We start from the raw sequence: 56,934 nt of genomic DNA on the forward strand, positions 1-56,934 counted from the left end.
CGTTCTACGTGTGGGACTTCTCCGAGCGCTTCCGTGAAGACGTCATCGAGGACTTCGTCTCGGAGTACCGTGCGGGCCGTACGCCGAACCCGTGCATGCGGTGCAACGAGAAGATCAAATTCGCCGCCCTTCTGGAGCGTGCGCTCGAGCTGGGCTTCGACGCCGTGTGCACCGGGCACTATGCGACGCTGGTGCACGGAGCGGACGGCCTGGAGCTGCATCGCGCGTCGGATGCGGCGAAGGACCAGTCCTACGTCCTCGGCGTGCTGACCGCCGAGCAGCTGGCGCACACCTACTTCCCGCTCGGTTCGACGCCCTCCAAAGCGCTGGTCCGCGCGGAGGCCGAAGCGCGGGGGCTCACGGTGGCGCAGAAGCCCGACAGCCATGACATCTGCTTCATCCCCGACGGTGACACCCGCGGGTGGCTGGCCGACAAGGTGGGCACGTCGACGGGCGATGTGGTCGATCGCGACGGAACAGTGGTCGGAACCCATGAAGGCGCGCACGCCTTCACCGTCGGGCAGCGCCGCGGCCTGTCGCTCGGCGTCCCCGCGGCAGACGGCAAACCGAGGTTCGTCCTGGAGGTGCGGCCCATCTCCAACACCGTGGTGGTCGGCCCCAAGGCGGCGCTGGCCATCGCGCAGATCTCCGGCGACCGCTACAGCTGGGCGGGCGCCGCCCCGCAGGACCGGGAGTTCCGGTGCCACGTGCAGATCCGGGCGCACTCCGACCCCGAGCCGGCGGCCGCCGTGTGGGATGCCGCGTCGGATGCGCTCGTCGTGACACCCGACCGGCCTCTGGACGGCGTCGCGCCGGGCCAGACCGCGGTGCTCTACAGCGGCACTCGGGTGCTCGGGCAGTTCACGATCGACCGCACGGTGTCGGCGGTCCCCGCGGGCGTATGAACCGCGACCGTCGACGGTGCCATGTCGGGACCCGCTTCTAGAATGACCGGGTGACACAAGCGCAACCCGGTCTCGAGCAGGCACGCGAAGAAGCGGTGGAACTGACGGAGCGCATCCTGGGCGCTCGCGACGCGTACTACGGGCGAGACACCGAGATCGTCGACGATGCGACGTACGACGGATGGATGCACCGGCTCGACGAGATCGAACGCCTCCATCCCGAGCTCCAGGGACACGATTCACCCACCCAGACGGTCGGTGCCGCCGAGAACACGCAGTTCGCACCGGTGGAGCATGCCGAGCGCATGCTCAGCCTCGACAACGTGTTCTCCCCGGACGAGCTCCGGGACTGGTGCGTCAAGGCCGAGGCATCGGCCGGTCGCCGCGTGCGGTGGCTGACCGAGCTGAAGATCGACGGCCTCGCCATCAGCCTGCGCTACGAGAACGGCGTCCTCACGTCCGCCGCGACACGCGGCGACGGGCGAGTGGGTGAAGATGTCACGGTCAACGCCGTTCGCGTTCCGGGCATCCCGCAGCGGTTGTCGGGCGCGGGCCACCCCGCGATGGTCGAAGTGCGGGGCGAGGTCTTCATCCCGGTCGCCGCCTTCGCGCAGCTCAACTCACTGCAGGCGGACATGCGCGACCGGGCCGTCGACGAGACACGGTCACGATCGCGCAGGTTCGACGAGGAGAAGGCTCGCATCAGTGCGGAGCGCCGGTTCCCGTCCTTCGCCAATCCGCGTAACGCGGCGAGCGGAGGTCTGCGTCAGCAGCTCGAGAAGAAGGAGGGCCTCGAGCACGAGGCCGGACAGGCCCGTCTCGACTCATTGAGGCTCTTCGTCCACGGCATCGGTGCGTGGGAGCGACCGCCGGTCTCCTCGCAGAGCGAGGTCTACGCGCTGCTGGCCGACTGGGGCCTTCCCACGAGTCCGTATTCCCGCACCTCGGACTCGATCGACGGCGTCCTCGCGTTCGTCGAGCACTACGGCGAGCACCGACACGACGTCGAGCACGAGATCGACGGCATCGTCGTCAAAGTCGATGAACTCGCCCTGCACGACGAGCTGGGGGCCACCAGCCGGGCACCGCGATGGGCGATCGCCTACAAGTACCCGCCCGAGCAGGTCAATACGAAGCTCCTCGACATCGTGGTCTCGGTCGGTCGCACCGGCCGCGCCACGCCGTTCGCGGTCATGGCACCCGCCCGGGTCGCCGGTTCGGTCGTGCGGCAGGCGACGCTGCACAACCAGGACGTCGTCCGCGCCAAGGGCGTGCTGATCGGCGACACCGTGGTGCTCCGGAAGGCAGGCGACGTCATCCCCGAAGTACTCGGGCCCGTGGTCGAACTGCGCGATGGCACGGAACGCGAGTTCGTCATGCCGACGGTGTGCCCGGAGTGCGGGACCACGCTCGCACCGGCCAAAGCGGGCGACATCGACATGCGCTGTCCCAACACGCGCGCGTGCCCCGCCCAGGTGCGCGGACGGGTGGAACACATCGGTTCGCGCGGCGGCCTCGACATCGAGGCTCTGGGGGAGGTCACCGCCGCGGCCCTCACACAGCCGACCAGCCCCGCCGTTCCGCCGCTGGAGACCGAGGCGGGGTTGTTCGAGCTCACGATGGAGCAGCTCGTCCCGATCGAGGTGGTGGTGCGGGATGCCGAGACCGGCGAACCCCGTATCGACGAGAACACGGGCGAGCCGGTACGGCGGGCGCCGTTCCGGCGCAACGCTTCCGCCGTCGAGAAGAAGGGGGGCCTCGTCGGCCCGCAACCCTCGGTGCAGGCCGTGCGCCTCCTGGAAGAGCTGGAGAAGGCCAAGACCAAGGATCTGTGGCGATTCTTGGTCTCTCTCAACGTGCGTCACGTCGGTCCCGTCGCTGCGCGCGCCCTGGCGCAATGGTTCGGTTCGGTGGCCGCCGTGCAGGAAGCGTCGCGAGACGAACTGGCGTCGGTCGAAGGCGTGGGCGGAATCATCGCCGACTCGCTCGTCGAGTGGTTCGCCGTGGACTGGCATCGCGAGATCGTGGATCGGTGGCGCGCGGCGGGCGCGCAGCTCGCCACGCCCGGCCACCCGGGTCCGGGCGCGGCGGCGGCGAGCGGTGGAGTGCTCGAAGGGGTGACCGTCGTGGCCACCGGCTCTCTCGAGGGTTACAGCCGGGAGGGAGCGCTGGAGGCGATCATCGCCGCCGGAGGGAAGGCGGCGTCGAGCGTCTCCAAGAAGACCGACTTCGTCGCTGCGGGTCCCGGTGCCGGCTCGAAGCTCAGCAAGGCGGAGGAGCTCGGCGTGCGTATCCTCGATGCGGCCCAGTTCAAGATCCTCGTCGAGCAGGGACCGTCCGCCCTCGACGTCCTCGACCCCGACGCCGGCTGAACGGCGACGTGCCGCCTCAGCGACATCCGCCCTACGAACCCGTCGTGAGCCTCAACAATGACTCGCGCACCTGTCGGCGCAACACCTTGCCGATGAGTGAGACCGGCAGTTCGTCCACCAGGAAGATCCGTCGCGGGACCTTGTAGGGCGTCAAGATGCTCCGTGCGAATTCGCGCATGGCCTCCACATCGATCTCGGCCCCCGGCTCGACCACGACGGCAGCGACGACCTCCTCGCCCGAGTGATCGCTCGGCACTCCCACGACGGCGGCGTCCTTGACACCGGGGTACTGCCGCAAAGCGATCTCGACCTCGGTGGGCGCGACGTTGAATCCGCCGGTGATGATGAGCTCTTTGATGCGATCGACCACGCGCACGAACCCGGCCTCATCGATCGTGACGATGTCGCCCGTGCGGAACCAGCCGTCGACCATCACCTTCTGGGTCTCTTCCGGTTTGCCGTAGTACCCGGAGAAGACCTGCGGTCCGCGCACGATGAGCTCTCCGCGCTCGCCCGCGGGAACATCCCGGGTCGGATCGTCGGGATCGACGACGCGGCACTCGGTGCCGGGCAGCGGCAGTCCGACCGTGCCCGGCACGCGGTTGTCCGCGACCGGGTTCGCCATCAGCACGGGGGAGCATTCGCTCAACCCGTACCCTTCGACCAAGTAGCCACCGGTTGCGGCCTCGAAGGGCACCACGAGCTCGTGCGGCAACGCCATCGCGCCCGAGATCGCGACATCCGTCCCGCGCAGTGACACCCCCTGCTCTTGAGCGGCGCGGAGCAGACGATCGGCGATCGGCGGCACGAGGGGGAGGAAGGTCGCCGGGTGCTTCTTGGTGACGGCCAGCACCATGTCGGGATCGACTTTCGGGAACAGCACGAGGCGTGCGCCCATCGACATGGCGAAGGTCAGGCAGAGCGTCAGCCCATAGGCGTGGAACATCGGCAGCACGGCGTAGACGACGCAGCCGTTGCCGCGCACGATCGAGGGCACCCACGCGCGCGACTGCGCTGCATTCGAGAGCAGGTTTCGATGGGTGAGCGCAGCGCCTTTCGGCGTTCCGGTCGTGCCGCTCGTGTACTGGATGATCGCCAGATCTGAGGTGGCGGGCCGGGGGTGGCTCTGCGGCAGAGGAGTGCCGCGCTCCAGGCGTTCCCAGGCGATCGCGCCGCTGACAGGGGCGTGGAGAGCCTGTCGAGACGCGCGCGCCTTCGCGACGGGCAGCCGCAATGCCAGGCGCGTCGAGAACGGCATGGCGCGTGTCACGTCGACCGAGATGAGCGTCGCGACGGCGACATCGGCGGGGAAATCCTGCACCGAGGGGACCACCTTGCTCCACACGATCGCAACGTTGGCGCCGTGGTCTTCGAACTGCTTGCGCAACTCACGGGGGGTGTAGAGCGGATTGTGCTCGATCGCGATCGCCCCCAGACGCAGGATCGCGTAGAAGGCGACGATGTGCTGCGGGCAGTTCGGCAGGACGATGGCGACCGGATCACCCGCCGTCACCCCCAGCGCCTTGAGTCCCGCCGCGGCCGTGTCGATCGCGTGCTTCAGCTCTCGGTAGGACGTCTCGCGCCCGAAGAACTGGAGGGCCGTCGCATCGGGATAGTCCCGCGCCGACGCCTCGACGATGTCGACCAGCGAGCCGCTGACAGGGTCGAGATCCTCTGGGACACCGTCGGCGTAGCTGCGGATCCAGGGGCGAGGGGGATCGTACGTCGTCGTCACGGCTTCAGCCTATGCCCGGCGAACGAGCCCCCCGGGGCGCCACCCGCAGCCCGCCTAGAATGGGGGGGTGTCTGAAATCACTCCCGAACTCGTGCGCCATCTCGGTGTCCTCGCCCGGATAGACCTGAGCGATGAGGAGGTCGGGCGTCTCACCGGCCAACTCGACGTCATCGTCGACAACATCGCGAAGGTGTCGCGCGTGGCCACCGACGACATCGCCGCCACCAGTCACCCGGTGCCGTTGCAGAACGTGTTCCGCGACGACGTGGTGGGCGAGACCCTGACGCAGGCGCAGGCGCTACAGAATGCGCCGGATGCTGCGAACGGCCGTTTCCGCGTGACGGCGATCCTGGGGGAGGAGCAGTGAGCGACATCATCCGACTCTCCGCCGCCGACCTCGCCGGAAAGCTCGCCGCGGGCGAGATCTCGAGCGTGGAGGCGACCCGGGCGCACCTCGACCGTATCGACGCCGTGGACGGCGACGTGCACGCTTTCCTCCACGTCAACGCCGCCGCCGTCGACGCGGCGGCGGCGGTCGACCGTCGACGCAGCTCGGGCGAGGCTCTCGGTCCGCTCGCCGGTGTCCCGCTGGCGATCAAGGATGTGCTGGTCACGACCGACATGCCGTCCACGAGCGGTTCGAAGATCCTCGAGGGTTACCTGTCTCCGTTCGATGCCACCGTCGTGGCGCGGGCGCGCGCCGCGGGGCTCGTGCCGCTGGGCAAGACCAACATGGACGAATTCGCGATGGGGTCTTCCACCGAGCACTCCGCCTACGGTCCGACGCACAACCCCTGGGATCTGGACCGCGTCCCGGGCGGCTCCGGCGGTGGGTCGGCCGCAGCCGTCGCCGCCTTCCAGGCCCCGCTCGCGCTGGGCAGCGACACCGGCGGGTCCATCCGTCAGCCCGCACAGCTCACCGGCACGGTGGGGCTCAAGCCCACGTACGGCGGAGTGAGCCGCTACGGTGCGATCGCGCTGGCGTCCAGCCTCGATCAAGTCGGCCCCGTCGCCCGTTCCGTCCTCGACGCAGGCCTGCTGCACGACGTGATCGGCGGTCACGACCCCCAGGACTCGACCTCCCTCACCGACATGTGGCCCTCGTTCGCCGAGGCCGCCCGGGACGGTGCGCGCGGGGACGTGCTCGCCGGGCTGCGCGTCGGCGTCATCCGCGAGCTCCCCGACAGCGGTTTCCAGCGGGGCGTTTCGGCGTCGTTCCGCGAGTCCCTCGCACTGCTCGAGGCCCACGGAGCCGAGATCGTCGAGATCAGCGCCCCGCACTTCGAGTACGGAGTGGCGGCGTACTACCTGATCCTCCCGGCCGAGGCGTCGAGCAACCTCGCGAAGTTCGACTCCGTCCGTTTCGGTCTTCGTACGCAGGTCGCCGGCACCGTCGAGGATGTCATGGCCGCCACGCGTGACGCCGGCTTCGGCGACGAGGTCAAGCGACGAATCATCCTGGGCACCTACGCCCTGAGCGCCGGGTATTACGACGCCTATTACGGCAGCGCTCAGAAGGTGCGCACGCTCATCCAGCAGGACTTCGACGCCGCGTTCGCGCAGGTGGACGTCATCGCCACGCCGACGGCGCCGACGACCGCGTTCCGTTTGGGTGAGCAGATGGAGGATCCGCTCACGATGTACCTCAACGACATCACGACCATCCCGGCGAACCTCGCAGGGGTGCCGGGCATCTCGATCCCGAGCGGTCTGGCCGCCGAGGACGGACTGCCGGTCGGCATCCAGTTCCTCGCCCCCGTCCGAGAGGACGCGCGTCTTTACCGCGTCGGCGCGGCGCTGGAAGCACTGCTCGAAGACCAGTGGGGCGGTCCGCTGCTGGATCGCGCACCGCTCCTGGGAGGGAAGGCCTGATATGGCGAAGGACCGTTTGCTCAGTTTCGACGAGGCCCTCGACCTGTACGAGCCCGTCCTCGGTTTCGAGGTGCACGTCGAGCTGAACACCAAGACCAAGATGTTCTCGGCGGCGCCCAACTCGTTCGGGCGCGAGCCGAACACGGACCTCGCGCCGGTCGACCTCGGCCTCCCGGGATCGCTGCCGGTCGTGAACGGCGAGGCCGTCCGTTACTCGATCTCGCTCGGACTCGCGTTGGGGTGTTCCATCGCGCCGTCGAGCCGGTTCGCGCGCAAGAACTACTTCTATCCCGATTTGGGCAAGAACTACCAGATCTCGCAATTCGACGAGCCGATCGCCTTCGAGGGATCGGTCGACGTCGAACTGGCCGACGGATCCGTCGTGACCGTGCCGATCGAACGCGCTCACATGGAGGAGGACGCGGGAAAGCTGACGCACATGGGAGGCGCGGCCGGGCGCATCCAGGGAGCGGAGTACTCCCTCGTGGACTACAACCGCGCCGGTGTACCCCTCGTCGAGATCGTCACGAAGCCGATCTACGGCGCCGAACATCGCGCCCCCGAGATCGCGAAGGCCTACGTGCAGACGATCCGCGACATCGTTCTCTCGCTCGGCATCTCGGACGCGAAGATGGAGCGCGGCAATCTGCGGTGCGACGCGAACGTGTCGCTGCGGCCGCGCGGTCAGGAGAAGCTGGGCACGCGCACCGAGACCAAGAACGTCAACTCGATGCGGTCGGTCGAGCGGGCGGTCCGATACGAGATCCAGCGTCAAGCCGCCGTGCTGGCGGGTGGTGGGACCATCACCCAGGAGACCCGTCACTGGCATGAGGACACCGGCACGACCTCTCCGGGTCGACCGAAGTCGGACGCCGACGACTATCGGTACTTCCCCGAGCCCGACCTGCTGCCCGTCGTTCCGTCGCCGGAGCTGATCGAAGAACTGCGCGCGGCGCTTCCTGAGCCTCCTGCCGCGCGGCGTAGGCGGCTCAAGGACGCGTGGGGCTTCAGCGACCTCGAGTTCCAGGACGTGGCGAACGGCGGCATCCTCGCGGAGGTGGAGGCCACGATCGCCGCCGGCGCCACTCCGACCGCGGCGCGCAAATGGTGGACGGGCGAGATCGCCCGCCTCGCGAACGCGCAGGGACGCGAGGCCTCCGACCTGGTCTCCCCGGCAGATGTCGCCGCAGTGCAGGCGCTCGTGGACGCGGGGACGCTCAACGACAAACTCGCGCGCCAGGTGCTCGAGGGGGTCATCGCCGGGGAGGGGACTCCGCAGGAGGTGGTCGACAGCCGCGGACTTGCGGTGGTGTCGGACGACGGACCGCTGATCGCTGCGATCGACGACGCGCTCGCTGCGCAGCCCGATGTCCTGGCGAAGATCCGTGAGGGAAAGGTCCAGGCGGCCGGAGCGGTCATCGGGGCGGTCATGAAGGCGATGCGGGGACAGGCGGATGCCGCCCGGGTCCGCGAGCTCGTCCTGGAGCGCGCGGCCGCATCCTGATCCGAGCTCGATCCGGTGCCCGATGTCCGAGGGGCACGCGAGAATGGGTCCATGGGGCGCGGTGACGGCACGGGACGGATGGTCTCGGCCGACGATGCCGACGACAGCGGCACCGGCATCCTGCATGTCGACATGGATGCGTTCTACGCTTCGGTCGAAGTGCTCGACGATCCGTCGCTGAAGGGGAAGCCGATCATCATCGGCGCACCCGAGGGTCGATCTGTCGTCTCGAGTGCCTCGTACGAGGCACGGCGCTTCGGGGTGCGTTCGGCGATGCCCGTGTCGCAGGCACTGCGGCTGTGCCCCGCAGCGGTGGTGGTGATGCCGCATTTCGACCGATACTCGGCCCTCTCTGCTCAGGTCATGGAGATCTTCCACTCCTTCACACCGCTGGTCGAGCCGCTCTCGATAGACGAGGCTTTCCTGGATGTCCGGGGGGCGGGCCGCCTGTGGGGCACCCCCGGCCGGATCGCCCGCACGGTGCGCGAACGGGTCCTCGCCGACACCGGGCTCACGTGCAGCGTCGGCGTGGCCGCGACGAAGCACGTCGCGAAGATGGCCTCGACGATCAGCAAGCCGGACGGCATGCTGATCGTCTCGGGCGACCAGACGCAGGCCTTCCTCGATCCGAGACCCGTCCGCGCCATGTGGGGCGTGGGTCCGAAAGCGGCGGAGTCGCTCGAGGCCCGAGGCATCCGCACGATCGCCGACATCCGCGGTACCCCGCAGGCCGTGCTCTCCCGCACGCTCGGGCCCGCGATGGGGGAGCGCGTGTGGCAGCTGGCCCGCGGTCTCGACCCCCGCGCCGTCACCCCCGAGAGGGTCGAGAAGAGCATCGGGCACGAAGAGACCTTTCACGAGGACATCACCGATGCACGCCGGCTGCGGGCCGAGCTGCGCCGCTTGTCCGACAGAGTCGGTGTGCGCCTCCGCAAGAACGGATGGGAGGCGGCGACCATCTCGATCAAAGTGCGGTTCTCGGACTTCACCACCGTCACTCGTGCGCAGACGCTCGAGTCGCCGACCGCCGTCGGCCAACGCATCGGGGATGCCGCCCACGAGCTCTTCGACGCACTTCACACCCGCGATGCGGTGAGACTGGTCGGCGTCCGCGCCGAAAAGCTGCACGCTGCCGGCGGTAGCGCCCTGGCACTCTGGGACGATGATGAAGGCTGGCGTCGCGTCGAGGGTGCCCTCGACGATGCGGCCGCGCGGTTCGGTCGTGATGCCGTGACGCGCGCCGCCTTCCTCGGTCGCGGTCCCGCGATCAACGCCCTGCCCACCAACCCACTGCCGGGTGCTGACCTGTAGAGCGATCCCGAGACGTCAAGCCCTGTGCGCGACCGCGATCCGCAGCTAGCGTGGGGGTATGCCAAACATCGCACTCGAACTCGGTCAGCAATCCGCCACCCTCGGGGTGCACAGCGCCTACGGCGACGTGAAAGACCTCGACGGCGTCCGCATCGTCCCTGTGGCCCTCGCGTGGACGGGCTTCGGAGGCGGTTCCGACGAGGTCGGCAACGGCGGCGGCGGCGGCGGCGGTTATGCGCTTCCCCTCGGTGCATACATCCGACGCGGTGATGATGTGCGATTCGAACCCAACGTCGTCTCTTTCGCCGCCGTGGCGATCCCCCTCATCTGGGTCACGGGCCGCGCACTGAGCCGTGTCATCCGCGCCCTCAAGAAGTAGCAGAGATCCCCTGGCTGCCGCGCGGGCGGCAGCGGTCGCCCGCACCGTCGAAGCCGTGCGCGCGGTGGGGGCCACCAACCCGGTCGTCCTGATCGACGGCCGCTCCGGTGCGGGCAAGACGACCTTCGCGCGCGAACTGGTTGCACAGTGGCCGTTGCGCGGTCGTGTGCAGGCGGTGGCGCTGGATTCGCTGTACCCGGGGTGGGATGGACTGGCCGACGGCGTGGAGGCCGCACGAACACAGATCCTCGTGCCGCACGCGCGCGGAATGATCGGCGTGTGGCAACGGTGGGATTGGGACTCATCGACGTACGCCGAGGCGAGCGCCGTCGACCCCGCCCTGCCGCTGATCCTCGAGGGGTCGGGCATCCTCACCCCGGTCACCGCGCGTCTGAGCGACGTGCGGGTGTGGGTGAACGCGCCGGCGGATGCGCGGAAGCGTCGTGCACTCGACCGGGACGGGGACGGATTCCGGCCGCACTGGACGCGCTGGGCCGAGCAGGAGGAGCGGCACGTGTCGCGAGACGATCCGCAGGGTCAGGCGACGCTGACCTTCGACTTCCCCTGACGCAGACCGATCAGTCGACCGTCGCGGCACGCACGAGTCCGTCCAACCGGAAGCCGAGCCAGTCGTAGATGCCGAACCGCGAATCATCCTCGTCGTGATCGTCGTCCGTCACGATCCCCAATCGCGTCGCGATGACCAATCGGATCGCGGCGAGGGTGCGCATCCACGCCCTGACCTGTTCGGCGTCCAGGGCGAGGGTGAGGATCTGCTCCAGTCGTGGATCGTCGAGGCCGAGACCGCTGTCGTCGTCGAGCTGCGCATCGGGCCCCAGGGTCTCCAGAACGACCCGGCTGTCCGTGGTTCGTCGCCCCAGCAGATCGGTCTCGGTGACCTCGCGGAACTCCCTCGCCGACACGGCGTCACCGCGATACGCGTCCGGGACGAGACGGGCGATCGCAGGATCCCCGCTCTCAGAGGTTCCCGCGGAGTCGTCCAGCAGATCGAGGAACTGGACGACGAGACCCGCCAGGTGCGTCGCCTCGATACGTGTGATCTCGAGCACCACCAGCCGCTCCTCGCTCACGGGGACGACTCCCTGACGGTGGCCCACAGTCCGTAGTCGTGCATCGCCTGCACGTGCAGTTCCATCTGCTCGCGGGCGCCCTCGGCGACGATGGCGTGGCCGTCATGATGCACGGCCAGCATCAGCCGGGTCGCCTCGTCGGGCGAGCACCCGAAGTAGCTTCGGAAGACGTAGACGACATAGCTCATCAGATTGACGGGGTCGTTCCAGACGACAGCCTGCCAGGGCCCCGACGACGCGGGAAGTCCCGACAGATCCACATCGACGTCGGTGTCGATGCCGGGCGCGGTTGCGGCGCCCATCAGGACCACCCCAGCTCATGCAGACGCTCGTCGTCGATGCCGTAGAAGTGGGCGATCTCATGCACGAGGGTCGTGTGGAGCTCGTCCTGGAGTTCCGCGACGTCCTCGCAGGCGGCGAGATGAGCCTCCCGGTAGACGATGATGCGATCGGGCAGCTCGCCCGTTCCGTAACGCTCCCGCTCCGTGATCGCCCATCCGTCGTAGAGACCGAAGAGATCGAGGCTGCCGTCCTCCGGCCGATCCTCCACCACGAACACCACATTGTCGAGACCGTCGATCATGTCGTCGGGGAGTCGGTCGAGCTCGGAGACGACGAGGGACTCGAACGTCGCAGCATCCATCTCGATCATTGTCCTGCTCACTCTCATGAGCTCACTCGCTCATGTTCTCTCGCGGGGGATGGCCTGATCCGGATCGTGGCCCCGCATTCCACGTCGTGATGACGGACCTCCTAGATTACGACATGAACAGGCTGCCGGAGCCCGTGCGGAGCGGCACGCGGCGGGCATCGTCGAGAACGTCGACGGCGCACGAAGACAGGTAGTCCGCGACGAGATTCAGTAGTGCCTCGGTAGTGCGTGTCCCCCGAAAAGGGGACACACTGCGGATGGCAATCCCACGCAGCGGGCGTACGTTGGAGTCATCGGCTCGAGAGCCGACGAACAAGGGGGATGTTCCGATGACGACGATGTTATGGAATCTCGAAGTGTGGTGGGCTCGCAGGTGGTTCGCTCGGATGACGGTGAGGCAGGCGTACGTCATTTCGGTGGTCCTCGACGTCCCCGTGGAGAAGGTGCTAGCCATGCATCCCTCTCTGCGCACGAGCGAAGATGTCGAGCGGGCTCACGCCGAGAGCGGAAGCAATCGATGAGAACGCCGGCAGGGGGATGTCCTGGGTCCCGCCGAGGTACCGCTCGACGGCGGGGGTGCTCAGATGCGCAGCCTCGGCGATCTCCGGGTGAGTCATGCCGATCTGGATCCGTCGCAGCTCCAGCTGATAGGCGACAGCCATGTTGAGTGTCAAGGCACTGTCATCGGTCATTCGGAGAGCGTAACTGCGACACCGGACGTCAGGGCCATGGCCTTGCGCAGAGAGACGCAATCGAGTAGCCCGATGTGTACCGACTACCTAGTGCTCGGGCTCCCGTTCGCACCGGGTGTTCCAGGGTGAGTAACGGGGCTCGAACCCGCGACATCGGCCACCACAAGGCCGCGCTCTACCAACTGAGCTATACCCACCATCGCGGCCCGCTCGCGCAGGCAACCACACGATTGTATTACACCTCGAAGACGAACGACGACACCGCGGAGGCTGCGAATCCTTTGGCGGTCTCGCTGTCAGGGCCGGGCTGAGGCACGAACACCGCCTCGCGGTAGTAGGCGAGTTCCCGAATGGATTCCCGGATGTCGGCCAACGCACGATGGCCGCCGTCCTTGCCCGGCGCGTGGATGTATGCACGGGGATACCAGCGCCGGGCGAGCTCTTTGACGCTCGACACGTCCACGTTGCGGTAATGCAGGAAGCGGTCGAGTCGGGGCATGTACTTGGCGAGGAACATGCGATCCGTGCCGATCGTGTTGCCCGCCAAAGGCGCCTTGCCCTCGACCGGCACGAAACGTTGAATGTACTCCAGCGCCCGGAACTCCGCCTCCGCAGCGCTGACGCCACCGGGAATCTCCCCCAGCAGCCCCGACGAACGATGCATGTTCGTCACGAACTCGTTCATGTGATCGAGGGCCGAATCGTCGGGCTTGACGACGATGTGGAATCCCGGGTCGAGGATGCGCAACTCGAAGTCCGTGACGATGACGGCGATCTCGACGATCTCGTCGACATCGAGGTCGAGTCCTGTCATCTCGCAGTCGATCCACACGAGCCGGTCTGTTGTCGTTGACCCCACCATGCGATCCATCCTATCGACGGCGCCGACACCCGGATTCGAGGCCACGCGATAGCCTGGTCGGGCACGCCTTCGTAGCTCAATGGATAGAGCATCGGCCTTCTAATCCGACGGTTGCTGGTTCGAGTCCAGCCGGGGGCACCGCAGATCCGACCGATCATCCGGCGTGCCGAGTGACGCCTCCGCGGCCGTCGCGGCGGTGTCCGCACACGCCGGGGATGCTCTAGCCAGCGTGACATCCGAGGCGTACCGTCACAGTCATCGGAAGGAGTTCCACAATGACCACAACCGAGACGCGTCACGCGCTCTGGGTCGCCTACGGGGCATCCGGGGTCGTCGGCTCGATTCGCAAGGGTGCAGACGGCTACACGGTCACGATGGCGGGCGCCGACGCCCCGGCGGGCACGTACCCGACCATGGAGATCGCGAAGAGCGCGGTGAACGCGCGTCAGCCGCACCCCGCCGATTGGCCGATGTTCCGCGAGCACTGAGACGCGCGTCGTCGGGACGGGTGACTCGCACCCTTCACGCATCGCTCCGTTCGGCCTCAGCCAGTCGTCCCCAGGGTGCCGTGACTAGACGACGGGCGTCGTCGCAGGAAGCACACGGTCGCGGGTCTTCGGCTGCGGCGGCGCGTCGAGAAGCGGTAGTGCAAGGTGCACGAGGGGTCCGATGAGGACCGCGAACAACACCGTCCCGATGCCCACCGTGCCACCGAGGAGCCAACCGACGGTGAGGACGGATGCCTCGACCACGAGTCGGCATGTCCAGATGGGCCAGCCGAACCGCGAGTGCATGCCGGTCATGAGGCCGTCCCGCGGCCCCGGCCCGAAATGCGCGCCGATGTAGAGGCCCGACGCGACGGCCACCATCAGGATCCCGCCGAGGAGAAGCGCGATCTGGACCACGATGCCCGACATCGGGGGCACCACGCCGAGCGCCACTTGCATGGTGGTGCCCACCACCAGGATGTTGGCGAGTGTCCCCACTCCCGGTCGCTGTCGAAGCGGGATCCACAGCAGCAGCACGATCAATCCCACGATATTGGTGACCCAGCCCACCCCGATGCCCGTGCGCACGGAGATCCCTTCGGCGAAGACCGTCCAGGGATCGACCCCCAGTCCTGCCTCGACGGTCAGGGCGCATCCCGTGCCGTAGAGGACGAGACCGACGAGCAGCTGTGTGATTCGGCGAGTCATGAATCAATCCAATCTCACAATTGGATCGTGACATCCAGGCCAATTCCGTTATCGTGGCCCCATGGACTCCCGCGTCTCCGCCCGGTCGCTTGCGTCGAGCCTGGGCGGATGGCGCACGCGCGAACCCGCCTACGAGGCCCTGGCAGACGGTATCCGTCTGTTGTGCCTCGACAATCGACTCGCTCCGCGAACCGCGCTGCCGGCGGAACGCGAGCTCGCGAGCGCCCTGACGATCAGCCGCACCACGGTGGCCGCGGCGTATCGCAGCCTGCGGGACAGCGCCCACATCGAGAGCGTCCGCGGCTCGGGGAGCGTCACCCTGCCGCTGCGGCGCGAGGAGCTCGCCGGTTCTGCTCCGGGTGAGGGCACGATCGATCTGCAGCAGGCGAGTCCGCCCGCGTGGCCGGGTCTTGCCGGCGTCTTCGCCGAGATCGCCGGGTCCGCCGGGGCGCTCGTGTCGCGCGTCGGCTACGACGTCATCGGGCGACGCGACCTCCGCGAGGCGATCGCCGAGGGCTACACGCGCCGCGGTATCCCGACGACCGGGGGAGAGGTGCTCGTCACGACCGGGGCGCAGAGCGCCATCCATCTCCTCGCGGTCGTGCTGCTCGGCCGGGGCGATCGCGTCCTGATCGAAACGCCCACCTACCCGCACGCTGCCGACGCGCTGCGCCGCGAGGGAGGCCGTCTGGTCGGCGTGCCGGTGAGTGTCGACGACGGATGGGATCTCGACCGCGCAGAGCAGGCGTTCACCCGGACCCTTCCCGTCGCCGCCTATCTGATGCCGGACTTCCAGAATCCGACGGGGAGGTCGATGACCTCGACCGAGCGCCTCTCCTTCGTGGCGGGCGCCGAACGGTTCGGAACCGTCCTGATCTTGGATGAGACCACCGCGGACCTCGACATCGATCGCCCCGACGACCCGCCGGCGCTGGTGTCCGCCGATCCGTCCATCGTCGTCCGCGTCGGATCCCTGGGGAAGACGGTGTGGGGCGGGCTCCGGATCGGGTGGATACGCAGTGATGCGGATCTCATTCGCCGGCTGACCGCAGTCCGGTCGGCGCACGAGCTCGGCACGCCGGAGTTCGAGCAGGCCGTCGCCACCCTGCTTCTGCCACGCATGCCCCAGATCGCGGCGCAGAGGTCCTCCATCCTGCGTCGCGGTCGAGATGCGCTGATCACCGCGCTGGAAGAGAGAATCCCGGAGTGGCACGTTCCGCACCCGTACGGTGGAGTGTCGCTGTGGGTCGGTCTGGACGCCCCGCTCAGCTCAGCCCTGGTGATGGAATGCCGCTCCCGGGGGCTGTTCCTGTCCGGGGGCCCGCGATTCTCGGTGGACGGAGGCCACGACCGTCGGCTGCGCATTCCCTTCACGGCCTCGGCCGAGCAGCTGGTGCGGGCGACGGACATCCTCGCCGAATCGTGGGCGCATGTCCGCTCGGGTGCACCCGCCCTCCGGGTGGAGCACACGGAGTCGGTCGTCTGAGGGGATGGCGTCAGCGGGACGTCCGCACGCAGTCGACGGCATCTGCGCATGACCAGAAGTCACCCAGGTCGCGGAACGTGCGACTCACCGCGTGGAACCGCCGGGCCCGGTAGCGGATGCCGGCGCCATCATCGATGACGAGAACGTGTCCGAGCACGAGCCCGCCGACGTCGACGACGCGCCACAGGTCTTCTCCCGTCTGCACGAGACGTGCGGGCACCGTCGGCGAGATGGCCATAGCCGTCGACGTCACCTGATCCGGCCGAGTCGTGAGAGTGGTCATGTCTTTCCTCCTCGACTCGAACATAATGACGACCACCGACATCGAGATCTGCGTGGTCGGGGAGGGCGCCGCCGACTCCTCCCCAGTGGCGAAGCGGACGTGTATTTCCCCCGTTCACCCCGGGGAAAAGTGGTGTGCGCACGCCCGGGTCCATCGTGGAGGTGCGGCGGTGTCCGACGGGCACTCGGGCACCGCCGCAGCCCGGGGATGTCCTCCGGCACGCAGAAAGGAACAGTCATGAGCGACACCATCACGGTCACCGGCAACATCGCCACCGACCCGGAGCTGAAGCACACGCCCGCGGGCATCCCCGTCGTCACGTTCCGCGTCGCGAGCAGTCAGCGGCGCTTCGACAAGTCCACGTCCAGCTGGGTGGAGGGCAGCACCAATTGGTACTCGGTCTCAGCCTTCCGAGGTCTCGCAGACCACGCCCACCGGTCCTTGAGGAAGGGCAACCGGGTCGTCCTCACGGGCCGGTTGAAAATCCGCGAGTGGGACACCGGCGCGAAGAAGGGCACGACCGCCGAGATCGAGGTCGACGCCATCGGGCACGACCTGCTCTGGGGAACCACCGTGTTCCAGAGGGACGGCGAAAGCAGATCCGACCACGGCGATGCATCCGACTCTCAGGGGAGGGACGATCAGACCGACTCGACAGGCTGGTCGACCCGGGCACCCGGCGACGCGCCGACGTCGGCGGCTGACGGCAGCTGGTCCGTGCCGTTCGAATCCGACTCCGCGTCAGAGCGCAGCGAGGAGAGCATCGGCGCCGGCGCCCCCTTCTGAGTGCGTTCGCGTCCGCGGCTCTCGGCGATCACTCGGGGAGGCGGCGATGCGCCGACCTAGACTCGGCACGTGCCCCGCCTCCCCGAGCCCCGCAGCCCGATGAGCATCGTCGTGCCCGATCGCTCGCGCCATGTCAGGTTCGGGGTCGCCACCGTGGCGATCGCGCTGCTCCTCGCCGTGACCGGCTGCAGCGCCGACAGCACGCCGTCCCCGACGGTCACCCCGCCCGACGCTGCGCCGTCCGCCAGCGCGTCCACCGCCGCGGAGCCCGCCACGCCGGCAGCTCCTGCGCTTGTGCCCGGAGGGTCGGCCGCCGACAATCTCCCGGTCTTCACCGCCACGGTGAACGCGGTGTGGGCGGGTCCCGACCAGGTATCGGGCAGGGCGTATATCGACGCACTGGTCGGTGCGGGCTTCGACAAGAGCGCGATGCAGGTCACGAGCGACTCGTCGACGGTGGGCAATCCGGCCGAGAGCATCCAGTTCTCCGTCCTGTGGGGCACGGAGTGCCTCGTGGGGCAGGTGGGGCCCGCGACCGGCACCGCGGTGTCCGTCGTCCTTCCCGCCCTCGCTGAAGGCGGCTGCCTCATCGGCGAAACCCGCCCGATCGATTGGTGACGGCTTCGGTTTCGCGGGCGGGGCGTGCCCGGTCGCTCTCCACGTCGCGGGCGAGCCTCTCCGACCGCCCGTAGACTCGCTCTTTGACGTCGTAACGCCGAGGAGAGCATCAATGGCTGAATACATCTACCAAATGGTCCGCGCCCGCAAGGCGGTCGGCGAGAAGGTCATCCTCGACGACGTGACGATGTCGTTCCTCCCCGGCGCCAAGATCGGCGTCGTGGGACCCAACGGTGCCGGGAAGTCGACGATCCTCAAGATCATGGCCGGACTCGACCAGCCCAGCAACGGCGAGGCGAAGCTCACTCCCGGCTACACCGTCGGCATCCTGATGCAGGAGCCCGAACTCGACGAAGAGCTGACGGTTCTCGAGAACGTTCAGCAGGGAGTCGGTCCGATCATGGGAAAGATCACCCGATTCAACGAGATCTCGGCCCTCATGGCAGATCCCGACGCGGACTTCGACAAGCTGCTGGCCGAGATGGGCACACTCCAGGAGGACATCGACACCGCCGACGCGTGGGACCTGGACTCGCAGCTCGAGCAGGCCATGGACGCACTGCGCACGCCGCCCTCCGATGCCATCGTCGCCAACCTCTCCGGGGGTGAGAAGCGGCGCGTCGCCCTCTGCAAGCTGCTCCTCCAGAAACCCGACCTCCTGCTGCTCGACGAGCCCACGAACCACCTCGACGCCGAAAGCGTCCAGTGGCTCGAGCAGCACCTGGCGAAGTACCCCGGCGCCGTGCTCGCCGTCACCCACGACAGGTACTTCCTCGATCACGTCGCGGAATGGATCTGCGAGGTGGATCGCGGACGGCTGTACCCCTACGAGGGCAACTACTCGACGTACCTGGAGAAGAAGCAGGAGCGCCTGCAGGTGCAGGGGAAGAAGGATGCCAAGCTCGCCAAGCGCCTGGCGTCCGAGCTCGAGTGGGTGCGCAGCAATGCGAAGGGCCGCCAGACGAAGTCCAAGTCGCGCCTGGCCCGGTACGAGGAGATGGCCGCCGAGGCTGACCGCACGCGCAAGCTCGACTTCGATGAGATCGTCATTCCGCCGGGACCGCGCCTCGGACAGGTGGTGCTCGAGACCAAGAAGCTCAGCAAGGGCTTCGGAGACCGCATCCTGATCGACGGTCTGTCCTTCACTCTTCCCCGCAACGGCATCGTGGGCATCATCGGCCCGAACGGCGTCGGGAAGACCACCCTGTTCAAGACGATCGTCGGGCTCGAGCCTGCCGACAGCGGTGAGGTGAAGATCGGCGAGACGGTCGACATCTCCTACGTCGACCAGTCCCGCGGCGGCATCGACCCCAACAAGAACCTGTGGGAGGTCGTCTCCGAAGGGCTGGATTGGATCCAGGTCGGCAAGGTCGAGATCCCCTCGCGCGCATACGTCTCCCAGTTCGGATTCAAGGGCCCGGACCAGCAGAAGAAGGCCGGAGTGCTGTCGGGCGGCGAGCGGAACCGTCTGAACCTCGCGCTCACCCTCAAGCAGGGCGGCAACCTGCTCCTCCTCGACGAGCCGACGAACGACCTGGACGTCGAAACGCTCGGCAGCCTCGAGAACGCGCTGCTGGAGTTCCCCGGCTGCGCGGTGGTGATCACGCACGACCGGTGGTTCCTCGACCGTATCGCCACGCACATCCTCGCCTACGAGGGCACGGCGGAGAACCCTGCGCAGTGGTACTGGTTCGAGGGCAACTTCGAGGCCTACGAGGAGAACAAGATCGAGCGCCTCGGTCCCGACGCCGCGAACCCTTCGCGTTCCACGTATCGCAAGCTGACGCGTGACTGACGTCACCACCGGGGTGCGTCTCCACATCCCCATCCCGTTGCGCTGGGGCGATCTGGATGCGTTCAACCACGTCAACAACACAGCCATGCTCAAGCTGCTCGAGGAGGCCCGTGTGCGGGCGTTCTGGAAGCCCGACGTCGGCGAGACGGCGCCACCGACCGCCGTGCTCGACTCGGGCCTCCTCAGCGGCGTCCTGACTCTGATCGCCCGCCAGGAGATCGAGTACCTCGCCCCGGTGCCGTACCAGCGCCATCCCCTGGACGTGCAGATGTGGTTCGGCAAGCTCGGCGGATCGAGCATCGAGGTCTGTTACGAGGTCTGCAGTCCACAGGAGACGGCGGAGCAGGGCAGGCAGATCGTCTACGCTCGTGCGACGACCGTGGTGGTGAAGGCGGATGCGGCCACCGGGCGTCCGTTGCGCCTCTCCGCCGAAGAGCGCTCGGCGTGGGCGCCCTTCACGGGCGAGCCGATCCTCTACGCGCACCGTCGCTGAATCGCGGACGCGTGATCGTCAGGGCTGCGGCACCCGCACCATGATCTCTTGAGCGACCGTCGCGAGCAGTTCTCCACCGCGGGAGAAGATCCGCCCGGTGGCAAGCCCTCGGCCGCCCCGCGCGCTCGGCGACTCCTGGACGTACAGGGTCCATTCGTCGAGGCGACCGAAGCGGTGCCACCACATGGCATGATCCAGGCTCGCGACCTTGAGCCCGGGTGTCGCCCACGCCACACCGTGCGCGCGCAGCACCGACTCTTGGATCGACAGATCACTCGCGTACGCGAGGACCGCGCGATGCACCGCAGGGTCGTCTGGAAGAGGCGAGCGGGTGCGCATCCACACCGCCTGGTGCGGGACGTGCCGACCCTCGACCGAGAGGTAGATCGGCGACGGGATGTGCCGCAGATCCACGGGTCGATCGGCGAACAGCCTCCGCGACATGGGGTGGAGGCCCTGGATGTGATCCTCGAGATCCGGAATGTCCTCGGGTCGAGGAAGATCTGCGGGCATTTCGGCCTGGTGTTCGAGTCCGGGATCCTCGTCCTGGAAGGACGCGATCATGGAGAAGATCGGCACGCCCTCCTGGTAGGCCTGGGTGCGTCGTGTGGAGAACGACCGACCGTCGCGCAGCCGATCGACGGAGAACGTGATGTCGCTGCTCGCGTCGCCGGGACGAAGGAAATACCCGTGCATCGAGTGTGGAATACGCTCCGGGGGGAGGGTGCGCGAAGCCGCTACCAGGGACTGGGCGAGCACCTGGCCCCCGAACACGCGACCGAGCGGCATCGACTGCGACCGGCCCGTGAAGATGTCCTCGGTCGTGCGCGCCTCGCTTGCGGCGATGTCCAGGACCGCCAGCATCGCTGCCACGGTGTCCGCGGGTGCGTCGTCTGCCACGGTGTCACGATCCCTCTCCTCGGTCGTGGGGACCGAACCTTCGGTTGGTAGTTTAGGCGGATGCCTGCGCGCCTCCTCTTCCTCGACCCGCACGCCGCCGCCGACGCGATGACATTCGCCGGGCGGGCCTCGCGTCTCGCCGAGGACGCGGTGCGACTGCAGGCGGCCGGCGGCACTCTGGCCATGACGGCGGCGCCTCTGGCACCGCGAGGTCTGCTCGATTCGACCCCGACCGTGCTCGCTCTGCGGGCGCTGCCGGTCGACCCCGAGCTGGAATGCGACATCGTGGTGACGGCATCCGCTCTCTCGCCATCCGCTGACGACGCCGCGGCGATCGACCTGCCGGAGTCGGCTCAGAGCGCCGCGTGGGCGGGGATCTCACCCCCGCGATCCGGGTGGACGGAGCTCCCTGGAATCACGGCGTCGACGCTCGCCGAGCGGGCGCAGTGGGGGATAGCCGCCGTCGCGGAGGGGATGCCGCAGAACGCCGGAGAGGATGCTGTTCGAGCGATCCGCGCGAGCGTGTGGGGAGCACCCGACGCCCAGATGGACGATCTGCCGCGCGGAGCAGCCTTCGCCGCCTTCGCCATGGGATTCGTCGCAGGGGAGGAGACGGCCCGGGTCCTCACCAGCGGACCCTGGACCCGCCTCACCCTCGCGAGAGGTCACGTCCTTGTGCGGGGGCCCGTGCGGAGCGGGCTGACAGCCGTCCGCGCCACGGGTTCGCCGACCGCGCGCTGAATCCGTGACGGCCCGTCCGGGCGCCGTCGCCGTGGTTTCCGATCACGCATCCTGCGGGGGCTGGCGCGCGCTCAGACCGATGCCGCGGCGGCGCGTCCTGCGATCCGGCCGGAGAAGAGGCATCCGCCCAGGAACGTCCCCTCGAGCGCGCGATACCCGTGAACGCCACCGCCGCCGAAGCCGCTGGCTTCGCCGGCCGCATACAGTCCGGGGACGACCGCCCCCTCCGCGTCGAGTACCCGCGCGTCCAGGTCGGTCTCGACACCGCCCAGCGACTTGCGTGTGAGAACGTGCAGCTTCACCGCGATGAGCGGTCCGGATCTCGGATCGAGGATGCGGTGCGGGCTCGCCGTGCGGATGAGCCGATCACCCCGGTAAGAACGAGCCGAGCGCAGCATCGCGACCTGCGCGTCCTTCGTGAACTCGTTGTCCATCTCGCGGTCGCGCGCCTCGACCTCGCGCCGCACGCGCTCGCCGTCGAGCGCATCTCCGCCGGGGAGCGCGCGCATACCGTCGATGAGTCCGTCGAGATCATCGCGCACGACGAAGTCGTCGCCGCGGTCGAGGAACGCCTGCACCGGTGCGGCCGCCCCTCTGCCGAGGCGCGACTTCACCAGCAGTGGCACATCCTTGCCCGTCAGGTCGGGGTTCTGCTCGCTGCCCGAGAGCGTGAACTCCTTCTCGACGATCCGCTGCGACAGGACGAACCACGAGTGGTCGTGCCCGGTCGTCCGCAGATGCGCCAGGGTTCCCAATGTGTCGAAACCCGGAAAGAGGGGCACGGGCAATCGTGCTCCGGTCGCGTCGAGCCAGATCGAGGACGGGCCCGGCAGGATCCGGATGCCGTGGCCAGGCCAGACCGGATCCCAGTTCTGGATCCCCTCGACGTAGTGCCACATGCGATCGCCGTTGATCAGGTGGGCGCCGGCGGCTGCGGCCACGGGCTGCATGGACCCATCGACGTAGGCGGGCACTCCGGCGATCATCGTCGCGGGCGGCGTCCCCAGCCGGGCCGGCCAGTGTCTGCGCACCAGTTCGTGATTGCCGCCGATGCCGCCTGAGGAGATGATCGTCGCTCCCGCCTCGATGTCGAAGCCGCCGACCACCTCGCGGGATGTCGCGACCCCGCGTGCGGCGCCGGACGGCGCGAGGATGTCCCCGGCGGCACCGGTCACGGCACCGTCCCGGGTGAGCAGGGCGGTGACGCGGTGACGCGGGAGGATCGTCAGGCGCCCCGCAGCCTCGGCCTCCACGACGGCGGCATGGAACGGTGCGACGACGCCCGGTCCTGTTCCCCATGTGACGTGGAAGCGCGGCACGGAATTGCCGGGCCCCAGGGCGGTGTAGCCGCCGCGCTCCGCCCAGCCGACGACGGGGAAGAAGCCGACGCCGCGCGATCGGAGCCACGCGCGCTTCTCACCGGCGGCGAACTGCAGGTATGCCTCCGCCCATCGCCGCGGCCATGCGTCCTCTTCGCGATCGAAGCCGGCGGTGCCGAACCAGTCCTGGCGCGCGAGGTCGAGCGAATCCGAGATGCCCATGCGCCTCTGCTCGGGCGAATCGACGAAAAAGAGACCGCCGAAGGACCACCAGGCCTGACCCCCGAGATTGGTCCGCGGCTCCTGGTCGACGATCGTGACGGACTTCCCCGCCGCCACCGCCTCGGCGGCGGCGACAAGACCCGCGAGCCCCCAGCCGACGACGAGGACATCGCTGGACCGCGTGGTTCTGGTGATCATCAGGACTCCTTCGTCCGTGGGGTGAGAGGCACCTCAGCTCGTCCTGTCGGGGCGGGGCCGATGCCCCCGGGCTCGCTGGGGGAGCGTTCGAAGGTGTTGACCATCGCGTGCGCCGCACGGTTCAGATAATCCCAGAGCGTGGCCTCGTGCAGGGGAGGCAGGTCGAGCGCGTCCACGGCCGCACGCATATGACTCAGCCAGCGGTCGCGCGCATCGGGATTGACGTGGAAGGGCATGTGGCGCATCCGCAGTCGGGGATGACCGCGTTCCTGACTGTAGGTCGTCGGGCCACCCCAGTACTGCTCGAGGAACATCAGCAGGCGCTGCTTGGCGGGACCCAGGTCCTCCTCGGGATACATCGGCTTCAGGACGGCGTCGGAAGCGACACCGTCGTAGAAGACGTCGACGAGACGCACGAACGTCTCATGGCCCCCGATCTCGTCGTAGAACGACATCGGTTCGTGCTCGCTCATGCCGGCGTCCCGTCCGTGGGGCCGTCAGCATCGGTGTCGGCGTCCCTTTCCGCCGACACGGGGGGGAGCTTCTGAGCGCGCGGATGCCGCGGTGCGGCCGGAGCTTCGTCGTCGGATTCGACAGAGTCCCAGGAGACGGACGCCGGTGCGCGCGCATCTGCGGGGGGTGTCGCCGTCGCGCTCTTCTTCGCGCCCCGCTTCGGCCGCCATTTCGGCGTGGCCTCGCTCACGAGCACCGTCGGGTTCGGCCGGGTCCTGGGCGGGTTCGCCCCGCGAACGCGCGATGCGGCGTCCAGTCCGGTGAGCGTGATCGAGTTCAACGCCGGAAGGCGCAGACCCAGCTCATCCATCGCATGCTTGATCCGCATCCGGAGTTCGCGCGCCACGTCGTCCTTCGCGTTGGACCTGGTCTTCATCACGAGCCGGATGACGAGCGCATCACCCGAGACGGACTCCAGGCCCCACACCTCCGGCTTGTCGATGATGCGTGTACGCCACTTCGGGTCCTTCGCCAGCGCGCGCGATGTCTCCAGAAGCGCGTCCTCCACCTCGTCGATCTGCGCGTCGTACGGAACAGCAAGGTCGATGATCACGCGGGCCCAGCCCTGGGACATGTTGCCGATGCGCGTGATCTCGCCGTTGCGCACGTACCAGAGCGTGCCGTTCACGTCGCGGACGTGCGTCACGCGGACGCTCACGAACTCCACGATGCCCGCCGCGAGCCCCAGGTCGACGACGTCGCCGATGCCCACCTGGTCCTCCGCGACGATGAAGATGCCGTTCAGCACGTCTTTGACGATGTTCTGCGCGCCGAAGCCGAGACCGGCGCCGATGGCGGCCGTGAGCAGCGCGAACGAGCCCAGGATGCCGGAGTCGATCGCGTTGACGATCAGGATCAGCGCGATGATGACGATCGTCACATTGACGATGTTCTGCAGGATCGAGCCGAGGGTCCGGGTGCGCTGCACGAGGCGGACGGATGCGAGCGGCGAGCGCTCCAGCGCCTGCGTGTCGTCGACGTTGGCCTTTCCCTTGGCGCCGTTGACGATCCGCGACACGACCCGGCGGATGACGAGCTTCAGCAGCCACGAGAGCACCAGCGCACCGACGACGATCCCCGCGACCATGAGCGCCTTGACGCCGAATGCCAACCACCACTGACCGACCTCCGCCCAGAAGGTGGTGACGGCGGGTTCGGCGGTGTCCAGAGGAGCGATGATCATCGGTTCAACTCTAACGACGGATGCCTCGGCAAACCCTGGAGAGGGCAGGCCGAGGCATCCGATCCGACGTGTCGCTACTCGGCGTCGCGCTCCTGGACTGCGAGCGCCCGCTCGACGCCGGCGAGGTTCTCCAGGACCAGGCGTCGCAGCGCCGGGGTCGCCTGTCCGTTCGCCGCCAGCCACGCGCGCGTGGCGTCGCGCAGGCCACGATCGGCGAGCGCCGCGGGGTAGAGACCGGTGATGAGGTACTGGGCGATCTGGTAGGACCGCGACTCCCAGATCGGAAGGATCATCTCGAAGTAGGGCGCCACGAAGTCGCGCAGCAGCTCCACGCCCGCGGGGTGGGTGAAGCCCAACGCAGCCGAGCGGACGATCGTGTTCGGCAAGTCGTCGCTCTTCACCAGCGAGTCCCAGGCGGCACGCTTGGCCTCGGCCGTCGGGAGTGCGGCCTTCGCCTGCGCGGCGAACTCGCCGCCCTTGGCGGTGTTGTCCTCCGCGAGCGCCGCGTCGACGACGGCTTCCGAAACGATGCCGCCCGCCGCGAGCGAGACGAGGAGCTGCCACGAGAGGTCGGTGTCGATCTCGAGGTCGGTGAAGACGACCTCTCCTTCGCGCACCTGCCGGACGCGCTCCCACTGCTCGGGTGTGGAGGCCGCCGTAGCGAACGAGGTCACGAACTGCAGCTGACTGTCGCTGCCGGGCTCAGCCGCCTGCGCGAGCTCCCACAGCGCGTCGGCGACGCGCTGACGGCTGGCCGCGCGCTTCTCGGGCGCGACATACGCGTTGGCGGCGAGCTGCAGCTGGGCGAGCGTCGTACGCACGGTCGTCGATTCGCTCTCGTCGCCGATGTTGCGCAGCACCAGGTCGATGTAGTCGGTCGCGGACGATTCGGCATCGCGGGTCTGGTCCCACGCCGCTCCCCACACGAGTGATCGAGCCAGCGGATCCTGGATGTCCCGCAGGTGGGCGATGGCCGTGCGCAGGGACCGCTCGTCGAGGCGGATCTTCGCGTACGCCAGATCTTCGTCGTTGAGCAGGACGAGGTCGGGCCGCTTCTGACCCTTGAGCTCCGCGACCTCGGTGCGATCGCCGTCGACGTCGATCTCGATGTGGTGCACGCGCACGAGGTCGTCGCCTCGGAGGCTGTAGAAGCCGACGCCGAGACGGTGCGGGCGGATCGTAGGGTAGTCCGCCGGCGCCGTCTGGACGATCGCGAATCGGCTGATGGCGCCGTCCGCGCCCTCCTCGATCAGCGGCGTGAGCGTGTTGACTCCCGCCGTGGTGAGCCACTTCCTGGCCCACGTGTCCAGTTCGCGCCCACTCGTGGTCTCGAGCTCGGCCAGCAGGTCGCCGACCTCGGTGTTACCCCACTCGTGCTTGGCGAAGTACGCCGCGACCCCGGCGAAGAACTGCTCGATGCCGACCCATGCCGCGAGCTGCTTGAGGACGGATCCGCCCTTGGCGTACGTGATGCCGTCGAAGTTGACCTGCACGTCCTCGAGATCGTTGATCTCCGCGACGACGGGGTGGGTGGAGGGCAGCTGATCCTGCCGGTAGGCCCACGTCTTCTCCATCGCGTTGAAGGTCGTCCACGCCTCGGTCCACTCCGTCGCCTCGGCCGTCGCGATCGTCGAGGCCCACTCGGCGAACGACTCGTTCAGCCAGAGGTCGTTCCACCACTTCATCGTGACGAGATCGCCGAACCACATGTGCGCGAGCTCGTGCAGGATCGTCACGACGCGGCGCTCCTTGACGGCGTCGGTGACCTTGCTGCGGAAGACGTAGGACTCGGTGAACGTGACCGCGCCCGCGTTCTCCATGGCACCCGCATTGAACTCGGGGACGAAGAGCTGGTCGTACTTCGCGAACGGGTACGGGTAGGCGAACTTCTCCTCGTAGTAGGCGAAGCCCTCCCGCGTCTTGTCGAAGATGTAGTCGGCGTCGAGGAAGCTCCAGAGGCTCTTGCGTCCGTAGACACCCAGGGGGATGACGCGGCTCGACGCGCTGGTCAGCTCGGAGAACGTCGACTCGTACGGACCGGCGATGAGGGCCGTGATGTAGGAGGAGATGCGCGGCGTGGGCTCGAAGTGCCAGGTAGCGGAACCACCGCCGTGGAGCGTGGGCTCGGGGGTGGGGGAGTTCGAGACGATCGCCCACTCGGCGGGCGCGGTGACGGTGAACTGGAACGTCGCCTTAAGGTCGGGCTGCTCGAAGACGGTGAACATCCGCCGGGAATCGGGCACCTCGAACTGCGAGTAGAGGTAGACCTCGCCGTCGACCGGGTCGACGAACCGGTGCAGGCCTTCGCCGGTGTTGGTGTACATGCAGTCCGCGTCGACGATGAGCTCGTTCTCCTGCTCGAGTCCGTTCAGCGCGATGCGCGAGTCGGTGTGCGCCCAGACCGGGATGTCGCGGCCGTTCAGCGTGATCGTGCGCACGTTGTTCGAGATGAGATCGATGAACGTGTCGGCACCGGCCGTGGCCGAGAAGCGCACGACGGTGCGCGACGCGAAGACCGTGTCGCCCTTCGTCAGATCGAGGCTCACCTCGTAGGAGTGCGTGTCGACGATGGTGCGGCGCTCTTGCGCCTCGATGCGGGTGAGGTTCTCTCCAGGCACTGCTGCTCCCGTGGGGGTGAAGGGCGGATGCCGCGGACTGGCGCTGCTGGCGCCGACGACAACCGGACCAGCCTACGTCAGGAGATCACGGTGTCGAACGGATGCGCGACCATCGCGCCGGAGGCGGGTGCGGAGGTTCGACGTCGTAGCAGGTGGCGCGGGGCGGTTGTCAAGCGGCCTGCCCGCCGTTCACGCGATGTCAGGATGGGGACATGGGTGAGCGCAGCGAAGACCAGCAGAGCACGATCGACCCCTCGGCCGGGAGGGTGGTGCCGTTCGCGTCGCCCGCGGCCCGCTCGGGTCGTGCGCACATCGAGGAGCCCATCGCCTACGACGCGATCCTCCTCGCGGGGTTCGGTGGGCCCGAGGGCCAGGACGATGTCATCCCCTTCTTGCGCAATGTCACCCGTGGGCGCGGCATCCCCGACGAGCGCCTCGAAGAGGTCGCGCACCACTACCGCGCCGTGGGCGGCGTGAGCCCCATCAACGCCCAGAACCGCGCGCTCAAAGCCGCCCTCGAAGCAGAGCTGGAACGCCGTCGGATCGATCTGCCGGTGTTCTGGGGCAATCGCAACTGGGCGCCGTACCTCGACGAGGCGGTGTCGGATGCCGCGGCATCCGGCCGTACTCGTCTCATCGCGATCGCGACCAGCGCCTACAGCTCATTCTCGAGCTGCCGTCAGTACCGCGAGGACTACTACCGCGTGCTGACCGAGACCGGCCTCGGCGACACCGTCACGATCGACAAGGTCCGTCAGTTCTTCGATCACCCGGGCTTCGTCGGGCCGTTCATCGACGGCGTGCGCGACGCGGTCGCCGGATTCCTGGCCGAGGGCCTGGCACCAGCGACGGTCCGGGTGCTGTTCTCCACGCACAGCATCCCGTCCGTCGACGCCGAGCGATCCGGCCCGCGTGAGGGCGACCCCGAATATCGGGACTTCGGCGACGGCGGCGCGTACGCCGCTCAGCACCGCGCGGTCGCCGAGGTCATCATGACCGAGGTCGCCGCAGCGGTCCCCGGCGCGTCCGACATCGACTGGGCACTGGTCTTCCAGTCCCGCTCCGGTCCGCCGACGCAGCCGTGGCTCGAACCCGACGTCTGCGACGTCATCCGCGACCTCCCCGCAGTCGGTGTGGAGGCGGTCGTCATCGTTCCGCTCGGATTCGTCAGCGACCACATGGAAGTGCTGTGGGACCTCGACACGGAGGCGATGGACGCTGCGGCCGAGGTCGGCCTGCGCGCCGTGCGCACGCAGACCCCGGGCGTCGATCCCGCGTACGTGTCGGGCCTGGTCGACCTGGTCGAGGAGCGTCTGCTCGGTACACCGACCGAGGAACGGCCGCACCTCACCTCCCTCGGGCCGTGGTTCGACGTCTGTCGTCCGGGGTGCTGCGAGAACATCCGCGCGGGGTTCAAGCCGGCCGCGGCCGGCGTCGCGCCCTGACGTCGGATGTCCGGAAGCGGCCCGGCGCTGACGCGACCGCCCGTCGACCTGAAAGAATCGCTGCCATGCGTATCCACATCGCGACCGACCACGCCGGCCTCGAGTTCTCGACCCAGCTCCAGCATCATCTCGCCGAGGCCGGTCATGAGGTCATCGACCATGGGCCGCTCGACTACGAGCCGTTGGACGACTATCCGGCGTTCTGCATCCGCGCCGCTCAGGCGACCGTGCGCGACCAGGAGGCCGGGATCGAGGCGCTCGGGGTCGTGTTCGGCGGCTCCGGCAACGGCGAGCAGATTGCGGCGAACAAGGTGCGCGGCGTCCGCGCGGCGCTCGTCTGGAACATCGCCACCGCAGAACTCGCCCGAGAGCACAACGACGCGAACGTGATCGCCATCGGCGCCCGCCAGCACACGTTCGCCGAGGCATCCTCGTTCATCGACCGATTCATCGCGACGCCGTTCTCCGACGAGGAGAGGCACATCCGGCGCATCGGGCAGATCGCGGCCTTCGAGGCCGACGGCAGTCTGCAGCCCGATCCGCGCGCGGTGCCCAGCGCTCCCCTCGGCGGCGAGAGCGCCGACGCCATGGACCCCGAGGCAGGCTGATGCCGGAAGGCCATTCCGTCCACCGGATAGCGCGTCAGTTCGAGCGCAACGTCGTCGGTCACGCGGTTGCGGCGTCCAGTCCGCAGGGTCGGTTCGTCGAAGGCGCGCGCCTCATCGACGGGCGGTTCGCCACCTCCGTTCAGGCGGTGGGCAAGCAGATGTTCCTCGAGTTCGACAACGACCTCTGGCTGCGGGTGCATCTGGGCATGTACGGGGCGTGGGACTTCTCCGGCGAGATCGTCGTCGACCCCACGATCGCCTCGTCGAACGGCCGCATGGGCCAGACGAACCAGCGCGGGACCGACCTCGGCGCTCCGGACGACGCCATCATGGACGCGGCGGGCGAGAACTCGCTGTCGTCGATCGGTGCGCCGCGCCGCACGCGGATCACCGTGCGCATGTCGGAACAGACGCGAGGGCTGCCCGAGGTCGACGCGGAGTGGCCGCCGCCGGTGGTCGGCCAGGTGCGCCTGCGACTGCTCACGAGTTCGACGTGCGCCGATCTGCGCGGTCCCACCGCCTGCCAGATCCAGACGCCGGACGAGGTGCTGGCATCCATCGCCAAACTCGGTCCGGATCCACTGGTCGATGACGTCGCGGAGGGGGAGGAGCGCTTCACCGCCGTCGTGCGACGCAAGCCCACGTCGATCGGTCAGCTGCTCATGGATCAGTCCGTGGTGAGCGGAATCGGCAACGTGTACCGCGCCGAGATCCTGTTTCGTGCGCGACTCAACCCGCACACCCCGGGCAAGCAGGTCCCCGACGAGATCGTGCGCGAGATGTGGCGGGACTGGGTGCGCCTCCTCGCCATCGGCGTCGAGACCGGCCAGATGATGACGATGGACGACCTCGATCCCGCCGCCTACCGCCGTGCGATGGCCCGCCGAGACGACCGTCATTGGGTGTACCACCGCGCCGGCCTGCCCTGTCGCGTGTGCGGCACGGAGATCCTCATGGAGGAGATGGCAGGACGGAAGCTGTATTGGTGCCCGTCCTGCCAGGCCTGATCCATCGGCTGCCGGATCCGAGCTTCTAGGCTGAGAGGATGCGCCAGAATCCCTCCTTCGCCATGACGGACGTCGCCGAACTGCGACGGCTCATCGAGCGGCACCCCTGGGTGACCCTGGTGAGCGCCACCGACGCCGGACTCGTCGCCTCCCACTACGCGGTCCTCCTGGACGACTCTCGCGACGACCTCACCATCGTCGGTCACGTCGGCAAACCGGATGATCAGCTCCACGGCCTCGGAGACCGCGAGCTCCTGGTGGTCGTGCAGGGCCCGCACGGCTACATCTCACCCGGATGGTACGGGGACGTCGCGTCCGTCCCGACGTGGAACTTCGTCTCCCTGCACCTGAGCGGAGTCCCCGAGCTGCTGACCCCGGAAGAGAACCTGGTCGTCCTCGACCGCCTCGTCGACCATTTCGAAAGCAGGCTGCCGCAGCCGCGAGCGATGTGGGAACGGCCGAACGACGCGCCGTTCATCGAGCGGCTCGAGCGGGGAACGGTGGGTTTCCGCCTGACACCGACGACGGTGGTCGCCAAGCGCAAGCTCAGTCAGAACAAGTCCGCCGAGGTCGTCGACACCGTCATCTCCGAGCTCGACGGCGATGGACCGTACGCGAGCCCGGAACTCGCCGCCGAGATGGCCCGGGCGCACGCCGCGATGCGGGCGGCCCGTCCGTGACGGGCGTCGGTGAACACGTCGGGATGATCCGGAACGCCCGCATTCCCCGCGGGCTGACCTCGGTGCTCGCAGACGAGCCGGTCGACGTGATCATCGCGAACGGTCGGGTCGCCGACCTGGCGCCGAGGGGCAACCTCACTGCGCTCGGTGAGGTGCTCGAGGCCGGCGGCGCGTGGCTGATACCGGGCCTGTGGGATCACCACGTGCACGTGATGCAGTGGGCGTTGGTCGCCGAGCGCGAGGACGTCGGGGTGGCGCGCTCCGCCGCGCATGCGGCACAGATCATGGCCGCAGCGCCCGCGCTCGCCGACGGCCGACGCATCGGCACCGGATTCCGCGATGCCCTCTGGCCGGACTCTCCCACGCTCGAGATCCTCGACGCGGCCACTGGAGAGGTGCCGACATACCTCATCAACGCGGACGTCCACAGCGTGTGGCTCAACAGCGCGGCGCTGAGGAGGGAGGGTCACCACCCGGACACCACCGGCGTCCTGCGCGAGGAGTCCGCCTTCGAGATCTCACGGCGCCTCAACGACGTCGACGAGCAGCACGGCGACGATCACGTGCGCCGGATGACACAGGATGCCGCCGCCCGTGGTGTCGTCGGACTGATCGACTTCGACATGGCCTGGAACGAAAGCTCTTGGGCAAGACGGCTCGCCGGGGGATTCGACTCGCAGCGCGTCGAGTTCGGCATCTACCCGGAACACCTCGAGCGCGCCGTCGCCGAGGGTCTGCGGTCGGGCGACCGTGTGCGGGGCGCGACGACCGACCTCGTCCGCGTCGGTCCGCTCAAAGTGATCACCGACGGTTCCCTGGGAACGCGCACGGCCGCCTGCTCGCACTCCTATCCCGGCGACCCGCTCAACCACGGTCTGCTGACCGTCTCACCCGAGCGCCTGGTCGAACTGATGACCGCGGCCACCGCGGCCGGGCTCTCGTGCGCTGTGCACGCCATCGGGGATGTCGCCAACAGCCACGCGCTCGACGCGTTCGCGCGGACCGGAGCCTGGGGGACGATCGAGCACGCCCAGCTCGTGGCGCACGCCGATATCCCGCGGTTCGCGCGCCTGGGGGTCGCCGCGAGCGTGCAGCCCGAGCACGCGGTGGATGACCGCGACCTCACCGACACGATCTGGGCCGCTCAGACGGCGCTCCCGTTCCCGCTGAGAGCTCTCGCCGATGCCGGAGCCGACCTGCGGTTCGGGTCCGATGCGCCCGTCTCGCCCCTCGACCCGTGGGCGGGCATCGCCGCGGCGGTGTTCCGCACGCGCGGCGCTCGTCAGGCGTGGCATCCCGAGCAGGAGGTCGATGTGTCGACCGCGCTGGCGGCGTCCATGTACGGCGGATCGGCGACGCGCGCCGCGATCGAACCCGGCGCACCCGCCGACCTCGTGCTCTGCGGTGACGACCCGGTCCTCGCCGACGAGGTCGCGATGCGCGGCATGCCCGTCCTCGCCACGCTGCTCGGCGGCCGCCTCACGCACCTGCGGTGACAGAGCACACACGATGAAGCCCCCGGAACATCCGTTCCGGAGGCTTCATCGTGTGTTCGCGAGGTCTATTCGGCGATGTGCGCGAAGAAGAACCAGCGGTCCTTCTCGAGCCCGCGCTTGATCTCGATGGCGATGTCCTGACTCGACAGATCGAACTCGTCGAGCCCGTCGATGGCCGTCTGCACATCGAGCAGCACGGCGTCGATGTCGACGATGATGTCCCGGACGATCGCGTCGGACTTCGTGAATCCGGCCGGCACCTCCGTGGGCGTCGCCTTCGTGGCGATGGTCGACAGCCTCGCGTCGATCGGCAGCCCGAGGGCCACGATGCGCTCCGCAGCGAGGTCGGCCCACGCGCCGGCGTGGGCGACGAGCGTATCGAGCAGCTCGTGGACGCCGATGAAGTTCGCGCCGCGCACGTGCCAGTGAGCCTGCTTGCCGTTGATCGTGAGAGCCTGCAGGCCGATCACGACGGGCGTGAGGAACTGCGCTGTCGAGGTCACCGCGTCCGCGCTGCTGGCGGTCTGGGAGATGTGCTGGATTTCGGTCATGATGGCGCCTCCTGGCTTCTGTCACGCGCACCCGTCACGTGCGACGTCGAGGGCAACGCTACTCAGCCGGGAACATTCCACAAGCAAGCTGAGGCTCGGCTAATCTGCGCGCGAGCGGGCAGAAATCCACGGTTGCGGCAACCGTGCGACTAGCGTCGAAGCGTGCCATCCGCAGACCATGACCTCGGCCCTCAGGACCTCGGCCGGCCGGCGACGACCGTGCATCGCGAGCCTCTCGACCGCTCGCCCGAGCACGCGGAGCCCTCGCGCTTCCTCCCGCACGTGCAGGGTCTGCGCGCGATCGCCGTGCTCTTCGTGGTGCTCTATCACTTCTGGCCGGCGCGACTGCCGGGCGGATACGTGGGTGTCGACATCTTCTTCGTCATCTCCGGCTTTCTCATCACCGCGCACCTGATGCGCGAGATCGCCGCCACGGGCACCGTGCGTCTGGGACAGTTCTGGGCGCGGCGCGCCCGACGGCTGCTGCCGGCGTCGCTCCTGGTGCTGCTGTTCTGCGCGCTCGCGGTGATGTCGCCCTACCTGATGCCCACGTCGGCTGTGCCGAACGAGGTGCGCGAGATCATCGCCTCGACGTTCTATGTCGAGAACTGGTCGCTGGCCCTCAGTTCGGCCGACTACCTGAACCACTCCGGCGACCCCACGACCGTGCAGCATTACTGGTCGCTGTCGCTCGAAGAGCAGTTCTACGTGATGTGGCCACTCATCATGCTCCTGGCGGCATGGGTCGGCGTGAAGTCCTTCCGGGCGTCGCGCAGACGCGCCGTCCTCGTTGCGATCGGCGTCGTGACCGCAGCATCCTTCATCTTCTGCGTCGCGTTCACCCTCACCAACCCGGCGCCGGCCTACTTCGTCACGTTCGGCCGCATGTGGGAATTCGGTCTGGGCGCGCTGGTCGCACTGGTGCCCAGGCTGCGGGTCCGCCACGCCGTGGGCAGCTTCGTCCTCGGGTGGGCAGGCGTCCTCGCGCTGCTGTACACCGCGTTCCGCTTCGACGGCCAGACGCCGTTCCCGGGCTACGCGGCGGCGCTTCCCGCTCTGGGCGCCGCCGCGATCATCGCCGCCTCGAACACCTCGGGATGGTGGCAGCCGACGCGCATCCTGGCGATCCGTCCGGCGCAGTTCACGGGCGACATCTCGTACTCGCTCTACCTCTGGCACTGGCCGCTGATCATCATCGCGCCGTCGGTGCCCTTCTGGGGGCTGACGATCTACCACCGCGTCGCCCTGCTGGCGATCTGCTTCGTGCTCGCCTGGTTGACCAAGCGCTTCGTCGAGGATCCGGCCCGCCACTGGAAGGTGCTGGTCACGCGTCGGGCGGCGGTGACCCTGTGGGCGTCCCTTGCCGCGATGGTGCTGGTGGCGGGCACGGCGGGCGCCGCATGGGCCGTCAATGCTCCCGCCTATCGCGACGGCGTGCAGTCCCTCGCGCAGCTGCGGGAGGATCCGCCCGACTGCTTCGGTGCGGCGAGCGTGCTCGAGGCGGGCTGCGCCGGCACCGACTTCGGCGGGACGATCCTCCCCGCGCCGGGCTTCGCGGGGGTCGATCGGCCCGCTGACGAGCGGTGCTTCGTGCAGCTCAACGACTCGCGACCCGTCTCATGCGACTTCGGCTCGGATGATCCGGATGCTCCGCGCATCGCGCTGATCGGCGACAGTCACGCCTTCCAGCTGCTGTCGACCTTCGAGCGCATGGCGGAGGAGAACGGCTGGCACCTCGTCACGTTCTTCAAAGGCGCGTGCGCATGGAGCACGACGCCCCTGTCGACGCCCGGCGCATTCGGCGACGCGTGCACGACGTGGCGGAACGGCGTCACCGCGGCGCTCCGCGACGCGGACATCGATGCCGTCTTCACCGCGGCGATCGCCTCCACCCCGTACTCCTCGGCCGGGTTCGATTCCTCGCACGACGCCGCCGTCGCCGGATACCGCGGCGCGTGGAGCGAAGTGCTGGATCGGGGGATCCCGGTCATCACCGTCGTCGACAACCCCGTGTGGGAGACCGACCCCAACAAGTGCCTGCGCACCCGCGCAGAGGCGTCCTGCGTCGGTGCGCGCTCCGAGATGCTCGTCGAGGACGATCCGCTGCGGGACGCCGCCGCCGGCATCCCCGGCGTCACCCTCCTCGACTTCACCGATGTCTTCTGCGACGACTCCGCGTGCTTCCCCGTCGTGGGGGGCGCCAACCTGTACCGCGATCAGGATCACTTGACGGTGACGTTCGCCGACACCTTGGCCCCCCAGTACACCGCGGCGATCACGGCAGCCCTCGCGGCCGGGGTTCCCTGACGCGGGGAGGCCCGGAACGGTCGCCGTAGGGTGAGGTCATGACCATCGCCGAAGGTGCCTCCGTCCTGTCCGTCGCCGGGCTCGTACCGTCACTGCATCCCGACGCCTTCGTGGCCGCCGGGGCACGGGTAATCGGTGCCGTCACCCTCGAGGAGGGTGGCAGCATCTGGTACAACGCCGTCCTCCGCGCGGACAGCGATGCCATCACCCTCGGCGCGGGGAGCAACATCCAGGACAACGTCTCGGTGCACGTCGACCGCGGACACCCGGTCACGATCGGGCGCGACGTCTCCGTGGGCCACAACGCCGTCGTCCACGGCTGCACGATCGAGGACGGATGCCTCATCGGCATGGGCAGCGTCGTCCTGTCGGGAGCGGTCATCGGCACGGGCAGTCTCGTCGCCGGGGGAGCGGTCGTCCTGGAGGGGTCCGTCATTCCTCCGGGTTCGCTCGTGGCCGGCGTCCCGGCGAAGGTGCGCCGCAGCCTCACCGACGATGAGAAGGCCGGGATCGTCCGCAACGCGCAGATCTACCGCGCGCACACGGGCACCCACGAAGCCGCCGCGTCGCTCTGAGGCGGCCCGGGCCGGTTCGGTTCGGGCTGAAAAGGGGGACGCGGAGTCCGCGGATCCGCGGACATATGGAGGGGCTGACGAGAATCGAACTCGCATCATCTGTTTGGAAGACAGAGGCTTTACCACTAAGCTACAGCCCCGGATTTCCGGCCTGATCTGGTCTTCCGATAGGAGGTTCAGACGTCGGGCCGGGGTTTTCCGTATTCGGTTAGCATGCGTATCCGCATGTCATCGCCGCCGGCTCAGAGGCCGTGGCATCCGCAATCCTAACGGAATCGGCGACCATCCTCGAACGCACGCGACAACAGGGGAGCGGATGCCGCACACCCAGGTCGGCTAGACTTCTCGGGGTCGTTTCGTGTCCGCGTGTGCGCGTGACCTCCCGGGGCGTAGCTCAGCTTGGTAGAGCGCCCGCTTTGGGAGCGGGAGGTCGCAGGTTCAAATCCTGTCGCCCCGACAATCCGGCCCCGACGAACCCCCGCCCTTCAGCCGCCGCGCGCATGCGCGGAACACAGAGGAGAACGAACACCATGGTGAACAGCACCGTCGAGAAGCTCACCCCCACCCGGGTCAAGCTGCACATCACGGTCACGCCCGACGAGCTCAAGCCGAGCATCGCGCACGCGTACGAGCACATCGCGCAGGATGTGCAGATTCCCGGCTTCCGCAAGGGCAAGGTGCCCGCGCCGATCATCGACCAGCGCGTCGGCCGCCTCGCGGTCCTCGAGCACGCCGTCAGCGAGGGCCTCGACACGTTCTACCGCGCAGCCGTCCAGGATCTCGGTGTCCGCGCGCTCGGCCGCCCCAGCGCCGACGTCGTCGAATGGCCGTCCGACAAGGACTTCTCCGGTGACCTGCTCGTCGAGGTCGAGGTCGACGTCCGCCCCGAGTTCGACCTGCCCGACTTCGAGGGCACCACGATCACCGTCGACGCCGTCGAGACCGACGACGCGGCGATCGACGAAGAGCTCGACCGCCTCCGCGCGCGCTTCGGCACGCTGGTCACCGTCGACCGGCCGGCCACCACCGGCGACTTCGTCGAGCTCGATCTGGTCGCCACGATCGACGGCACCGAGATCGACCGCGCGCAGGGCGTGTCGTACGAGGTCGGTTCCGGTGAGCTGCTCGTCGGCATCGACGAGGCGATCGAATCCCTCACGGCGGGCGAGGACACCACGTTCCGCTCCACGCTCGTCGGCGGCGACCACGCCGGCGAGGAGGCTGAGGTCGCCGTCTCCGTGACCGCTGTCAAGGAGCGCGAGCTGCCCGAGAGCGACGACGACTTCGCGCAGATCGCCAGCGAGTTCGACACGATCGCCGAGCTCCGCGAGAGCCTGAAGGAGCGGGTCGGACAGCAGTCCGTCTTTACCCAGGGCTCCGCTGCCCGCGACAAGCTCGTCGAGGAGCTCCTCGCCCAGGTCGACATTCCGGTTCCTCCCCAGCTCGTCGAGGACGAGGTGCACCAGCACCTCGAGGGCGAAGGCCGCCTCGAAGACGACGTGCACCGCGCCGAGGTGACCGAGGCGAGCGAGAAGCAGTTCCGCACGCAGATGCTGCTGGACGCGATCGCAGAGAAGTCGAACGTCCAGGTCTCGCAGGACGAGCTGACCCAGTACCTCATCCAGTCGGCCGCGCAGTACGGTATGGCCCCCCAGGAGTTCGTGGAGACGATCCAGCAGAACGGACAGCTCCCGGCGCTCGTCGGTGAGGTCGCGCGCAACAAGGCGCTCGCCGTCGCACTCGGCAAAGTCACCGTCGTCGACACCAACGGCAAGACGGTCGACCTGACCGGATTCGTCGCGACCGACGACGAGGACGAGGCCGAGGAGGAGGTCGTCGACGAGGCGCAGGACATCGCAGATGCCGCCTCCGACGCCGACGCGATCATCGAGGCCGAGGAAGCTCCCGCGGCCCCGCCCGCCGGGAAGAAGGCGCCCGCCAAGAAGGCCGCCGCTCCCGCTGCTGCCGAAGAGCCCGCCGCCGAGCCCGCCGCGAAGAAGGCGCCGGCCAAGAAGGCCGCCGCCAAGAAGCCCGCGGCGAAGAAGGCTGCCGAGTCCGAGTAGATCTTGTGCGGCGAAGGGGGTGGGATGCTGCGGCATCCCACCCCCTTCGCGTTCGCAGGCCCGGTGCGAGGCGGTGCAGGGAGGACGGGTCGTACGCCTTCCGCAGCGTGCGCGATCGGTCACGGGCCGCACGCGGGAACGGCGTGACAGCGACACGGCTATGCCGACGGCGAACACGGGGAGCGGCGCGGAAACCCGCCGGTAGATTCGTCTCAGACGTACAACGAACGGAGCAATGATGGCCGAACCCCTGGTCGCGACAAGTGTCTTTGACCGGCTACTGAGAGACCGCATCATCTGGTTGGGATCGGAGGTGCGGGACGAGAACGCGAACGAGATCTGCGCGAAGATCCTCCTCCTCGCCGCCGAAGACGCAGAGAAGGACATCTTCCTCTACATCAACTCGCCCGGTGGCTCGATCACCGCCGGCATGGCGATCTACGACACGATGCAGTTCGTCCCGAACGACATCGTCACCGTCGGCATCGGCATGGCCGCCTCGATGGGTCAGCTGCTGCTGACCAGCGGCACGAAGGGCAAGCGCTACATCACGCCCAACGCCCGCGTGCTCCTGCACCAGCCGCACGGCGGGTTCGGCGGCACATCCAGCGACATCCAGACGCAGGCGCAGCTCATCATCTCGATGAAGAACCGCCTCGCCGAAATCACCGCAGCGCAGACGGGCAAGCCCGTCGAGCAGATCAACGAAGACGGCGACCGCGACCGCTGGTTCACCGCCGAAGAGGCGTTGGACTACGGCTTCGTCGACCACATCCGCGCCCACCTCACCGAGGTCGTCGGCGGCGGCGGAACCGATGTCGTCGGCGTGACCGCGGACTGACCGAAGGCGAAAGAGAGAGAACGCATGAACACCCCCACCTTCGGAAACCCGCAGGGGCTGCAGATGCCCGGCAGCCGCTACATCCTTCCGCAGTTCGAAGAGCGCACGGCCTACGGCTACAAGCGCCAGGACCCTTACAACAAGCTGTTCGAAGATCGTGTGATCTTCCTCGGCGTCCAGGTCGACGACGCATCAGCGGATGACGTGATGGCCCAGCTGCTCGTCCTCGAGTCGCAGGACCCCGAGCGCGACATCATCATGTACATCAACTCGCCCGGTGGCTCCTTCACGGCCATGACCGCGATCTACGACACGATGCAGTACATCGCGCCGCAGATCTCGACGGTCGTGCTCGGACAGGCGGCGTCAGCGGCATCCGTGCTCCTCGCCGCGGGTGCACCCGGCAAGCGCCTCGCGCTGCCGAACGCGCGCATCCTCATCCACCAGCCCGCGGTCGGCGAGGCCGGACACGGCCAGGCCTCCGACATCGAGATCCAGGCTGCGGAGATCCTCCGGATGCGCACGTGGCTCGAAGAGACCATGGCCCGCCACACGGGTCAGGATGTCGCGAAGGTGAACAAGGACATCGACCGCGACAAGATCCTGTCGGCGCACGAGGCCCTCGCGTACGGCATGGTCGACCAGGTGCTGACGACGCGCAAGCGCACGCCCGCCGCGCTGACGAGCTAGACGCACGACGCACCGGATGCCTCGCCCCTCGTCGCTCGACGGGCGAGGCATCCGTCGTTCCGGGGCACACGGTCGGACTCCCGTCCGTGCGGTGACACCCCCGTTCACAACGCCTGCCGCAATCCACCCGTTGTCGATGCCAGCGGCTAGGCTCGAAGCACACACCAGGGGGACACCCCGCGGCGACGAGGAGGAGCCTGATGGCTCGCATCGGTGAAAGTGCCGATCTGTTCAAGTGCTCGTTCTGCGGGAAGAGCCAGAAGCAGGTACAGCAGCTGATCGCCGGTCCCGGCGTGTACATCTGCGACGAGTGCGTCGAGCTGTGCAACGAGATCATCGAAGAGCGCATGGCGGAGTCCACGACCGGCGTCGTCTCCGATTTCGATCTGCCCAAGCCCCGCGAGATCTTCTCCTTCCTCGAGGAATACGTCGTCGGCCAGGTCGACGCGAAGCGCGCCCTGTCGGTCGCGGTCTACAACCACTACAAGCGCGTCCGCGCGCACGGCACCCTCCAGACCGCCGAGCAGCGCGCCGACGACGTCGACATCGCCAAGAGCAACATCCTGCTCCTCGGCCCCACGGGCTGCGGGAAGACCTACCTCGCGCAGACGCTCGCGAAGCGGCTCAACGTGCCGTTCGCCGTGGCCGACGCCACCGCACTCACCGAGGCGGGTTACGTCGGAGAAGACGTCGAGAACATCCTCCTCAAGCTGCTGCAGGCCGCGGACTTCGACACGAAACGTGCCGAGACCGGCATCATCTACATCGACGAGGTCGACAAGATCGCCCGCAAGGCGGAGAACCCCTCCATCACCCGTGACGTATCGGGTGAGGGTGTGCAGCAGGCGCTGCTGAAGATCCTCGAGGGAACGGTCGCCTCGGTCCCGCCACAGGGGGGACGCAAGCACCCGCACCAGGAGTTCATCCAGATCGACACGACGAACGTGCTGTTCATCGTGGCGGGCGCCTTCGCGGGTCTCGAAGAGATCATCTCGGCACGTGTCGGCAAGCACGGCGTCGGCTTCGGCGCCCCGCTGCACGACAAGGACGAAGACATGAACCTCTTCATGGACGTCCTGCCCGAAGACCTGCACAAGTTCGGACTCATCCCCGAGTTCATCGGTCGGCTGCCGGTCGTCGCCTCCGTCTCACATCTCGATCAGGATGCGCTGATGGAGATCCTCACGGCGCCCCGCAATGCGCTGGTCAAGCAGTACCAGCGCATGTTCGAGCTCGACGACGTGCAGCTCGAGTTCGAGGAAGACGCGTTGCGCGCCATCGCCGATCTCGCCGTGCTCCGCAAGACCGGCGCTCGAGGCCTGCGGGCGATCCTCGAAGACGTTCTGGGGCCGATCATGTTCGACATCCCGTCGGCGGAAGACATCGAGCGCGTGATCATCACCCGCGAGGCAGTGGAGAAGGGCGCCACGCCCACGATCATCCTGCGCGGCGAGAAGCTCAAGAGCGCCTGACCGCTCCCACGCCGAGCGGCCAGGCGTTCCGGTCTGGCCGGGGCCCGTACCGACGTCAGTCGGTGAGCCCCCGGCGCTCCAAGAGCGGGCGGATGTCGGCGTCCCGGCCGCGGAAGTCGCGGTAGGCCGCCAGTGGATCCTTCGACCCGCCGACTCCCAGCAGTCGCGCCCGGAAGCGGTCGCCGTTCTCCCGCGTCAATCCGCCGTTCTCTTCGAACCACTCCACGGTGTCGGCGTCGAGCACCTCGCTCCAGATGTAGGAGTAGTAGCCGGCGCTGTAGCCGCCGGAGAACACGTGCGCGAAATAGGTCGATGAGTATCTGGTCGGCACGACCGGATTGTCGAGTCCGATATCGCGGAGAGCGGATGCCTCGAACTCGGTGACATCGGTGTCGGCGGCGGCCTCGTCCGCGCTGAGTGAGTGCCATGCCTGGTCGAGCCACGACGCCGCGAGGTATTCGCTGGTGGCGAAGCCCTGATTGAAGACCTCGGCCGCCTTGAGTTTCTCCAGGACGTCGGCCGGCAGCGGCTCCCCGGTCTCGACGTTCCTGGCGTAGTGGGAGAGGACCTCCGGCCAGTAGATCCACATCTCGTTGACCTGACTGGGGAACTCGACGAAATCGCGGAAGACGGCCGTCCCCGCGAAATGCGGGTAGGTCACCTCGGCGAAGAGTCCGTGCAGGGCGTGACCGAACTCGTGGAACAGTGTGGTGACCTGATCGAGGGTCAGCAGCGTCGGCATGCCCGCGGCGGGCTTCGAGACGTTCAGGTTGTTGACCACGATCGGGGCGGTCCCGCGCACGCGCGACTGCGACACGATGGAGTTCATCCAGGCGCCGCCGCGCTTCGTGTCGCGGGTGTACAGGTCGAGTACGAAGAGGCCGAGCGCCGATCCGTCGGCATTGTGGATCTCGAACACACGCGTGTCGGGGTGATACCCGCTCAGATCGTGCCGTTCCGTGAAGGTGATGCCGTACAGCGCCGTGGCAGCGTAGAAGACACCCTCCTGCAGCACCCGCTCCGCCTCGAACCAGGGCCGCAGGGCCGCGGTGTCGAGATCGTAGCGGGCCGCGCGCACCTTCTCGGTGTAGTACGCCCAGTCGTGCGCTTCGAGCGGGAACGGATCGGACTCGGCGTCGATGATGTCCTGCAGGGCGGCCTGCTCCCGGGCGGCGTTGCGCGCGGCAGGGACGGCCAGCCTGCGCAGCAGCTCGTGGACGGCCTCCGGCGATCCCGCGGTCTGATCAGCGGTGACGTATGCCGCGTGCGAGTCATACCCGAGAAGGGAGGCGCGCTCGGCACGCAGTCTCACGATCTCGCGCAGAACGGGGCGATTGTCATGGGCACCCGCCCGCGAGCCGCGAGCACGGGAGGCGTCGAGGATGCGCCGGCGACTCGTACGATCCGTAAGGCTCGCGAGATAGGGGTGTCCCGTGAACAGGGTCAGCGTCACGACGTGCTTGCCGTCGAGCCCCCGGTCGGTCGCGGCCTGCGCGGTCGAGGACAACTCGCCCGCCGTCAGTCCGTCGAGGTCAGACGCATTCTCGAACACCACGGCGAGGTCGTTGGTGTCGGCGAGCAGGTTCTTCTCGAACGTGGTGGTGAGCGTCGACAGCCGCTGATTGAGGTCGGTCAGGTGCGCCTTCGCCCCGTCGTCGAGCCCTGCGCCGCCGTGCGACATCTCGCGGTAGTGCCGTTCGACGAGGTACGTCTGCTCGGGGTCGAGGTCGAGGGTGGGCAATTGATCGTGCAGCGTCTTGATGCGCCAGTAGAGCTGACTGTCGAGCTGTATCGCATCGTGGTGCGCCGACATGAGCGGTGCGAGCGCCTCCTCGATCTCCTGGATCTGCTCGGTGGCATCGGCCGACGACACCGTGTAGAAGGTGCGGGCCACTCTGCCGAGCAGATCCCCGCTCGCCTCGAGAGGGACCATGGTGTTCTCGAAGGTCGGCATCGAGCGGGCGACGGTGATGCGGGTGACCTCCGCACGGTGCTCGGCGAATGCCTGCTCGAATGCCGGAAGGTAGTGCTCGGGCCGGATCAGGTCGTAGGGCGGGAGCCCATAGGGGAGAGTGCTCGGGGAAAGAAGTGGATTGGAAGCGGCATCCGTCATGATGCCAGCGTAAGCGCCGAGTCCGGGCCTCTCCGCCGCCAGCCCGCGAGGCTCACGGTGTCAGGCGAACCCGTCGTCGTGATCGTGTCGCACCACGGCATTTCCGTCGGCGTCGAGCGTGACGATGACGCCGGTCTCGGACTCCGCCACCGGGCGGCCCTCCAGGAACGTCAGGGTCCAACGAGGTGCGGCCTGCCCGAGGGCATCCGGCGGACTCGCTGCCTCCACCGCTAGGATCTGCGCGCGCAGCGGGGCCGGAACCGCAGCCGGGGGTTCGTCTCCGGCCGTCCACCGTGTGCCCAGTCGCATCTCACACCTCCGGGGCGGCGAGGACGATATCGGTCACCGACGTCGACTCCGCCTCTGCGTAGATGATCTCGCTGATGCGTCCCACGGCCTTCAGATCGCCTTCGGTCAGCTGCAGGATGGCGATCGCCGCGGCGGGCGCGGAGATCGTCACCCGGGTGACGGGGGTCTTCTGCGAGGCCTTCGCCTCGGTCTTGGCGCGACGGATGCTGACGAGAGCTTCGCTCGCGGCGGCGAGGACGGCCGGATCGCCCGCGAAGCCGAGAGGCTCGGGCCACGGCGCCACGTGCACGGAGCCGTGCTCGAACCACGACCATGATTCCTCGGTCGCGAACGCGAGAACGGGGGCGAAGAGCCTCAAGAGGGTCGACAACGCGAGTCGGAGCGCGAGCGCCGCGGACGCCTGGCCGACGTCGGACTGATCGTACGCACGCTCCTTCACGAGCTCGAGATAGTCGTCGCAGAACGTCCAGAAGAACGACTCGGTCAGCTCGAGCGCACGCGCGTGATCGTAGGCCTCGTAGGCGCGCGTCGCCTCGCGCACGACGACGTCGAGCGTCGCGAGCATCGACGCGTCGAGGGCGTGCGTCACCTGCGCGCCGTCGGGGACCGGGAAGGACAGCACGAACTTCGCGGCGTTCAGCACCTTGATCGCGAGGCGACGGCCGATCTTCACCTGGGTCGGGTTCTGCGGATCGAAGGCCGCGTCAGAGCCCAGGCGGCTGGAGGCCGCCCAGTACCGCACCGCGTCGGTGCCGTGCTGATCGAGGATGTCGGCGGGGGTGACCACGTTCCCCTTCGACTTCGACATCTTCTTGCGGTCGGGGTCGACGATGAAGCCCGAAATCGCCGCATCCGTCCACGGAGACCGACCGTCTTCGAGCACGCTGCGCAGCATCGTGGAGAAGAGCCACGTCCGGATGATGTCCTGGCCCTGGGGGCGCAGATCGAACGGCGCGACCAGCTGCCACAGCTCGTCGTCCCGCTCCCAGCCGCCCGCGAGCTGCGGGGTGAGCGACGACGTCGCCCACGTGTCGAAGATGTCCTGTTCGCCCTCGAATCCACCCGCCTGACCGCGCTGCGACTCGTCGTAACCGGCCGGGGCGTCCACCGTGGGGTCCACCGGAAGTTGACCGAGGTCGGGGACGATCACGCGCGCGAAATCGCGGTCGCCGTTGTCGTCGAGGCCGTACCACACGGGAATGGGCACCCCGAAGAAGCGCTGGCGCGAGACCAGCCAGTCGCCGGTCAGCCCGTTGGTCCAGTTCTCGTAGCGGACGCGCATGAAGTCGGGATGCCAGCCCATGCCCTGCCCGAAGGCGATCAGCTTCTCGCGCAGATCCGCGTCGCGCGCGCCGTTGCGCAGATACCACTGCCGGGTCGAGACGATCTCGAGCGGCCGGTCGCCCTTCTCGAAGAACTTCACGGCGTGCGTGAACGGCTTCGGCTCACCGATCAGGTCACCCGATGCGCGCAGCAGGTCCACGATGGTCTTCTTGGCGCTGAAGACCGTCTTGCCCGCGAGTTCGGCGTACGCCGCGCGCGCGTCCTCCGTGGTGATCACGTCGGGGGCGTCCGGGAGCAGGCGGCCGTCCTTGCCGAGGATGGTGCGGTTCGGAAGGTCGAGCTCTCGCCACCAGATGATGTCCGTCACGTCGCCGAAGGTGCAGATCATGGCGATGCCCGAACCCTTGTCCTTCTGCGCGAGGGGATGCGCCAACACGGGTACTTCGACGTCGAAGAGGGGGGTGCGCACGGTCGTTCCGAAGAGCGGCTGATAGCGCTCGTCGTCGGGGTGCGCGACGAGCGCGACGCAGGCGGGCAGCAGTTCGGGACGCGTCGTCTCGATGTGCACGTCGCCGGTGCCGTCGGTCTTGTGGAAGGCGACCCGATGGTAAGCGGCGGGCTGGTCGCGATCCTCGAGTTCCGCCTGGGCGATCGCGGACCGGAAGTCGATGTCCCACAGCGTCGGGGCCAGCGCTTGGTACGCCTCCCCGCGCTCGAGATTGCGGAGGAACGCGAGCTGGCTCGTGCGGATGGTGTCATCGGAGATCGTGCGGTAGGTCTGCGTCCAGTCGACGCTCAGACCGAGCTGCCGGAACAACGACTCGAACTGCTGCTCGTCCTCCACGGTGAGGCGTTCGCAGAGCTCGATGAAGTTGCGGCGGCTGATGGGAACCTGGTCGGCGGCGCGGCTCGACTTGTTGTCGCCGCCCTCGAACGGCGGCGTGAACCCGCTCTGGTATGGCAGCGACGGGTCGCAGCGCACGCCGTAGTAGTTCTGCACGCGGCGCTCGGTGGGGAGACCGTTGTCGTCCCACCCCATGGGGTAGAAGACGGACTTGCCGCGCATCCGCTCGAACCGCACCTTGAGGTCGGTGTGCGTGAAGGAGAACACGTGCCCGATGTGCAGGCTGCCCGAGGCCGTGGGCGGGGGAGTGTCGACCGAGAAGACTCCCGCTCTGCCCCGCTCGGCGGCTAGACGCCGATCGAACAGGTACGTGCCCTGCGCTTTCCACGCGGCATCCCACTTCTCCTCGAGACCCTCGAGAGCGGGCTTGTCGGGAATGTGCGCGTTCGACATGGGGTCTCCTCGTGCGATATGTGCGGCACTGTGTGAGCGTGCCTGAGTGTGGATGCCCGTCAATCCTAGCCGCCCGGGCACGTCGGCCTCCTGCGGATCCGGGGACGGAGCCGGGATGCTGCTATCGACGGGGTTCGTCGCGGCCCGGCTTGGTCGGGCCTCCGCCGCCGTCCCCGCGTCGCAGATAGCGCTCGAACTCCTGGGCGATGGCATCGCCGGAAGCCTCAGGGGAGTCCCACGTGTCGCGGGTCTTCTCGAGCTGGCGGATGTACTCCGTCATCTCCTCGTCGTCTGCTGCCGCGGCGTCGATCGAGGCCTCCCACGCCGCCGAGGCCGTCGCCAGGTCGGCACGCGGGACCTTGGCCCCCGTGATGTCCTCGAGACGATCCAGCAGTGCGAGGGAGGCCTTGGGCGACGGGGTATGTCCCGCGACGTAGTGCGGGACGCTCGCCCACAGGCTCGCTGCGGGGATGCCTGCGAGATCGGCGGCCTGACCCAGGACGCTGAGGATGCCGACCGGACCTTCGTACGTGCTGCGCTCCACCTCGAGCGACAGGCGCAGCTGCTCGTTGTCGCTGCCCGCGAAGACCGAGATCGGCCTCGTGTGGGGTACGTCGGACATCATCGAACCGAGGGCGACGAAACCCGTGACGTCCTCGCGCAGGGCGACGTCCATGAACTCGCCTGCGAAGGCCTGCCACGCGCGCGCCGGCTCGACACCAGTGAGCAACCACAGCTGCGTGCCACGGGTCGCTCGCCGCGGACGGTAGAGCGTCGCCTCCGGCCAGCGCAGCTGACGCTTGCCGTCGCCGTCGGTCTCGAGATGCGGCCGCGTGTACTGGTAGTCGAAGTAGAGCTCGGGATCGACCGAGAAGACCGGCTCGTAAGCGCCCTCTTCGCGAAGCAGCGTCACCGCGGAGGATGCGGCTTCTCCGGCGTCGTTCCAGCCGTCGAACGCCGCGACGATCACCCTACGACCCAGTCCGTCCACGCGACCTCCTCTGCTGGGGGAGTTCATCCAGGATAGGCGCACGGCGCTCACGGCGGGCGACGGGCCGATGTGGGCGCGTCGGTAGCATGGGGCGAGTGACCTCTCCTGCACCCGCCGCCGTCCTCTGGGACATGGACGGAACACTCGTCGACACCGAGCCGTACTGGATGGCCGCCGAGAAACCGCTCGTGGAGAGCTTCGGCGGCACCTGGTCGCACGAGCAGGCGCTGACCCTCGTCGGCCGCGGCCTCGAGGACTCCGCGCGGATCCTTCAGGACGCCGGAGTCAGGATGAACGAGCAGGCCATCATCGACCGTCTGACTGATGACGTCATGGGTCGTTTCGGCATCGACGGCGTCCCCTTCCGCCCCGGCGCCCGCGAGCTCCTCGTGCACTTGCGGGAACGGGGGATCAAGACGGCCCTCGTGACGATGTCGCTGCGACGGATGGCGCAGACCGTCGTCGACCTGATCGACTTCCCGGCATTCGACCTCGTCGTCGCGGGCGACGACGTGACGCGACCGAAACCGCATCCCGACCCCTACCTCCAGGCGTGCGCGTCCCTGGGCGTCGATCCGGTCGACACCGTCGCCATCGAGGACTCCCCGAACGGGCTCCGCTCGGCGATCGCCGCCGGAGGCTCGGTCATCGGCGTTCCGCTGATGGTCTCCTTGGCGGGCGTCGGCGCGCACGTGCTGTGGCCGACGCTCGAGGGCAAGACGGCCGACGATGTCGCAGAGTTCCACAAACACCGCCGCGCGCAGCGGCAGAGAGCACCACGATGAGCTTCGAATCCCCGACACCTACCGACGACGACTCCCTGCCCGGCGGGTCCGCACGCCCGAGCGGACCCTTCCGCGTCGGCGACCGCGTGCAGCTGACCGGGCCGAAGGGTCGGATGCACACGATCACCCTCCGGGAGGGCGGCGAGCTGCACACCCATCACGGTGTCCTGAAGCACCGGGCGCTGATCGGCCTGCCGGACGGATCGGTCGTGAGCAACAGCGGAGACCACGAGTATCTCGCGCTGCGGCCGCTACTGCGCGACTTCGTCATGTCGATGCCCCGAGGAGCGGCGATCGTCTACCCGAAGGATGCCGCGCAGATCCTCGCCGACGCGGACATCTTCCCCGGCGCAGTCGTCGTGGAGGCGGGAGTGGGCTCCGGCGCGCTCTCCCTGTGGCTGCTCCGAGCCGTCGGACCCGCAGGACGGCTCTTCTCCTTCGAGCGTCGCGCTGACTTCGCGGAAGTGGCCGCGGCGAATGTCGAGACCTTCCTCGGCGTACCCCCGCAGAACTGGGACGTCGTCGTCGGCGATCTCACGACATCTCTGCCCGAGACGGTGGCAGCGGCATCCGTCGACCGCGTCGTGCTCGACATGCTCGCGCCCTGGGAGTGCATCGACGTCGTCGCCGATGCGCTCGCGCCCGGAGGAGTGGTGCTCTGCTACGTCGCCACCGCCACGCAGCTCAGTCGTGTCGCCGAGTTCCTGCGGGGGACGGGCCTGTTCACGGAGCCGGTCGCATCCGAGACAATGGTGCGCGGCTGGCATGTCGAGGGACTCGCGGTGCGTCCGGACCACCGGATGGTCGCGCACACCGGATTCCTCATCTCGGCGCGAAGGCTGGCGCCCGGGGCCGTCCTGCCTGAGCTGAAGCGCCGCGCGTCGAAGTCCAGCTACGGCGACGAGGACGTGGAGCTGTGGACACCCGGAGCAGTCGGAGACCGCGACATCACCGACAAGAACCTCCGCAAGCGCGTCCGCGAGGCGCAGCGCGCCGTGGGTGGCGCGCGTATCGCCGCGACCTCGAGCGGGTCGGGCGCGGAAGACACGAACGCCTAGACTGTTGCGGTGCGCAAGATCCCCGCTCTGATCGCTGTCCTCGGTATGGCCTCGGTCGGTCTCGTCGGCTGTGCCGCCGGCGGCAGCGCGGCGACCTGTCCTCGACCCGCATCCGGTGATTCGTCGGTGCTCGACGCCGTCACGATCGCCGACGGCAGCGGTGACGCCCCCGACGTCTCCGTGTACACCCCGTTCAAGGTGGGTGCCACCGAGTTCGAAGACGTCACCCGCGGCACAGGCACGGCCATCACGTCCGACGAGCAGGTCATCGTCCTCGACTTCACCATCCTCGATGGAACGACCGGGACGACGATCATCCAGACCCCGCACGACGGCACGACCGGTGTCAGCGCACTCTCGGCCTGGGGTGAACAGCTCTTCCCGACCCTTCCGGACGCGCTCCACTGCGCGACCGCCGGGTCGCGGGTCGTGGTGGGCATGCCGTACACCGACGTCGCCGCCTCTGCGGCGAGCCAACTCGGCCTGAAAGAGGGCGACTCCATCGTCGCGGTGTTCGATGTCGCCGACGTCTACCTTCCGCACGCCGAGGGTGATTCTCAGTTCAACGACGCTCTCGGACTGCCGACGGTGGTGCGGGCGCCCGATGGTCGACCGGGGATCATCGTCCCCGCGGCGACCGCTCCCACCGAGGTCACGGTGCAGACCCTGATCAAGGGCTCCGGTGAGACCGTGTCGGGCGACTCCACGGTGCTGCTGCACCAGACATCGGTCTCGTGGGATGACCGCTCGGTCATCGACACGACGTGGGACGGCCCCGCGGCACCCACCGACCTGAGCACTCTTCCCGCGGGCGTCGCCGATGCCGTGACCGGAGCATCGGTGGGCTCGCAGCTCCTTGTGGTCGTTCCGGCGGACGCCACCGAATCGGGTGCGTCGGCCTCGGCCACGGTGTACGTCGTCGACGTGCTCGGGACGGGTCTGCCCGCGACGCAGTGACCTGCAGGGAGCACGCGCGCATCGGCACGCCCCTCGTAGGATGAGGGAATGCCCGCCAACTCTGCCGCGAAGAACCCGCCCGAGGAACGGCTGGTCAATCTCGTGGTCGCGCTCATGGCGACCGAGCAGGGGCTGACGAAGGACGCCATCCTCGGTTCCGTGGCGGGCTATCGCGAGCAGCAGGATGCCGGGGCGTCCAAGGACGCACTCGAGAAGATGTTCGAGCGTGACAAGGAGAGCCTGCGCGGGCTGGGCGTGCCGATCGAGACCATCGGCGACTGGGCAGACCCCGACGATCTCCGGGAAGCACGATACCGGGTGCCCGTCGCGGAATACGCTCTGCCGGTGGACATCGAGTTCGCGCCCGCGGAGATCGCCCTCCTCACCCTGGCCGGAAGCATGTGGAGTCAGAGTTCCATGTCGGCCGATGCTCGAAGCGGTCTGCGCAAGATCCGCGCCCTGGGTATCGCCGTCGACGAGCCCATCATCGGCTTCGCGCCGCGCATCAGCGTCCGCGAGCCGGCGTTCGGCCCTCTGCAGCATGCCATCGAGCATCACCGCGTCGTGACCTTCCCGTACATGAAGCCGGGGGAGCAGTCTCCCCGCACCCGACGGATCCAGCCGCTCGCGCTGGTCGAGTACGAGGCGCGATGGCATGTCTTCGGGATCGACCTCGCCGCGGCATCCGACCGCACGTTCCTGCTGTCTCGCATCGTGGGCGAGGTGCAGGCGACGCGACAGAGCTTCGATGCGGCTCTCCGGGAAGGGGCGGGGGAGCGCGCCCTGGCGGGGCTGCAGGATCTCGCGGCTCGCCAGCGGGCGCTCCTGGAGGTCAACCCCGGCACCGAAGCCGCGCTGCGACTCGGCCGCCGAAGCTCACCGGCCGACCAGGGGATGCACGTGCCCTACGTGGACGTGCATGTCTTCGCCGACGAATTGGCCTCCTACGGTCCCGAAGTGCGCGTGGTCGAACCGGAAGAGCTGCGCCTGCAGGTCATCGCCCGGCTCGAGAACGCTCTCGAACGCAACGGAGGATCGTCGTGAACGCTCAGAAGCCGCTCGTCGCCACCGACCGGGCTGCCCTCATGCTGCAGCTCGTCCCCTATCTGCTCACGAAAGGCGAAGTCTCGGTCGCCGAAGCGGCGGACGAGTTCGATGTCACGATCGACCAGATGCGCGGAATGGTCGAGAAGCTCACGGTGATCGGCCTGCCCGGCGAACGCGGCTATTGGCAGATGTCGAACGACCTCTTCGACATCGATTGGGATCTGCTGGACCAGCGCGACCTCATCGTCATCACGAACAGCGTGGGTCTCGAAAGATCGCCCAAACTCACCTCGCGCGAGGCTGCTGCGCTCCTGGCCGGTCTCCAACTCGCCAGAACCCTCCCGGGCGTCGGTGACACCGCTCTGTTCTCTCAGCTGCTCGCCAAGCTCGCGCGCGGCGCCTCCAGCGCCCCCGTCGACGTGATCGTCGCACCGGGACCCGTCGACGCGGTGCGCGACGCCGTCGCATCGGCCCTGAAGGCGGGCGTCGCCGTGTCGTTCACCTATAAGGCTCCGGATGCCGCGCCCACGACGCGCACCGTCGATCCGGTCAAAGTGCTCATCTCCAACGGGCAGTGGTATCTGCAGGGTTGGTGTCACCTGCGTGAGGCCATGCGCACCTTCCACCTCGACCGCGTCGGCGATCTCGTACCGACCTCCCTGCCCAGCGAGCACGCGGCCGATGAGGTGCCCGCGATGTTCGAGCCGGGGGACGACGATGTGCAGGTGCGCATCCGCTACCCGGAGTCCGTCGCGCCGCTTCTCGGCGAGTATCTCGAACGCGCCGACATCTCCACCGCGGACGGAGTCTCGGTCGCGACCGTCCGGCTGCCCGACGACGCTGCCCTGCGGCGGCTGGTGGCCCGCAGAGGCGGGGATGTGGAGATCCTCGAGCCGGCGTCGGCGCGCCAGGCCGCGGTGGCCTGGGCCGAGGCGGGTCTGGCGCAGTACAGTTGACGCGACGGTGCGACCGCGGAACTCCATCCGATGGCCGCCTCGTTACGAACATGTATTGCGGATGCCCAGCGTGCGGCGAGCGACCCGCCGTCTGACCTGAGCCTCGGGTTAGACTTCTCAGACACCGCTTCGGAAGGAAACGACATGTTCCAAGGACTTACAGGGTGGCACTTTCTGATCGTCCTCGCCGTGATCCTCCTGCTGTTCGGCGCGGCCAAGCTGCCCGCGCTCGCCAAGAGCATGGGCCAGTCGGCCCGCGTTTTCAAGGGTGAGATCAAGGCCATGAAGGACGATGACGCCACGGTCGCCGGCAAGACGGACACCGTCGCCGCGCCGGTCAACCCGGTCGCCGAGACCACGCTCCCCACCGTGCGCGCTGATGCGACGCCCATCGTGAGCGACACCGCCGCACCCAAGCCCTGACCAAGCTGTGACGACGGCTCGAGCGTCGCGCCGCGCCACGGGCGCCGCGCGGGGCGAGAAGAGGATGTCGCTCGGCGGCCATCTCGTCGAGTTGCGCAAGCGGCTGATGATCTCAGCTGCGGCACTGATCGTCTTCATGGTGGCGGCGTTCTTCCTCTCCGAGCCGATCATCGACCTGCTCACCGTTCCGGTGGACGTGATCAATCAGCGCACGGGCAATGCAGCGCTCAACTTCAGCACGGTGACAGGCGCCTTCGACCTGCGGGTCAGAATCGCCTTCGCCGTCGGTCTGCTGCTGTCCGCTCCGGTGTGGCTTTCGCAGATCTGGTTGTTCATCTCTCCCGGACTCACGCGCAAGGAAATCCGCTACGCCGTCGGCTTCCTCGGTGCGGCCATCCCGCTGTTCTTCGCGGGTGTCGCGGCCGGTTATCTCGTGATGCCCCACATCATCGAGCTGATGGCCTCCTTCGTGCCCGAGGGAGCCGCGAGCTACTTCACGTCGAACGACTATTACGACTTCATCCTGAAGCTGATGCTCGTCGTCGGGGTGGCCTTCGTCCTTCCCGTCTTCCTCGTCCTGCTCAATTTCGCCGGCATCATGAGTGGCGTCGCCATCCTCAAGGGCTGGCGATTCGCCATCCTCGCCATCACCCTGTTCACCGCACTGGCCACCCCCGCCGCTGACGTCATTTCGATGTTCCTGCTGGCGATCCCCATGCTCATCCTGTATTTCGCCGCAGTGGGCGTCGCGGTGCTGTCTGATCGCAGACGAGCCAAGCGTGCCCCCGATCTGATGGTGCCCGGGGCAACTCCGTGACCGAGGCGAGTCCGGCGGAGAGGTTCGCTCGGGCCCGTCAGACGCAGTCCCATCCGCTGACGTTGGCATTCGCGGCGTCGCTCGCGTTCGACCTCGATCCCTTCCAGATCGCGGGCTGCCACTCGCTCGAAGACGGGCGCAGCGTGCTGGTCGCGGCGCCGACCGGAGCGGGCAAGACGATCGTGGGCGAGTTCGCCATTCATCTTGCGATGCTTGCGCAGACCGACGGCGGGCCACCCGACAAGGCCTTCTACACCACGCCGATGAAGGCGTTGTCGAACCAGAAGTTCCGCGAACTGCAGGAGGTGTACGGCGCTGATCAGGTCGGCCTGCTCACCGGCGACACGAACATCAACGGCAACGCCCGCATCGTCGTGATGACGACCGAAGTGCTGCGCAACATGCTGTACGCGGACTCGCCGGCGCTGCGCGGCTTGCGCTTCGTCGTGATGGACGAAGTGCACTACCTCGCCGACCGCTTCCGCGGCGCCGTGTGGGAAGAGGTGATCATCCACCTGCCTCCCCGCGTCAAGCTCGTCTCGCTCTCGGCGACCGTGTCCAACGCAGAGGAGTTCGGCGATTGGCTCGACACGGTGCGCGGCGACACCGAGGTGATCGTCTCCGAGATCCGCCCCGTTCCGCTCGAGCAGCACGTCCTCGTGCGCGGCGATCTCCTGCCGCTCTTCGACGACCGAGCGGGGATCGCGACTGCACAGGTCAATCAGGAGCTCATGCGCATCCGGTCGTTCAAGGGGCCGACGTTCGAGAACAACAGGCGTGCGTCGAGCATGAACAGCGCCACGGATCGCAACGGGGGATCACGGCACGCGCCGTCGGGCCGCCGACCCCACAAGGGCGGACAGCGGCCGGTGCGTCCCTCGAACGTGCAGCGCATCGAGCGCATCGACCGCCCCGACGTCGTCAGGCTCCTCGAACGCGCCACTCTCCTGCCGGCGATCTTCTTCATCTTCAGTCGCGTGGGCTGCGACGCCGCGGTGCAGCAGGTACGGCGGTCTGGCGTGCGCCTGACGACCGCCGAGGACCGCGCCGAGATCCGAGCGGTGGTCGAGGACCGCACCCGCAGCTTGAACGATGAAGACCTCGGCGTGCTCGGATACTACGAGTGGCTCGACAACCTCGAGCGGGGCGTCGCCGCACACCACGCCGGGCTGCTGCCCGCGTTCAAGGAAGTCGTCGAGGAGCTGTTCCGTCGCAAGCTGGTGAAGGTGGTCTTCGCCACGGAGACCCTTGCCCTCGGCATCAACATGCCCGCGCGCACCGTGGTCCTCGAGAAGCTCGAGAAATTCAACGGCGAGGCTCGGGTGGCGATCACGTCGGGGGAGTACACCCAGATCACCGGTCGTGCCGGCCGGCGCGGAATCGATGTCGAGGGCCACGCGGTCATCCAGTGGACCGAGGGACTCGACCCCCAGCAGGTCGCCGCTCTCGCGTCGCGTCGCACCTATCCATTGAATTCGAGCTTCCGCCCGACCTACAACATGGCGGTCAACCTGATCGACCAGTTCGGTCGCCCCCGCGCACGGGAGGTGCTGGAGTCGTCTTTCGCGCAGTTCCAGGCCGACCGCTCCGTCGTGGGGTTGGCGCGCCAGGTGCGCGAAGCGGAGGTGTCACTCGCCGGGTACGCGAAGTCCATGACCTGCGACCGCGGCGACTTCGTGGAGTACTCCGAGATCCGCCGTGACCTGAGCGATCTCGAGAAGCTCAATCGCAAGGACGTCACGGCGTCCCGTGCCACCCGGGAGAAACGCCAGCGGGAACTGAGCGGCTTGCGACGGCGGATGCAACGGCATCCCTCGCACCAGTGCCCCGACCGCGAGCAGCACGCGCGGTGGGCGGAGCGCTATTGGAAGCTCAGGCGCGACACCGACAAGCTCAGACAGCAGATCCAGACCCGCACGGGAACGGTTGCGCGCATCTTCGACCGCGTGGTCGAGGTGCTCGCCGAACTCGAATACGTACAGCTCGACGGCACGGACGCCTCTCTCACCCCGACGGGGCGCACGATGCGCCGCATCTATGGTGAGCGTGATCTGCTCGTAGCCGAATCCCTCCGGCTCAGACTGTGGAACAACCTCGATGCCCCGTCGCTGGCGGCGCTCGCCTGCTCGCTCGTCTACGAGCCCCGACGAGACGAGGGACCCCCCGGAGAGCATCAGCTGCCCCGCGGCGCGTTCCGGCGGGCGCTGAGCGAGACCGAAGACCTGTGGTCGCGACTGGATGATCTGGAACGCGATCACCGGCTCCCCGGCACCGAGCCGATCGCCGCCGGGCTCGCGCAGCCGATGCACTCCTGGGCTCGTGGCGTCCTGCTGGACCGCGTCCTGGCCGACGCGGACATGGCCGCGGGGGATTTCGTGCGCTGGACCAAGCAGACGATCGACCTCCTGGACCAACTGTCGCTCGTCGCTCAGCCCGAGGTCGCCAGGACGGCCCGCACCGCTCTCGAGTCCGTCCGACGCGGCATCGTCGCCTACAGCTCGGTGTGATCGCCGCGGGGGCGGCGGGGGAGCGACGGCGCCCACGTAGGCTGGATGCGTGCCCCTCGCCCCACGCCCGCTCCTCCCGCTGTGGGCGGCGTCGGTCGCCTCTGCCGTCGGCGGCCTGGTGCTGTGCACGGCGTTCCCTGCACTGTCGTGGTGGCCGATGGCCTTCCCGGGAGTGGCTCTCGGCCTGGTCGGACTGATCGGCCGCAGGGCTTGGTCGGCGTTCCTCGTCGGATTCGTCTTCGGTGCCGCCTTCTTCTTCGTCAACCTCTTCTTCACCGCCCGCTATCTGGGCCCCGTGCCCTGGATCGCTCTGGCGATGCTCGAGTCGCTCCTGACGGCGCTGGGCGCCGTCCCCATCGCGTGGGCGTACCGATGGCTGCCGCGGGTGCTGTCCGGGGTGGGTGCACGTCTGATCGTGCTGCCGATGCTCGTCGCCGGTCTGTGGACGCTTCGCGAGCAGATCGTCGGATCACAGCCGTACGGCGGATTCCCGTGGGGACGCGTCGGCATCACCCAGGCGGGCAGCCCGCTCGCGCACCTCACATCCTGGATCGGCGTCTCGGGGCTCACCTTCGTGATGGTCATGCTCTGCGCCGCAGCCATCGAATACGTGAGGATCGGCCGCTTCCGCCGGCCACTGACCGCGGCACCCGTCGCCGTCCTGGCGCTCGTGCTGCTGCTCGTTCCGCAGTTCCCCACGACTGCGGAGGGCAGCCTGCGCGTCGGCTCCGTGCAGGGCAACGGTCCCGCCGGCTATTTCGACCGGCGTACGGAGAATGCGGTGCTGAATGCCCAGCTGAAAGCCACCGAGCCGTTGCTCGGCCAGTCCATGGACGTGCTCCTCTGGCCCGAGGGTGGGGTCGACTCCGACCCCACCGACGACGACGTCACGGCCGACGTGCTGGACGGTCTCTCCGAGCAGCTCGGAG

General features: G+C 68.2%; 53 protein-coding genes and 4 tRNA genes (2 of these 57 cut by a window edge). 37 read left to right on the forward strand and 20 right to left on the reverse strand.

The genetic code is table 11. From position 1 onward, the window contains the following. Together mnmA and ligA are read left to right on the forward strand one after the other, a co-directional pair. Window positions 1-905 carry the 3' portion of a tRNA 2-thiouridine(34) synthase MnmA gene (mnmA, locus tag ACFXOO_RS05745; RefSeq protein ID WP_394563003.1) on the forward strand. Its footprint begins 199 nt before the window's first position, so the window shows 905 of its 1,104 coding nt (coding positions 200-1,104); the start codon falls outside the window, past its left edge; its stop codon occupies window positions 903-905. 50 nt (window positions 906-955) lie between these two features. Further along, a complete protein-coding gene (gene ligA, locus ACFXOO_RS05750; protein WP_394563004.1) occupies window positions 956-3,277 on the forward strand; it encodes an NAD-dependent DNA ligase LigA in 2,322 nt (773 codons plus the stop codon). A gap of 31 nt (window positions 3,278-3,308) precedes the next feature. Here the strand turns inward: ligA and ACFXOO_RS05755 are convergent, their stop codons facing one another. Continuing rightward, on the reverse strand, window positions 3,309-5,012 hold the full coding sequence (locus ACFXOO_RS05755; RefSeq protein WP_394563005.1) for a long-chain-fatty-acid--CoA ligase: 1,704 nt from the start codon (window positions 5,010-5,012) through the stop codon (window positions 3,309-3,311). 67 nt (window positions 5,013-5,079) lie between these two features. Here ACFXOO_RS05755 and gatC point away from each other — a divergent pair, with 67 nt between their 5' ends. From gatC to ACFXOO_RS05785, 6 genes are read left to right on the forward strand one after another with little or no spacing between them, the layout of a single operon-like run. Then, window positions 5,080-5,379, forward strand: coding sequence for an Asp-tRNA(Asn)/Glu-tRNA(Gln) amidotransferase subunit GatC (gene gatC, locus ACFXOO_RS05760; RefSeq protein WP_378839226.1), 300 nt, complete (start codon window positions 5,080-5,082; stop codon window positions 5,377-5,379). Further along, a complete protein-coding gene (gatA, locus tag ACFXOO_RS05765; RefSeq protein ID WP_378839229.1) occupies window positions 5,376-6,884 on the forward strand; it encodes an Asp-tRNA(Asn)/Glu-tRNA(Gln) amidotransferase subunit GatA in 1,509 nt (502 codons plus the stop codon). The genes gatC and gatA overlap by 4 nt, the downstream gene beginning before the upstream one ends. A 1-nt stretch (window position 6,885) precedes the next feature. Further along, a complete protein-coding gene (gatB, locus tag ACFXOO_RS05770; RefSeq protein WP_394563007.1) occupies window positions 6,886-8,388 on the forward strand; it encodes an Asp-tRNA(Asn)/Glu-tRNA(Gln) amidotransferase subunit GatB in 1,503 nt (500 codons plus the stop codon). A gap of 51 nt (window positions 8,389-8,439) precedes the next feature. Then, complete coding sequence (gene dinB / locus ACFXOO_RS05775) at window positions 8,440-9,699, forward strand: DNA polymerase IV (protein ID WP_394563008.1); 1,260 nt, start codon at window positions 8,440-8,442, stop codon at window positions 9,697-9,699. A gap of 58 nt (window positions 9,700-9,757) precedes the next feature. Next, window positions 9,758-10,078: a hypothetical protein gene (locus ACFXOO_RS05780; RefSeq protein WP_378839237.1), complete on the forward strand. Its 321-nt coding sequence runs from the start codon at window positions 9,758-9,760 to the stop codon at window positions 10,076-10,078. Further along, a complete protein-coding gene (locus ACFXOO_RS05785) occupies window positions 10,053-10,646 on the forward strand; it encodes a hypothetical protein (protein WP_378839240.1) in 594 nt (197 codons plus the stop codon). The genes ACFXOO_RS05780 and ACFXOO_RS05785 overlap by 26 nt, the downstream gene beginning before the upstream one ends. A gap of 10 nt (window positions 10,647-10,656) precedes the next feature. On the opposite strand, the gene ACFXOO_RS05790 is transcribed toward ACFXOO_RS05785, so the two are convergent. From ACFXOO_RS05790 to orn, 6 genes are all read right to left on the reverse strand, one after another. Then, window positions 10,657-11,169 (reverse strand): DUF2017 family protein, encoded by a 513-nt coding sequence (locus ACFXOO_RS05790; RefSeq protein WP_394563009.1) that lies wholly within the window; start codon window positions 11,167-11,169, stop codon window positions 10,657-10,659. Continuing rightward, window positions 11,166-11,471, reverse strand: a complete 306-nt coding sequence (gene clpS, locus ACFXOO_RS05795; RefSeq protein ID WP_394563011.1) for an ATP-dependent Clp protease adapter ClpS — start codon at window positions 11,469-11,471, stop codon at window positions 11,166-11,168. Before clpS ends, ACFXOO_RS05790 begins: the two co-directional genes overlap by 4 nt. After that, window positions 11,471-11,821, reverse strand: coding sequence for a metallopeptidase family protein (locus tag ACFXOO_RS05800; protein WP_394563013.1), 351 nt, complete (start codon window positions 11,819-11,821; stop codon window positions 11,471-11,473). Before ACFXOO_RS05800 ends, clpS begins: the two co-directional genes overlap by 1 nt. Before the next feature lie 446 nt (window positions 11,822-12,267). Continuing rightward, window positions 12,268-12,513 (reverse strand): helix-turn-helix domain-containing protein, encoded by a 246-nt coding sequence (locus tag ACFXOO_RS05805; RefSeq protein WP_394563015.1) that lies wholly within the window; start codon window positions 12,511-12,513, stop codon window positions 12,268-12,270. Window positions 12,514-12,637: 124 nt separating this feature from the next. Further along, window positions 12,638-12,710: transfer RNA gene (locus tag ACFXOO_RS05810), tRNA-His, on the reverse strand. Window positions 12,711-12,748: 38 nt separating this feature from the next. Then, on the reverse strand, window positions 12,749-13,375 hold the full coding sequence (gene orn, locus ACFXOO_RS05815) for an oligoribonuclease (RefSeq protein WP_378839252.1): 627 nt from the start codon (window positions 13,373-13,375) through the stop codon (window positions 12,749-12,751). Between the two features lie 65 nt (window positions 13,376-13,440). On the opposite strand from orn, the gene ACFXOO_RS05820 reads away from it, so the two are divergent. Together ACFXOO_RS05820 and ACFXOO_RS05825 are read left to right on the forward strand one after the other, a co-directional pair. Then, window positions 13,441-13,513: transfer RNA gene (locus ACFXOO_RS05820), tRNA-Arg, on the forward strand. Between the two features lie 137 nt (window positions 13,514-13,650). Beyond that, entirely contained in the window at window positions 13,651-13,863 is a 213-nt protein-coding gene (locus ACFXOO_RS05825; protein ID WP_378839255.1) for a methyltransferase, read from the forward strand. Window positions 13,864-13,947: 84 nt separating this feature from the next. Here the strand turns inward: ACFXOO_RS05825 and ACFXOO_RS05830 are convergent, their stop codons facing one another. Continuing rightward, window positions 13,948-14,571, reverse strand: a complete 624-nt coding sequence (locus ACFXOO_RS05830; RefSeq protein WP_394563016.1) for a YitT family protein — start codon at window positions 14,569-14,571, stop codon at window positions 13,948-13,950. A gap of 61 nt (window positions 14,572-14,632) precedes the next feature. On the opposite strand from ACFXOO_RS05830, the gene ACFXOO_RS05835 reads away from it, so the two are divergent. After that, window positions 14,633-16,057 (forward strand): PLP-dependent aminotransferase family protein, encoded by a 1,425-nt coding sequence (locus tag ACFXOO_RS05835; protein WP_394563017.1) that lies wholly within the window; start codon window positions 14,633-14,635, stop codon window positions 16,055-16,057. A 10-nt stretch (window positions 16,058-16,067) separates the two neighbouring features. Here the strand turns inward: ACFXOO_RS05835 and ACFXOO_RS05840 are convergent, their stop codons facing one another. Further along, window positions 16,068-16,340, reverse strand: coding sequence for a hypothetical protein (locus tag ACFXOO_RS05840; RefSeq protein WP_378839262.1), 273 nt, complete (start codon window positions 16,338-16,340; stop codon window positions 16,068-16,070). Window positions 16,341-16,577: 237 nt separating this feature from the next. Between ACFXOO_RS05840 and ACFXOO_RS05845 the strand changes: the two genes are divergently transcribed. The 4 genes from ACFXOO_RS05845 (at window position 16,578) to ACFXOO_RS05860 (ending at window position 20,032) form a co-directional block, all read left to right on the forward strand. Beyond that, window positions 16,578-17,126, forward strand: coding sequence for a single-stranded DNA-binding protein (locus ACFXOO_RS05845; protein WP_394563018.1), 549 nt, complete (start codon window positions 16,578-16,580; stop codon window positions 17,124-17,126). 69 nt (window positions 17,127-17,195) lie between these two features. After that, entirely contained in the window at window positions 17,196-17,744 is a 549-nt protein-coding gene (locus tag ACFXOO_RS05850) for a DUF6993 domain-containing protein (RefSeq protein WP_394563019.1), read from the forward strand. A gap of 112 nt (window positions 17,745-17,856) precedes the next feature. Further along, window positions 17,857-19,539 (forward strand): energy-dependent translational throttle protein EttA, encoded by a 1,683-nt coding sequence (ettA, locus tag ACFXOO_RS05855; RefSeq protein ID WP_378839270.1) that lies wholly within the window; start codon window positions 17,857-17,859, stop codon window positions 19,537-19,539. Next, complete coding sequence (locus ACFXOO_RS05860) at window positions 19,532-20,032, forward strand: acyl-CoA thioesterase (protein WP_394563021.1); 501 nt, start codon at window positions 19,532-19,534, stop codon at window positions 20,030-20,032. The genes ettA and ACFXOO_RS05860 overlap by 8 nt, the downstream gene beginning before the upstream one ends. 18 nt (window positions 20,033-20,050) lie before the next feature. Here the strand turns inward: ACFXOO_RS05860 and ACFXOO_RS05865 are convergent, their stop codons facing one another. Beyond that, on the reverse strand, window positions 20,051-20,896 hold the full coding sequence (locus tag ACFXOO_RS05865) for an acyl-CoA thioesterase (protein ID WP_394563213.1): 846 nt from the start codon (window positions 20,894-20,896) through the stop codon (window positions 20,051-20,053). A gap of 96 nt (window positions 20,897-20,992) precedes the next feature. On the opposite strand from ACFXOO_RS05865, the gene ACFXOO_RS05870 reads away from it, so the two are divergent. Beyond that, window positions 20,993-21,673: a hypothetical protein gene (locus ACFXOO_RS05870; protein WP_394563022.1), complete on the forward strand. Its 681-nt coding sequence runs from the start codon at window positions 20,993-20,995 to the stop codon at window positions 21,671-21,673. Window positions 21,674-21,744: 71 nt separating this feature from the next. On the opposite strand, the gene ACFXOO_RS05875 is transcribed toward ACFXOO_RS05870, so the two are convergent. The 4 genes from ACFXOO_RS05875 to pepN form a co-directional block, all read right to left on the reverse strand. Further along, window positions 21,745-23,412, reverse strand: coding sequence for an FAD-binding dehydrogenase (locus ACFXOO_RS05875; protein ID WP_378850675.1), 1,668 nt, complete (start codon window positions 23,410-23,412; stop codon window positions 21,745-21,747). After that, the gene (locus ACFXOO_RS05880) at window positions 23,412-23,885 is read right to left on the reverse strand and encodes a globin (protein ID WP_394563023.1); all 474 of its coding nucleotides are present in this window, start codon (window positions 23,883-23,885) and stop codon (window positions 23,412-23,414) included. Before ACFXOO_RS05880 ends, ACFXOO_RS05875 begins: the two co-directional genes overlap by 1 nt. Then, window positions 23,882-25,108 (reverse strand): mechanosensitive ion channel family protein, encoded by a 1,227-nt coding sequence (locus ACFXOO_RS05885; RefSeq protein WP_394563024.1) that lies wholly within the window; start codon window positions 25,106-25,108, stop codon window positions 23,882-23,884. Before ACFXOO_RS05885 ends, ACFXOO_RS05880 begins: the two co-directional genes overlap by 4 nt. A 74-nt stretch (window positions 25,109-25,182) precedes the next feature. Beyond that, entirely contained in the window at window positions 25,183-27,726 is a 2,544-nt protein-coding gene (gene pepN / locus ACFXOO_RS05890; protein ID WP_394563025.1) for an aminopeptidase N, read from the reverse strand. A 212-nt stretch (window positions 27,727-27,938) separates the two neighbouring features. On the opposite strand from pepN, the gene ACFXOO_RS05895 reads away from it, so the two are divergent. The 5 genes from ACFXOO_RS05895 (at window position 27,939) to ACFXOO_RS05915 (ending at window position 32,962) form a co-directional block, all read left to right on the forward strand. Next, on the forward strand, window positions 27,939-29,171 hold the full coding sequence (locus tag ACFXOO_RS05895) for a ferrochelatase (RefSeq protein WP_394563026.1): 1,233 nt from the start codon (window positions 27,939-27,941) through the stop codon (window positions 29,169-29,171). A gap of 65 nt (window positions 29,172-29,236) precedes the next feature. After that, on the forward strand, window positions 29,237-29,779 hold the full coding sequence (locus ACFXOO_RS05900) for a ribose-5-phosphate isomerase (RefSeq protein ID WP_378839287.1): 543 nt from the start codon (window positions 29,237-29,239) through the stop codon (window positions 29,777-29,779). Continuing rightward, a complete protein-coding gene (locus tag ACFXOO_RS05905; RefSeq protein WP_394563028.1) occupies window positions 29,779-30,786 on the forward strand; it encodes an Fpg/Nei family DNA glycosylase in 1,008 nt (335 codons plus the stop codon). Before ACFXOO_RS05900 ends, ACFXOO_RS05905 begins: the two co-directional genes overlap by 1 nt. A gap of 38 nt (window positions 30,787-30,824) precedes the next feature. Continuing rightward, a complete protein-coding gene (locus ACFXOO_RS05910) occupies window positions 30,825-31,466 on the forward strand; it encodes an FMN-binding negative transcriptional regulator (protein ID WP_394563029.1) in 642 nt (213 codons plus the stop codon). A gap of 23 nt (window positions 31,467-31,489) precedes the next feature. After that, on the forward strand, window positions 31,490-32,962 hold the full coding sequence (locus ACFXOO_RS05915) for an amidohydrolase (protein WP_394563030.1): 1,473 nt from the start codon (window positions 31,490-31,492) through the stop codon (window positions 32,960-32,962). A gap of 65 nt (window positions 32,963-33,027) precedes the next feature. Here the strand turns inward: ACFXOO_RS05915 and ACFXOO_RS05920 are convergent, their stop codons facing one another. Beyond that, window positions 33,028-33,513 (reverse strand): Dps family protein, encoded by a 486-nt coding sequence (locus tag ACFXOO_RS05920; protein ID WP_378839297.1) that lies wholly within the window; start codon window positions 33,511-33,513, stop codon window positions 33,028-33,030. Between the two features lie 162 nt (window positions 33,514-33,675). Here ACFXOO_RS05920 and ACFXOO_RS05925 point away from each other — a divergent pair, with 162 nt between their 5' ends. Together ACFXOO_RS05925 and ACFXOO_RS05930 are read left to right on the forward strand one after the other, a co-directional pair. Continuing rightward, window positions 33,676-35,820 (forward strand): acyltransferase family protein, encoded by a 2,145-nt coding sequence (locus tag ACFXOO_RS05925; protein WP_394563031.1) that lies wholly within the window; start codon window positions 33,676-33,678, stop codon window positions 35,818-35,820. Between the two features lie 38 nt (window positions 35,821-35,858). Then, entirely contained in the window at window positions 35,859-36,395 is a 537-nt protein-coding gene (locus ACFXOO_RS05930) for a gamma carbonic anhydrase family protein (RefSeq protein ID WP_378839302.1), read from the forward strand. A 66-nt stretch (window positions 36,396-36,461) separates the two neighbouring features. Here ACFXOO_RS05930 and ACFXOO_RS05935 read toward each other — a convergent pair. Further along, a tRNA-Gly gene (locus tag ACFXOO_RS05935) sits at window positions 36,462-36,535 on the reverse strand. Between the two features lie 243 nt (window positions 36,536-36,778). On the opposite strand from ACFXOO_RS05935, the gene ACFXOO_RS05940 reads away from it, so the two are divergent. The 5 genes from ACFXOO_RS05940 to clpX all read left to right on the forward strand — a co-directional run bounded on the left by ACFXOO_RS05940 (window position 36,779) and on the right by clpX (window position 41,461). Continuing rightward, window positions 36,779-36,852, forward strand: a tRNA-Pro gene (locus ACFXOO_RS05940). Window positions 36,853-36,925: 73 nt separating this feature from the next. Next, window positions 36,926-38,458, forward strand: coding sequence for a trigger factor (tig, locus tag ACFXOO_RS05945; RefSeq protein WP_394563032.1), 1,533 nt, complete (start codon window positions 36,926-36,928; stop codon window positions 38,456-38,458). 238 nt (window positions 38,459-38,696) lie between these two features. Next, complete coding sequence (locus ACFXOO_RS05950) at window positions 38,697-39,299, forward strand: ATP-dependent Clp protease proteolytic subunit (protein ID WP_378839494.1); 603 nt, start codon at window positions 38,697-38,699, stop codon at window positions 39,297-39,299. Between the two features lie 24 nt (window positions 39,300-39,323). Then, window positions 39,324-39,989 (forward strand): ATP-dependent Clp protease proteolytic subunit, encoded by a 666-nt coding sequence (locus tag ACFXOO_RS05955; RefSeq protein WP_378839308.1) that lies wholly within the window; start codon window positions 39,324-39,326, stop codon window positions 39,987-39,989. A gap of 200 nt (window positions 39,990-40,189) precedes the next feature. Beyond that, window positions 40,190-41,461 (forward strand): ATP-dependent Clp protease ATP-binding subunit ClpX, encoded by a 1,272-nt coding sequence (clpX, locus tag ACFXOO_RS05960; RefSeq protein ID WP_378839310.1) that lies wholly within the window; start codon window positions 40,190-40,192, stop codon window positions 41,459-41,461. Between the two features lie 55 nt (window positions 41,462-41,516). On the opposite strand, the gene ACFXOO_RS05965 is transcribed toward clpX, so the two are convergent. From ACFXOO_RS05965 to ACFXOO_RS05980, 4 genes are all read right to left on the reverse strand, one after another. Next, window positions 41,517-43,574: a M3 family metallopeptidase gene (locus ACFXOO_RS05965; protein ID WP_394563033.1), complete on the reverse strand. Its 2,058-nt coding sequence runs from the start codon at window positions 43,572-43,574 to the stop codon at window positions 41,517-41,519. A gap of 60 nt (window positions 43,575-43,634) precedes the next feature. Continuing rightward, window positions 43,635-43,802, reverse strand: a complete 168-nt coding sequence (locus ACFXOO_RS05970; RefSeq protein WP_378850646.1) for a hypothetical protein — start codon at window positions 43,800-43,802, stop codon at window positions 43,635-43,637. Between the two features lie 82 nt (window positions 43,803-43,884). Then, window positions 43,885-46,464 (reverse strand): valine--tRNA ligase, encoded by a 2,580-nt coding sequence (valS, locus tag ACFXOO_RS05975; RefSeq protein ID WP_378839318.1) that lies wholly within the window; start codon window positions 46,462-46,464, stop codon window positions 43,885-43,887. Window positions 46,465-46,585: 121 nt separating this feature from the next. Further along, a complete protein-coding gene (locus ACFXOO_RS05980) occupies window positions 46,586-47,455 on the reverse strand; it encodes a PAC2 family protein (protein ID WP_378839321.1) in 870 nt (289 codons plus the stop codon). 95 nt (window positions 47,456-47,550) lie between these two features. Here ACFXOO_RS05980 and ACFXOO_RS05985 point away from each other — a divergent pair, with 95 nt between their 5' ends. The 9 genes from ACFXOO_RS05985 to lnt form a co-directional block, all read left to right on the forward strand. After that, on the forward strand, window positions 47,551-48,240 hold the full coding sequence (locus ACFXOO_RS05985; protein WP_394563034.1) for an HAD family hydrolase: 690 nt from the start codon (window positions 47,551-47,553) through the stop codon (window positions 48,238-48,240). Further along, on the forward strand, window positions 48,237-49,298 hold the full coding sequence (locus ACFXOO_RS05990) for a tRNA (adenine-N1)-methyltransferase (RefSeq protein WP_394563035.1): 1,062 nt from the start codon (window positions 48,237-48,239) through the stop codon (window positions 49,296-49,298). The genes ACFXOO_RS05985 and ACFXOO_RS05990 overlap by 4 nt, the downstream gene beginning before the upstream one ends. A 9-nt stretch (window positions 49,299-49,307) precedes the next feature. Further along, complete coding sequence (locus ACFXOO_RS05995; RefSeq protein WP_378839331.1) at window positions 49,308-50,255, forward strand: FKBP-type peptidyl-prolyl cis-trans isomerase; 948 nt, start codon at window positions 49,308-49,310, stop codon at window positions 50,253-50,255. Window positions 50,256-50,303: 48 nt separating this feature from the next. After that, window positions 50,304-51,299, forward strand: a complete 996-nt coding sequence (locus tag ACFXOO_RS06000) for a helix-turn-helix transcriptional regulator (protein WP_394563036.1) — start codon at window positions 50,304-50,306, stop codon at window positions 51,297-51,299. Further along, window positions 51,296-52,258, forward strand: a complete 963-nt coding sequence (locus ACFXOO_RS06005) for a helix-turn-helix transcriptional regulator (RefSeq protein ID WP_378850635.1) — start codon at window positions 51,296-51,298, stop codon at window positions 52,256-52,258. The genes ACFXOO_RS06000 and ACFXOO_RS06005 overlap by 4 nt, the downstream gene beginning before the upstream one ends. 144 nt (window positions 52,259-52,402) lie before the next feature. Continuing rightward, the gene (gene tatA, locus ACFXOO_RS06010; protein ID WP_394563037.1) at window positions 52,403-52,681 is read left to right on the forward strand and encodes a twin-arginine translocase TatA/TatE family subunit; all 279 of its coding nucleotides are present in this window, start codon (window positions 52,403-52,405) and stop codon (window positions 52,679-52,681) included. A 64-nt stretch (window positions 52,682-52,745) separates the two neighbouring features. Further along, window positions 52,746-53,498 (forward strand): twin-arginine translocase subunit TatC, encoded by a 753-nt coding sequence (gene tatC, locus ACFXOO_RS06015; RefSeq protein ID WP_378839497.1) that lies wholly within the window; start codon window positions 52,746-52,748, stop codon window positions 53,496-53,498. Further along, window positions 53,495-56,005 (forward strand): DEAD/DEAH box helicase, encoded by a 2,511-nt coding sequence (locus ACFXOO_RS06020; RefSeq protein ID WP_394563038.1) that lies wholly within the window; start codon window positions 53,495-53,497, stop codon window positions 56,003-56,005. The genes tatC and ACFXOO_RS06020 overlap by 4 nt, the downstream gene beginning before the upstream one ends. Before the next feature lie 49 nt (window positions 56,006-56,054). After that, window positions 56,055-56,934: the 5' portion of an apolipoprotein N-acyltransferase gene (gene lnt / locus ACFXOO_RS06025; protein ID WP_394563039.1), read on the forward strand. Its footprint extends 674 nt past the window's final position; the window shows 880 of its 1,554 coding nt (coding positions 1-880); it begins with the start codon at window positions 56,055-56,057; its stop codon lies off the right edge, out of view.

The sequence above is a fragment of the Microbacterium sp. P03 genome, assembly GCF_043556235.1.
GTDB lineage: Bacteria > Actinomycetota > Actinomycetes > Actinomycetales > Microbacteriaceae > Microbacterium.

Bases quoted from the DNA above. Each gene is read 5' to 3' on its own strand.
- gatB (WP_394563007.1), top strand. From the start codon at position 6,886: ATGGCGAAGGACCGTTTGCTCAGTTTCGACGAGGCCCTCGACCTGTAC.
- dinB (WP_394563008.1), top strand. From the start codon at position 8,440: ATGGGGCGCGGTGACGGCACGGGACGGATGGTCTCGGCCGACGATGCC.
- ACFXOO_RS05780 (WP_378839237.1), top strand. From the start codon at position 9,758: ATGCCAAACATCGCACTCGAACTCGGTCAGCAATCCGCCACCCTCGGG.
- clpS (WP_394563011.1), bottom strand. From the start codon at position 11,471: ATGGGCGCCGCAACCGCGCCCGGCATCGACACCGACGTCGATGTGGAT.
- ACFXOO_RS05800 (WP_394563013.1), bottom strand. From the start codon at position 11,821: ATGATCGAGATGGATGCTGCGACGTTCGAGTCCCTCGTCGTCTCCGAG.
- ACFXOO_RS05805 (WP_394563015.1), bottom strand. From the start codon at position 12,513: ATGACCGATGACAGTGCCTTGACACTCAACATGGCTGTCGCCTATCAG.
- orn (WP_378839252.1), bottom strand. From the start codon at position 13,375: ATGGTGGGGTCAACGACAACAGACCGGCTCGTGTGGATCGACTGCGAG.
- ACFXOO_RS05825 (WP_378839255.1), top strand. From the start codon at position 13,651: ATGACCACAACCGAGACGCGTCACGCGCTCTGGGTCGCCTACGGGGCA.
- ACFXOO_RS05830 (WP_394563016.1), bottom strand. From the start codon at position 14,571: ATGACTCGCCGAATCACACAGCTGCTCGTCGGTCTCGTCCTCTACGGC.
- ACFXOO_RS05835 (WP_394563017.1), top strand. From the start codon at position 14,633: ATGGACTCCCGCGTCTCCGCCCGGTCGCTTGCGTCGAGCCTGGGCGGA.
- ACFXOO_RS05840 (WP_378839262.1), bottom strand. From the start codon at position 16,340: ATGACCACTCTCACGACTCGGCCGGATCAGGTGACGTCGACGGCTATG.
- ACFXOO_RS05845 (WP_394563018.1), top strand. From the start codon at position 16,578: ATGAGCGACACCATCACGGTCACCGGCAACATCGCCACCGACCCGGAG.
- ettA (WP_378839270.1), top strand. From the start codon at position 17,857: ATGGCTGAATACATCTACCAAATGGTCCGCGCCCGCAAGGCGGTCGGC.
- ACFXOO_RS05865 (WP_394563213.1), bottom strand. From the start codon at position 20,896: ATGCTGGCGGTCCTGGACATCGCCGCAAGCGAGGCGCGCACGACCGAG.
- ACFXOO_RS05870 (WP_394563022.1), top strand. From the start codon at position 20,993: ATGCCTGCGCGCCTCCTCTTCCTCGACCCGCACGCCGCCGCCGACGCG.
- ACFXOO_RS05875 (WP_378850675.1), bottom strand. From the start codon at position 23,412: ATGATCACCAGAACCACGCGGTCCAGCGATGTCCTCGTCGTCGGCTGG.
- ACFXOO_RS05880 (WP_394563023.1), bottom strand. From the start codon at position 23,885: ATGAGCGAGCACGAACCGATGTCGTTCTACGACGAGATCGGGGGCCAT.
- ACFXOO_RS05885 (WP_394563024.1), bottom strand. From the start codon at position 25,108: ATGATCATCGCTCCTCTGGACACCGCCGAACCCGCCGTCACCACCTTC.
- ACFXOO_RS05895 (WP_394563026.1), top strand. From the start codon at position 27,939: ATGGGTGAGCGCAGCGAAGACCAGCAGAGCACGATCGACCCCTCGGCC.
- ACFXOO_RS05900 (WP_378839287.1), top strand. From the start codon at position 29,237: ATGCGTATCCACATCGCGACCGACCACGCCGGCCTCGAGTTCTCGACC.
- ACFXOO_RS05905 (WP_394563028.1), top strand. From the start codon at position 29,779: ATGCCGGAAGGCCATTCCGTCCACCGGATAGCGCGTCAGTTCGAGCGC.
- ACFXOO_RS05910 (WP_394563029.1), top strand. From the start codon at position 30,825: ATGCGCCAGAATCCCTCCTTCGCCATGACGGACGTCGCCGAACTGCGA.
- ACFXOO_RS05915 (WP_394563030.1), top strand. From the start codon at position 31,490: ATGATCCGGAACGCCCGCATTCCCCGCGGGCTGACCTCGGTGCTCGCA.
- ACFXOO_RS05920 (WP_378839297.1), bottom strand. From the start codon at position 33,513: ATGACCGAAATCCAGCACATCTCCCAGACCGCCAGCAGCGCGGACGCG.
- ACFXOO_RS05930 (WP_378839302.1), top strand. From the start codon at position 35,859: ATGACCATCGCCGAAGGTGCCTCCGTCCTGTCCGTCGCCGGGCTCGTA.
- tig (WP_394563032.1), top strand. From the start codon at position 36,926: ATGGTGAACAGCACCGTCGAGAAGCTCACCCCCACCCGGGTCAAGCTG.
- ACFXOO_RS05950 (WP_378839494.1), top strand. From the start codon at position 38,697: ATGGCCGAACCCCTGGTCGCGACAAGTGTCTTTGACCGGCTACTGAGA.
- ACFXOO_RS05955 (WP_378839308.1), top strand. From the start codon at position 39,324: ATGAACACCCCCACCTTCGGAAACCCGCAGGGGCTGCAGATGCCCGGC.
- clpX (WP_378839310.1), top strand. From the start codon at position 40,190: ATGGCTCGCATCGGTGAAAGTGCCGATCTGTTCAAGTGCTCGTTCTGC.
- ACFXOO_RS05965 (WP_394563033.1), bottom strand. From the start codon at position 43,574: ATGACGGATGCCGCTTCCAATCCACTTCTTTCCCCGAGCACTCTCCCC.
- valS (WP_378839318.1), bottom strand. From the start codon at position 46,464: ATGTCGAACGCGCACATTCCCGACAAGCCCGCTCTCGAGGGTCTCGAG.
- ACFXOO_RS05990 (WP_394563035.1), top strand. From the start codon at position 48,237: ATGAGCTTCGAATCCCCGACACCTACCGACGACGACTCCCTGCCCGGC.
- ACFXOO_RS06000 (WP_394563036.1), top strand. From the start codon at position 50,304: ATGCCCGCCAACTCTGCCGCGAAGAACCCGCCCGAGGAACGGCTGGTC.
- tatA (WP_394563037.1), top strand. From the start codon at position 52,403: ATGTTCCAAGGACTTACAGGGTGGCACTTTCTGATCGTCCTCGCCGTG.
- tatC (WP_378839497.1), top strand. From the start codon at position 52,746: ATGTCGCTCGGCGGCCATCTCGTCGAGTTGCGCAAGCGGCTGATGATC.